Here is a 51521-nt window from a genome sequence, read left to right as displayed (position 1 = left end):
CACCGGCACCCGCCGAGATGCCGGTTGTTGCGGGTTTTGCGCGCGAAAAGTTGCCACAACTGGCACCTCGGCCGCGCGCGATTGACCCTGTGGATAACTTTCGACGTCGATCGGCGGGATCGGGAAGAGTGTGCCCATGCATCCACCTCTCCCCGGTCATTTGGCCGGCCGCGCATTCTCCGTCCATCAGGCCGTCGAGGCCGGCATCCCCCCTTCGCGACTGCGGGGCAGAGATCTGGTCACGCCTTTCCGCGGCACCCGGATGCCCGCCACGAGCGCCGACGACTTCGTCTTGCGGTGTCAGGCACTGACCGCTCGCCTACCCCGGGCCGTGATCTCCCATCAGACCGCGGCGGCGCTGCTCGGGCTCCCCTCCGGCAACTCGACCACCGACGACCTCCACATCACCGTTCCGTCCTCCGTGCGGCAGCCGAGGGTTGCGGGGGTGCGCTCCCACAGCGGTGACCTGACAGCGCGCGACCTGGCCAGGGTTCGCGGAGTGCTGGTCACGTGTCCGGCGCGAACCTGGGCCGACGTTTCGAGGAGCGCCTCGCTGCGAGACCTCGTCGTGCTCGGGGATGCGGTCGTCCACTGGCGTGCTCCGCGGGCGACCGTCGAGGAGTTGCGGGAACGAACGGATGTGCGTGGTCGCCGAGGAGCCGTCGCCGCGCGATCGGCTCTCGACCTGATGCACCCGAGATCGGAATCGCCGCAGGAGACGCTGCTGCGCGTCATGCTCGCACAGGCCGGCCTGCCACCGCCCGACGTGAACGTCGACCTGCGCGGAGCAGACGGGCAGTTCCTCGCCCGCCCCGATCTCCGCTTCGCCGAGCAGCGGGTGATCCTCGAATACGAGGGCGACCACCACCGCATCGACCAGGCCCAATGGCGCCGTGATCTCGTTCGCACCACGATGCTCCTGGCAGCGGGCGAAGACGTCATCAGGGTCGGGGCGGCCCATCTCTTGCAGGAGAAGCGGCTCGTCGCCCTCGTCTTCCGGAGGCTGGCTGCGCGCGGTTGGATGCCCGGATGACACCCCGGATCAACCGGGGCAACCGCGGCAACCGCACTCCGCCGGGAGTACGTCTCCACCCCGAAGTCGTACCTGGGCATGAGGTCGTTGCACACTGTGCAATGAGATACTTCGGTGTGCGGCGAAGGCGTCGCGGCCATCGAATCCAGATTTCGCAAAGGGTACGCCTGTGCATTTCCTCGCCGTCCTCAGTATGAAGAACCGCGCCCTCATCGCGCTCGTCACGATCGTGGCGGCGGTGTTCGGCGGGCTCGCGCTCACGAACCTGAAGCAGGAGCTCGCGCCGAGCATCCAGTTTCCGCAGCTGGCGATCGTCACCTCGTATCCGGGGGCGTCGCCGGAGGTCGTCAACAACGACGTGAGCACGCCCATCGAGACGGCGATCCAGGGTGTGCCCGACCTCGACAACACCTCGGCGGTCAGCAGCACGAACCAGTCGCTGATCACCGCGAAGTTTACCTACGGCACCAACCTGGCCACCGCCGAGCAGAAGCTCGATCAGGCCATCAACCGCATCAAGTCGACCCTTCCCGATGGCACAGACCCCCAGGTCGTCTCGGGCAGCCTCGATGATCTGCCGGTCATCCAGCTCGCCGTCACGAGCGACGCCGACCAGAAGGCGCTCGGCGACAAGATCACGAAGCTGGCGCTACCCGACATCAAAGACGTGACGGGTGTCAACGACGCCCAGCTCGTCGGCCAGGTCGGCCAGCGCGTGACGATCGTTCCCGACACCGCCAAGCTCACCGCCGCGGGGCTCACTTCCCAGTCGATCAAGGATGCGCTGCAGCAGAACGGCGTTCTGGTGCCGGGTGGCTCGATCACCGAAGACGACAAGACCCTCTCCGTGCAGTCGGGGGCGCAGCTCACGTCGGTCGACGACATCGCGGCCCTCCCGCTCATCCCCGCCGCCGGCGGTTCTGCGGGCGGCTCGGCTGGCGGGTCCGCCGGGGCGGGTGCGGGCGGCTCGGCTGGCGCAGGCGCGCCGGCCGGCGAAGGCGCCTCGGCCGGTGCGGGCGCATCTGCTGGTGCGGGCGCATCTGCAGGTGCGGGTGCAGGCGCATCAGCCGGCGCCGCTGCGGCCGTGACCCCGGCCATCTCGACCATCGGGGACGTCGCGAGCGTCACGATCACCGACGACCCGACCGCATCCCTCTCCCGCGTCGACGGCAAGCCGGCCCTCACGATCGCGGTGACGAAGCTTCCCTCGGCCAACACGGTCGAGGTGTCGAAGGGCGTCAACGCCCTGATCGACGACCTGCAGACGAAGCTCGGCGACAGCGCGAAGATCACCGTCGTGTTCGATCAGGCTCCGTTCATCGAGCAGTCCATCAACTCGCTCGCCGAAGAAGGCCTGCTCGGCCTCGTCTTCGCGGTGATCGTGATCCTCGTGTTCCTGCTGTCGATCCGTTCGACGCTGGTCACCGCGATCTCGATCCCGACCAGCGTTCTCATCACGTTCATCGTGATGCAGGCCACGGGATACACGCTCAACATCATCACGCTCGGTGCGCTCACGATCGCCATCGGCCGAGTGGTCGACGACTCCATCGTGGTCATCGAGAACATCAAGCGCCAGCTGGTGGCCGGTGTCGACCGTGCGGCGACCATCGTGAAGGCCGTGCGCGAGGTCGCGGGAGCGATCACCGCATCCACGATCACGACCGTCGCGGTGTTCCTGCCGCTGGCGTTCGTCGGCGACGTGACCGGCGAGCTGTTCCGGCCGTTCGCCGTCACGGTGACCATCGCGCTGCTGTCGTCGCTGCTCGTCGCACTGACCATCGTTCCGGTGCTCGCGTACTGGTTCCTGCGGCCGCCCAAGCCGAAGAAGCACGAGGCTGGAACCGAGCAGGTCGACGCCTCGCACCTGTCTGTCGAGGATGCGCTTGCCGCGGGAGAAGACGAGCTCGAGCATCCGTCGATGCTGCAGCGCGGCTACCTGCCGATCATCCACTGGACGCTCAAGCACTCGGTGTCCACCATGCTGATCGCGGTGCTGCTGCTCGTCGGCACAGGCTTCCTGTTCCCGTTCATGAAGACGAACTTCCTCGGCTCGACGGGTCAGAACACCCTGTCGATCTCGCAGACCCTCCCGCCGGGAACCAGCCTCGACGCTCAGGATGCGGCCTCCAAGTCGGTCGAGAAGGTGCTGCTCGACACCGACGGCGTCAAGACGGTTCAGCTGTCGATCGGGTCGAGCGGCAGCAGCCTGCGCGACGCTTTCGCCGGCGGTGGCGGCGGCATCAGCTACTCGGTGACCACCGACCCGGATGCCGACCAGGAGAAGATCCAGAACACGGTCGAAGACGAACTGGCCAAGATCAAGGGCCAGGGCGACATCACGGTGTCGACCTCGAGCGGGTTCGGCGCGTCGAACGACATCGAGATCGACGTCACGGCCACGAGCAACGAAGACCTGCAGAAAGCCACCGACTCGATCGTGTCGGCCGTGAAGGGCCTCGGCTCGATCAAGCAGACGAGCGACAACCTGAGCGCGTCGCTGCCGTATGTGGCGGTGAAGGTCGACCGCGACAAGGCGGCTGCAGCAGGTCTCAGCGAGATCGCGATCGGCGGGCTGGTCTCGCAGGCCGTTCAGCCGAGCACCGTCGGATCGGTCGCGATCGACAACACCACGCTCAAGATCTACCTGCAGAGCGACAACCCGCCGACCACGGTCGCCGAACTTTCCGACCTGCAGATCCCGACGCTCGCGGGCCCGGTCGCGCTGAACACGCTGGCCGATGTCGCCGAGACGAACGGTCCCGCCACCGTGACGACCGAGCGCGGACTCCGCACGGCCACCGTGACGGCGACGCCCGGCACGGACAACCTCGGAACTGCGAACGCCGACGTGACCAAGGCGCTCAAGGATGCGGACATCCCGTCCGGTGCGACGGCGAAGATCGGCGGTGTGTCGTCGAGCCAGTCGGATGCGTTCTCGCAGCTCGGTATCGCACTGCTGGCGGCCATCCTGATCGTCTACATCGTCATGGTGGCGACGTTCCGCTCGCTGCGTCAGCCGTTGGAGCTGCTCATCTCGGTTCCGTTCGCCGCCACCGGCGCCATCGCACTGCAGGTGATCTCGGGCATTCCGCTCGGAGTGGCATCCCTCATCGGCGTGCTGATGCTCATCGGCATCGTGGTGACGAACGCGATCGTGCTCATCGACCTCGTGAACCAGTACCGTCGCCGAGGGATGAGCGTGGCCGAAGCTGTGGCGCACGGGGCCTCGCGACGTCTGCGGCCCATCCTGATGACGGCGCTCGCTACCATCGCGGCGCTGTTCCCGATGGCGATCGGCCTCACCGGCCACGGCGGCTTCATCTCGCAACCGCTGGCGATCGTCGTGATCGGCGGACTCATCTCGTCGACCCTGCTCACCCTGGTCGTTCTTCCGACGTTCTACAACCTCGTCGAGGGCGCGAAGGAGCGTCGCACTGCGAAGCGCGCAGCCCGTGACGGAGGGGACGACGGAGGAGAAACTCGCGGAGACGCCGGCGGAGAACCGGGTGGCACTCCAGGCTCAGGTGCCGCGACAGCAGCAGGGGCCGGGGCGGGGGCGGCTCCGTCGGGCGCTTCCGGGGCTTCGGGGGCGTCGGGAGTTTCTGGGGCCTCTGGCGGCTCTGGGGCCTCTGGCGCTTCTGGGCCTATCGCGCAGAACTGACGAGGTGGTCGAGGGCGGCCATCGCGAGCGCGGACCACTGGTCAGCACTCGTGGATGGCACCTCGACCCAGTCTTTGAGCGGCCTGTTCCGGCGCCCGGGGTCGAAAGGCATCGCGCCCGGCAGCATCAGCGCTTCGGCGTGAGCGCTCGACTCGCGGCCCAGCTTGAACGCCATCGCACCGTAGAACTCGGAAGCGAACACTTGCCTGCCGAGCTTGAGCGCAGGATGACCGAACAACTTTCCGACCACCGCCCCGGAACCGGCGAGGTCGGCGGCCACGACGTCGAAGGCTGAGACGGAATCCATGCGCCGATCCTAGGCCGTGGCCGGTTCGCGGCGCACTGGACGCCGCGCATCCGGGCCGCGGCGCGCGCGGCACCGGCGTACGGGATACCGGACGCTCCGGCCGCGCACGCCGTTCCGCCGGCCGCGCGGCGTTGGTAGCTTCGGCTCATGAGCAGAAGCGCGTTGTCCGTCGATCCTCTGTGGCCGCGAGCGGGGGACTGGCCCTCGCCCGGCACGGTCGCGTCGGGCGAGACCGTCGACCTGACGCTGCTCGGCATCCCGACGTGGCGCACCTCGCTCTCCGTCACGGGCGCGGCGGCGACGCCGGAGGCCGTTCGCGCCGCTCTGCGCTATTACGCGACGTTCACCGTCGGCGATCGTTCCGCCCGCGACGGCCGGCAGCACCGGGATGTCGGTGATCTTCGACTCACGGACGCAGGAGACGTCGTCGAACCCGACGGGCCCGAGGGTGAGCTGCGTGCGATGCGGGCGGTGGCGGATGCGGTGGCGAGGGCATCCCTGGTCGTCGCGGTCGGTGGCGACAACGCGCTCACCGTGCCTGCCGCGCTCGGCGCGTGGGGCGACGACCTGCCTGCGGCGGGACTGGTCACACTCGACGCGCACCACGATCTGCGCGACGGTGTGAGCAACGGCTCGCCGGTGCGGCGCCTCATCGAAGCCGGACTCGACGGCCGCCGCGTCGTGCAGATCGGCATCGCCGATTTCGCCAACTCGCCCGACTACGCGGCGCGCGCCGCCGACTACGGCATCACGGTCGTCCACCGCGACGAACTGCACCGGCGCCCCATCGACGACGTCATGGCCGAAGCGTTCGACATCGCGGGCGCGGCCGGCGGTCCGGTTCACGTGGATCTGGACGTCGACGTGTGCGACCGGTCGGTGGCTCCGGGATGCCCTGCCTCGGTCCCGGGTGGCATCTCGGCCTGGGAGCTGCGCCGCGCCGCCCGGCTTGCCGGCGCCCGTCCCTCGGTCCGCTCGATCGACCTCGCCGAGGTGGACGCCACCGCCGACGCCCCGGACGGCCGCACGGTGCGCCTCACCGCCCTCTGCATCCTCGAGGCCGCGGCCGGCCTCGCCACGCGCTAGCGCCTCTCCCCGCATCCGGCACCCCCACGCGGCGACGCCACCGGTCGCCGCGGGGCCGCGGGGCCGCGGGGCCGCGCCACGACCACGGCCCTTCGCGCCGAATGCGCCCGTTCCGGTCGAGTGTGGGTGCTGCGCCTGCCACATTCGACCGCACCGGCCACGCTCGCCGCCGCGGGCGGCGCGCCGCCCCGCACCCACGACCAGGATGCGCCGCTCGCCCCACACTCGACCGCACCGGCCACGCGCGCCCGCGACCAGGATGCGCCGCGCGCCCGCAGACCCCGCGCGCCCGCAGACCCCGCGCGCCCGCAGACCCCGCGCGCCCGCAGACCCCGGGCGCCCGCAGACCCCGGCAGACCCCGGCGCCCGCAGACCCCGCGCGCCCCACACCCCGCGCATCCCACGTTCGCGGCACCGCACCTCGAACGTGGCCCTTCGCGCCGAGTGCGCCCGTTCCGGTCGAGTGTGGCAGCTGCGCCTGCCACATTCGACCGCATCGGCCACGCTCGCCGCCCCGGGCGGCGTGCGCTGGGCGGCGTGCGGCCGCGCACGCGCCCCCTCTCGCGTCCCGCCCACCATCCCCACGCGCCCAACGGCCCGCTCATTGAGTTGCGCTGAAGTGTTGTTCTGGGGCGCATTTCACCCCACTTCGGCGCTTCTCGATTGATGTGGGGTGGGTGGGGGCGGCGCGCGCTACGCGGCGCGCGCTACGCGGCGCGCGTGCCGGCGCGCCAGGCGCCGTCGACGAGGGGGACGCCGGGGCGGTAGGCGAGGTGCACGTAGCTGGGGGCGCGCAGCGCGACGAAGTCGGCGCGGGCGCCAGGGCCGAGGTGACCGACGTCGGTGCGGCGGAGCGCCGCGGCGCCGCCGGCGGTGGCCGACCAGACCGCCTCGGCCGGCGTCATGCCCATGTCACGCACGGCGACGGCGATACAGAACGGCATCGACGAGGTGAACGAGGAGCCGGGGTTGCAGTCGCTCGCGATGGCGACGGTGACGCCCGCGTCGATGAGACGCCGGGCATCCGGGTACGGCTGGCGGGTGGAGAACTCGGCGCCGGGGAGCAGGGTCGCAACGGTGCTGGACCCGGCGAGGAGTGCGACATCGGCGTCGGTGAGGTGGGTGCAGTGGTCGACACTGGCGGCGTCGAGGGAGACGGCCAGCTCGATGCCGGCGCCGGGCGCGAGCTGGCTGGCGTGGAGACGCACGCCGAGACCACGGGCGGCTCCGGCGGCCAGGATGCGGCGGGACTGCTCCGGCGTGAACGCGCCCTCTTCGCAGAACGCGTCGATCCAGCGCGCGAGCGGAGCGCAGGCGTCGAGCATCTCGCCGACCACGAGATCGACGTACGCGTCGGGGTCGGCCGCGAACTCGCTCGGCACGACGTGGGCTCCGAGGAACGTCGTCTCGTCGGTCACGCGTGCGGCGAGCGTCAGCAGCCGGGCTTCGTCCGCGACGGTCAGACCGTAGCCGCTCTTGATCTCGAACGTGGTCGTACCCTGGGCGACCAGCTCGGTCACGAAGGCGTCGAGCCGGTCGGTGAGCTCCGCATCCGTCGCCTCACGGGTCGCCGCCATGGTGCTTCTGATGCCGCCCGCGGTGTATGCCGCTCCCGACATACGCGCCTCGAACTCGGCGGAACGGTCGCCGCCGAACACGAGATGCGTGTGGCTGTCCACGAAACCGGGCAGCACGGTGGCGCCGTGCAGGTCGACGACGTCCGCATCCGAGGCCGCGAGGGCGAAGGCGTCGGAGGAGGGGAGCTCGTCGGCGCGTCCGCTCCAGACCACCAGTCCGTCGGAGACGAGCATCGCCGCATCGGTCACCAGGCCGAGGCGTTCGACACCGCCGGCAGACCGTTGCGCCGGCTCGTTGGTGACCAGCTGGCCGATGCCGGTGACGAGGGTGGCCGGGGCGCGCATCCTCAGCCCTCCTGCATCGGGATGCGCAGCCCGCGTTCGCGGGCCACCTCCGCCGCCCGCTCGTACCCGGCGTCGACGTGACGCATCACACCGGTGCCCGGGTCGTTGGTGAGCACGCGCTCGATCTTCTCGGCGGCGAGCGGGGTGCCGTCGGCGACGACGACCTGGCCGGCGTGGATGGAACGACCGATGCCGACCCCGCCGCCGTGGTGGATCGACACCCAGGTGGCCCCGGATGCGGTGTTCAGCAGGGCGTTCAGGAGCGGCCAGTCGGCGATCGCGTCCGAACCGTCGGCCATCGCCTCCGTCTCCCGGTACGGCGACGCGACGGAGCCGGAGTCCAGATGGTCGCGGCCGATGACGACGGGTGCGGAGAGTTCGCCGCTCGCGACCATCTCGTTGAAACGCAGGCCGGCGAGGTGGCGTTCTTTGTAGCCGAGCCAGCAGATGCGGGCGGGCAGACCCTCGAAGTGCACCTTCTCGCCGGCGGCGGCTATCCAGCGGTGGAGGTGCTCGTCGTCGGGGAACAGTTCGAGGATGGCCTTGTCGGTCGCGGCGATGTCGGCCGGGTCGCCGGAGAGCGCGGCCCAGCGGAATGGCCCCTTCCCCTCGGCGAACAGCGGCCGGATGTAGGCGGGCACGAACCCGGGAAAATCGAACGCGCGCTCGTAGCCGCCGAGCTCGGCCTCGGCCCGCAGCGAGTTGCCGTAGTCGAAGACCTCGGCCCCCGCATCCTGGAACCCCACCATCGCCTCGACGTGTTTCGCCATCGAGGCCCGCGCCGCGACGGTGAAACCCTCGGGATCGGCCTCGGCGGCATCGTGCCACTCGGCGACGGTGACGCCCTCGGGCAGGTAGCTCAGGGGGTCGTGCGCGCTCGTCTGATCGGTGACGATGTCGATCGGCACGCGGCGTGCCAGCAGTTCGGCGAACACGGTGGCGGCGTTGCCGACCAGACCGACGGAGAGTGCGCGGCGCTCGGCGCGCGCGGCCAGCGAGCGGGCGACGGCGTCGTCGAGGTCGGTGGCCAACTCATCCAGGTAGCCGTGGTCGATGCGGCGCTGCAGGCGGGATTCGTCCACGTCCACGATCAGCACCGCACCCTCGTTCATCGTGACGGCGAGGGGCTGGGCGCCGCCCATGCCACCCGCGCCGGCTGTGAGGGTGAGGGTTCCGGCGAGCGTTCCGCCGAACCTCTTGGCCGCGACGGCCGCGAAGGTCTCGTAGGTTCCCTGGAGGATGCCCTGGGTGCCGATGTAGATCCACGAACCGGCGGTCATCTGGCCGTACATCGTGAGCCCGAGGGCTTCGAGGCGCCGGAACTCGGGCCAGGTCGCCCAGTCGCCGACGAGGTTCGAGTTCGCGATGAGCACCCGGGGAGCCCACTCGTGCGTGCGAAAGACACCGACGGGCTTGCCCGACTGCACGAGCAGCGTCTCGTCTTTCTCGAGGTCGCGCAGCGTGCGCACGATCGCGTCGTAGGCCTCCCAGCTGCGTGCTGCCCGGCCGGTGCCGCCGTAGACGACGAGGTCGTCGGGGCGCTCGGCCACATCGGGGTCGAGGTTGTTCATCAGCATCCTCAGCGGCGCCTCGGTCTGCCAGCTCTTGGCCGTGAGCTCGGTGCCGCGTGCGGCGCGCACCTCTCGTGCTCCCTGCATGGTTCTCTCCTTCGAGGTCGTGCGTTCAGTTGAGGGGGCCGGTGACCGACTCGGCGGCGGCGAGGACGCGGCCCGAGTGCACGAGCGCGACCACGGCCTCGATCTCGGGCGAGAGGTAGCGGTCGGGCCCCGGTCCCTCGGCGACCGTGCGCACCTCGGCGATGACCGCACCGGTCGCCGCGCCGGGATGCAACGGCGCCCGCAGGTCGGCGGCGCGAGCGGCGGTCATCACCTCGATCGCGAGCACCCGGCCGAGTCCGTCGATCGCGCGGCGCAGTTTGCGCGCGGCGGCCCAGCCCATCGAGACGTGGTCCTCCTGCATCGCCGACGAGGGGATCGAGTCGACGGATGCGGGAGCGGCCAGGCGCTTCAGTTCCGACACGATGCCCGCGGCGGTGTACTGCGCGATCATAAGCCCGGAGTCGACGCCGACCTCGTGCGCGAGGAAGGGCGTGAGCCCCTGGTTTCGCGCCGGGTCGAGAAAACGGTCGGTGCGGCGTTCTGACATGCTCGCCACATCCGCGATCACGATCGCCAGGAAGTCGAGAACGTAGGCGACGGGCGCGCCGTGGAAGTTGCCGTTCGACTCGACCCGTCCATCGAGAGTGAGCACCGGGTTGTCGACGGCGGACGCGAGCTCGCGGTCGGCGACGAGGGTCGCATGGTCGAGCGTGTCGCGCGCCGCTCCGTGCACCTGCGGGGCGCAGCGCAACGAGTACGCATCCTGCACCCGGGTGCATTCCGGGCCTTTGTGGCTGGCGACCAGCGGGGAGCCGTCGAGCAGGTGACGGATGTTCGCGGCCGAGAGTGACTGGCCGTGCTGCGGGCGCAGGCGGTGCAGGTCGGCGGCGAACACCGCATCCGTGCCGAGCAAGGACTCCACGCTCATGGCCGCCGACACGTCGGCTGTGCGGAGCAGCGCGGTGAGGTCGTGCAGCGCGAGGCAGAGCATGCCGAGCATCCCGTCGGTGCCGTTGATGAGGGCGAGGCCCTCCTTCTCGGCGAGCACGACCGGACGGATGCCGGCCGCCGCCAGCGCCTCTCCCGCGTCGGTGAGCGTGCCCGGCTCGTCGGCCGCACCACCGACCCGCACCTGTCCTTCGCCCATGGCCGCGAGTGCACAGTGGGCGAGCGGCGCGAGGTCGCCGGAGCAGCCGAGCGAACCGTACTCGCGCACGACCGGGGTGATGCCGGCGTTCAGGATCGCCGCATAGGTCTCGACGGTCACCCGGCGCGCGCCCGTGCGCGCGGTCATCAGCGTGGACAGGCGCAGCAGCATCAGCGCCCGCACCACCTCGCGCTCGACCTCGGGGCCGGAACCCGCGGCGTGCGAGCGCACCAGGCTCGCCTGCAGCTGTGCCCGGCGGTCACCGGGGATGAAGGTCGTCGCCAGTGCGCCGAAGCCGGTCGAGATGCCGTAGTGCGGTTCGACGTCGTCGGCAAGAGCCTCGACGATCGCGCGAGACGATTCGACGGCCGCGAGCGACTCGGCGTCGAGCTCGATGCCGGCGCCGTGACGGGCGACCGCGACCACTTCGGCGATCGTGAGCGGCCGTGCGCCGACGACGACGCTGTTCTTCGTGAGGAGCATGACCTCATCCCACACGCTCCGGCGCTCGCGGTGGGCACGTCTAAACTGATCCCCGTCCGGTATCCCAGACGGGCGACAGTGACACCGACAGTGACACCGACAGCGGCGGCGCCGGCGACGGCGAGAGCAGAGGAGGGACGGATGAGCAAGGTTCCGGCGGCAGACAACACGCTGCGCATCCTCGGGCATCTGGCCGCACAACGCGGACCGGTGCCCGCGGCCTCGATCGCAACGGCTCTCGGACTGCCGAGATCCACCGTCTACCACCTGCTCGCGGTGCTGCTCGAACACGGTTTCGTGCTGCACTTCCCGGAGGCGAAACGGTACGGGCTCGGGGTCGCCTCCTACGAGCTGAGTTCGGCGTTCTCCCGGCAGGAGCCGCTGAGCCGGCTGGGGCGGCCCATCCTCGCCGGGCTGGTCGACGCCATCGGCGAGTCGGGCCACGTCGCCGTGCTCCACGGCCGCGACGTCGTCTACATCGCCGAGGAGCGTGCGCCGCGGCGGCCCCGCCTGGTGACGGATGTCGGGGTGCGGCTCCCCAGTCACCTGACGGCCAGCGGGCGGGCACTGCTCGCCACGCTTCCCGCCGGCCAGCTTCGCGCGCTGTATCCGGATGCTGACGCGTTCGAAGACCGCACCGGCGCGGGGCCGCACTCCTACGCTGAGCTCAAACGCGTCGTCGCCGAAGCGCGTGAGGCCGGATTCGCCACGGAGGACGGCGAGGTGACCCCGGGGTTCGCCTCGGTCGCGGTCTCGGTGCGCGACCATGCGGGGTGGCCGGCTGCGGGGATCGCGATCACATTCCCGAGAGAGAATGTTCCCTGCGACCAGTGGGCTGCGCTCGCCGGGCGGGTGCGCGAGGCGGCCGCCGAACTGTCGCGCCGCATCCGCGGCACCTGACGCCGACGCCGCCGCCGACGCCGCGCGCGGTCACGATCGCGGGTGGGGTCAGGGAGCGGCCAGGGTGACCTCGGTCGTGTGCCGGCGGCCGCCGCGCAAGAAGTCCACGGTGACCTTGTCGCCCGGCTCGCTCGTGAGCTGGATGGCCGTGAGCACGTCGACGCTCGACGCGGCGCGCCCGTTCAGCCCGGTCACCACATCCCCGGGCCGGATGCCCGCCTTCGCCGCTGGGCCTCCCGGCTCGACGGAGTACACGTACAGGCCGTCGGCGATGCCGTAGCGCGCGGAGACCGCGTGCGGGATCGGCACGAGGTCGACACCGGCCGTGGGATACGCGACCTCTCCGGTCTCGATCAGCTGGTGGGCGATCGGCACGGCGAGCGACTGCGGCACGGCGAAGCCGATGCCGACGCTGCCCGTGCTGCGCTGTCCGTCGCTGCCGGGCACCGTGGCGATCGCCGTGTTGATGCCGACCAGGCGTCCGCGGCAGTCGACGAGGGCGCCTCCCGAGTTGCCGGGGTTGATGGACGCGTCGGTCTGGATGGCGCCGACCAGGATGGCGTTGCGGTCGTCGTCGCTGGGAACGGGAACCGTGCGCCCGAGCGCACTGACGATGCCGGCGGTGACGGTGCTCGACAGCCCGAGGGGAGCGCCGAGGGCGACCACCGGCTGGCCGACCACGAGCGAGCCCGAGTCGCCCTCGTCGATCACCGGGAGCGCATCCTCGCTGTGCACCTTGATCACCGCGAGGTCTGTCTTCGGGTCGCGCCCGACGAGCTCGGCGCGCTCCTCGTCGCCGTCGCTGAACCGCACGGAGAGTTGGCCGCCCGACGCCGCGGGGGCGATGACATGGTTGTTTGTGAGGATGTAGCCGTCGGCCGTGATGATCTCGCCGCTGCCGTTGCTGCTGCCGCCCGGCCCGGTGACGGTGATCGTGACGATGGTGGGCAACACCCTGTCGGCGACGGATGCGGCATCGCACGACCCGCTCGACGCCCCGCCGAGCACCACGGTCGCGACCGACCCCGCGATGAAGCCGCCCGCGATCAGTGTGAGCGCCACCGCCGTGGTGAGCCCGGCGATCAGCCAGCCGCGCCCGGTGCTTCGGCCGCTTGCGGTGGCAGTGCCGGTGTCTGTGCTCGCGCTCGGATTGTCGTCGGTGCTCCGCGGTCCATCGGTCATCTCTGCCCCTCACGCCGTGCTTGCGGTCAGGCTACCGGCCCAGCCATCGGCGGCGCTAGAGCCCCATCCGTGAGCGCCGACCTGCCACTCGATGCAGGACTCCCGGGCGAGTTCTTGCACATCCTGGCACCTCGACGCCGGGCTAGGCGGCGGCGAAGCGGCGGGCGGAGCGCTCTTTGGCTTTCGCGGCCTCGACCTCGCGGTCTTTGGGCGGCGCGGTGGTCACGAGGTCGTCGAGGAGGTGCTGGGTGAGGTGCGCGATCTCGGCGACCGCGCGGTCGAACGCTTCGGCGTTCGCCTTCGAAGGCTTCGTCGTTCCGCTGATCTTGCGCACGTACTGCAGCGCTGCGGCGTGCACCTCGTCAGAGGAGGCGGCGGGCTCGAAATTGTGAAGGGTGTGGATGTTCCGGCACATGCGACGAGGGTACGCCTGAGCCCGTCTCACCGCGAGCCATCTCTGCTACGAGGCCTCCTGCTCCGCCCGGCCTCGTGCGACCCACTCCAGTCGCCGCAGGGTCTCGGTGTTCCGGATGTGCAGGGCCGCGTCGACCAGCGGCCGCGGCACGAACCGCAACGGGCCCGCCGACGGATACTCCTCCATCCGCACGACGCAGCCGTCGGCCCGACGCTTCACCTCGATGATGACGCGTTCGCGGCCGACCGGGCGGGTCTTGGCTTCCAGAACGACGCGGCGGGGCGCATCCCATTCGAGCACCACCGTCTCATCGTTGAGCACGAGCGGCCAGACGCCGATCGAGTGATGGAGCCTGCAGCCCGGAGTGGGCCAGTTCTGGTCGGCGGCGCGCAGACGGGAGGCGCCGACCACCCAGGTGGGGTAGACCCACGGATCGGCGAGCACGGCGAAGACCTGCTCGGGGCTGCAACGGAGGGCGCGAACGGTGACAGACACGGCTACTGCTCCGGCAATCCGTCGGGGCGCAGTCCTTCGGAGTATGCGCCTGCAGCGGCGGCTCCGAGGGCGCCCGGCGGCACCGGCTGCGAACCGGTCCGCGGCTCGGGGGCGAGCGAGGGCATCCGGGTGACGCCGAACTCGTGACGCAGCGCGCTGCGGGCGGCGTAGTAGCCCGGGAGTCCGTGCACGCCCGGCCCCGGCGCCGCGGCGGCGGAGGCGAGGTAGAGGCCGCGGCCGGGCATCCGCCACGGCTCGCTCGAGATCACGGGCCGCGCGATCAGCTGGCCGAAGGTCGGGGCGCCGGCGGAGATGTCGCCGCCGACGTAGTTGGGGTTGTACTGCTGCATCTCCACGGCCGTGCGGGATGCGGTGGCCAGGATGACGTCGCGGAACCCGGGGGCGAACCGTTCGACCTGGCGGATGATCGCCTCCGTCTGATCGATCGTCGACCCTTTCGGAACATGGGTGTACGCCCAGAGCACGTGCTTGCCGGCCGGCGCACGCGTCGCGTCGAACAGCGACGGCTGCGTGACCAGCACGTATGGGTTGTCGCTGTGGCGACCGGCGGCGACCTCCCGTTCCGACCGCGCGATCTCGGCCCGGCTGCCGCCGAGGTGCACGGTCGCTGTCTCCGTCAGCTCGCGGTTCGCCCAGGGCACCGGGCCGGAGAGGGCGAAATCGACCTTGCAGACGCCGTTGCCGGTGCGGAAGCGGCTGATGCGGCGCAGATACTGCGGTGACAGGCGGTCTTCGCCCAGCCTGGCGGCGGCTTCTGCGCCGGTATCGAACAGGATGGCGCGACTCGACGGGAGTTCGCCCAGGCTGGTGACCTCGGCGCCCGTCACCACCTCGCCACCGTGGGCGACCAGATCGTCGACGAGAGCGTTCGCGATCGACTGGCTGCCGCCCACCGGCACGGGCCAGCCGCCTGCGTGCGCGTACGTCGCGAGCGTGAGTCCCGCGGCGGCGCCGGCGAGGCTCGGAAGGGGAAGGGTCGAGTGGGCGAAGACTCCCGTGAGAAGGGCGCCGGCGACGTCGCCGCTGAAGGGCGCATCCCACCACCGTCCGCCCTGCGCCAGCATCGCGGCGCCGAAGCGGGCGGCGGCGAACGGATGCCGGGGAACCTGGAGAACCTCGGAGCCGGTGAACTGGGCGATCTCGTCGACACGCTCGACGAGCGGCCCGAGCAACCGGCGCCAGGCCGGCCCGTCGCTGCCGAGCGCCTCGACCGTGCGATCGAGGTCGCGGTAGGCGATGCCGGCGCGGCCCCTGTCGAGGGGATGCCCGTACGAGGCGGTCGGGACGACGAACGGGATGCGGTCGGCCAACCCGAACCGGCGGAAGAAGCCTGAGGCGAAGGCAAGCGGATGCACGGCCGAGCAGACGTCGTGAACGAAACCTTCCCGGGTGAGCGGCTCGGTGCGCATCCCGCCGCCGGTGGTCGCGTTGCGCTCGTAGACCCGCACCGCCAGTCCCGCGCGGGCAAGTGTGACGGCGGCGGCGAGGCCGTTCGGGCCGGAGCCGATGACGATCGCGTCTGGGTCGGTGCTCATTCCTCCCTTATACCCCTTGCGCCCGAGCTCGCCACCCCGGTGGAGCGGTCTGGAAAGTCTCCGACCGTTTTCAGCTTCGATCCTGTATCGTAGGTGGGTCGGCTCTTGACACCGCGCTTTTCTGTGCGGATGGGTTTGTAAGTCAGGTGGGCCGGTTTCGTCGCCATACAGGCGGGCGAATGATCACTGTATGTGAACGGCCCCGGCCAAAGACTGCCCGGGTTCTCCCAGACCATGACATCACGTGTCATGTGCTGTGCCATGCACACGAGAACAACCCAGGAAAACACTCATGCCAGGATTCAAGAAGCAGCACGGCGCCCCCGGTGCCCGCAAGGGCGCACCCAAGTCGGGCAGCCGCAGCCCCGGTCACCGCGGATACCGCGCGGAAGAGACCGACGCACCCAAGAAGCAGCGCTGGACCACCGAAGACCGTGCCGCCCGTCAGGGCTACGGTTCGCGTGACGGTGCCGCCACCGGTGCCAGCTCTGGCCGCAAGGAGCGCCCGAACTGGGAGCCCCGCGGCAAGGAAGCCCGCTCGTGGGAGTCGCGCGGCGAGCGCGGAGCAGCCCGCACCGGCGAGCGTCCCGCTCGTGGTGAGCGTCCCGCCTACGGTGACCGCCCGGCTCGTGGTGAGCGCCCCTCCTACGGTGACCGCCCGGCTCGTGGCGAGCGCCCGTCGTATGGTGACCGCCCCGCCCGCACCTTCGACAACGACCGCCCGCGTCGTTCCTTCGACGACCGTGGCGAGCGTCCGGCTCGTGGCGAGCGTCCCGCGTACAACGACCGCCCCGCCCGTGGCGAGCGTCCGTCGTATGGTGACCGCCCGGCCCGCTCTGAGCGTCCCGCGTACAACGACCGTCCGGCTCGTGGCGAGCGTCCCGCTTACAACGACCGCCCCGCCCGTGGCGAGCGTCCGTCGTATGGTGACCGTCCGGCGCGCACTGAGCGTCCCGCGTATGGTGACCGCCCGGCCCGCACCGAGCGTCCCGCGTACAACGACCGCCCGGCGCGCACCGAGCGTCCCGCGTACAACGACCGCCCGGCGCGCACCGAGCGTCCCGCGTACAACGACCGCCCGGCGCGCACCTTCGACAACGATCGCCCGCGTCGCACGTCCGACGACCGCGGGGGCGACCGCGCTCCCCGTCGCGACTTCGGCTCCGACCGTCCGCGTCGGTCGTTCGACGACCGCGCCGAGCGCGCACCGCGTCGCGACAACGACTCGAAGTTCTATCCGAACCGCGACGACAAGCCTGCGCACTTCACTCCCGACGCGGATGTGGTGCTCGAGCGCCTCGAGGCCGACGCCATCCAGGCGACCGATGTGGAGGGTGTGAGCTTCGGCGACCTCGGCATCGGCGGCAACATCGAGCGCGCCCTCGCCGAGCTGGGCGCCGCGAGCCCGTTCCCGATCCAGGCCGCGACCATCCCGGATGTGCTCGCCGGCAAAGACGTGCTCGGCCGTGGCCGCACCGGTTCCGGCAAGACGATCGCGTTCGGCGCACCCCTCGTCGAGCGTCTGATGACCCTCTGGACCGAGTCGGGCAAGTCCGGCGGAAAGCGTCAGATGGGCCGCAAGCCGCGCGCCCTCATCCTGGCCCCCACCCGTGAGCTCGCTCTGCAGATCGACCGCACCGTGCAGCCCATCGCCCGCAGCGTCGGCCTGTTCACCACGCAGATCTACGGCGGCGTGCCCCAGGCGCGCCAGGTCGGAGCGCTGCAGCGCGGCGTCGACATCGTGATCGGCACCCCCGGGCGCATCGAAGACCTCATCGATCAGGGACGCCTCGACCTCAGCGAGGTCGTCATCACCGTTCTCGACGAGGCCGACCACATGTGCGACCTCGGGTTCCTCGAGCCGGTGCAGCGCATTCTGCGCGAGACCGCCGACGGCGGCCAGAAACTGCTGTTCTCGGCGACCCTCGACAAGGGTGTCGCCCAGCTCGTCGAGGAGTTCCTCCCCGAGCCGAGCGTGCACGAGGTCGCCGGTGAAGACCAGGCGTCGTCGACGATCGACCACCGCGTGCTCGTGATCGAGCACCGCGACAAGGCCGCGATCATCGAACAGCTCGCCGACCGCGAGGGCAAGACACTCGTCTTCGCCCGCACCCGCGCGTTCGCCGAGATGCTCGCCGACCAGCTGGACGACGCCGGCATCCCCGCCGTCAGCCTGCACGGCGACCTCAACCAGTCGCGCCGCACGCGCAACCTCGGTCAGCTCACGAGCGGCCGGGTCAACGTGCTGGTGGCGACGGATGTGGCCGCCCGCGGCATCCACGTCGACGACATCGGTCTGGTCATCCAGGCCGACGCTCCGGACGAGTACAAGACCTACCTGCACCGCTCGGGCCGCACCGGCCGCGCCGGCAAGCAGGGCACGGTCGTCACGCTCATCCCGCGCCAGCGTCAGCGCCGTATGACCGAGCTGCTTGGCCGCGCCGAGATCGAGGCCGACTTCGTGTCGGCGATCCCGGGCGACCAGCTGATCACCGACCTCGCGCAGGCCGGAGCCTAAGCACCACCCACCGAGTCGCGCCGAATTGTTCTTTCCAGACCTTGGGAACAACGATTCGGCGCGACTCGCTCGTTAACCGGATTGGTGGCGGGCGATCAGGGATTCGGCGGCGGCGATCAGCTTGTCGCGGTGGTCGGGGGTGACGGTGGCGTCGCCCGAGAGGCGCATCCACGCGTTGTCCGTCAGCACGTCGAGCGTGCAGTAGGTGTTGTCGGCGGGGCACGAGAACGTCGCGCTCTCGGCGCCTGCGACCGTCACGGACGTTCCTCTGCGCGCCACGGCCTGGCGGTAGCCCCAGCCGCCGCCCGGCGTCACATCGACCCCCAGGGTGCGGATGATCCCGGGCTCGATCGGCAGCGCATCCGCGACCCTGAACTGGCAGCTCAGGGTGCCGTCGAGGGCGGCGTCGATCGGGTTGCCGCTGGGATCCACCTCGTAGGCGCCGGTGATCCATTTCGAGCCCAGAATGTCTGTGATCGGCGAGTCTGTTCGCAGTGAGGTGTAGCAGTCGGCTCGGGGATCCCACGACGACGCAGGGGCGGGCCAGACGGGAAGAGGGTCCGGCGACTGCGCGAGCGACGACACGAAGGCGTCGGAACCGCGCGTGACCAGATCGCGGACCGCGGTGGCGTCGGCGGCCTGGGCGCTCAGGAACAGCCAGTACGAACCGCTCACGAGCGAGACGTTGCACTGCCCATCGCTCGGGCAGCTCAGCGCTGCTGCGTCGCCCGCATCGACTGCCGTCGCGCCGGCCGTGAGACGCTGGGCGACATCGACCGAACCGGCTTGCGCGTCGGCGGCCGCCGTGACTGAGACGAGCCCACCCGAGGGCGACGAGTAGTAGCAGCTCAGGATGCCCGCCTGGCGGAGGCCGGCCTCGACGGGCAGGTAGATTCCCGCCGGGTCGGGCACGTCGGTCATGTATTCGTGAGTGACAGCGTCGGGCAGGATCGCGCTGATCACCGCCCGCACCCCCAGCGTCTCGCAATCGACCGGGATGCGCGAGACGGGGTTGTCCGGATCGTCGTTGGGCGCCGGTGCCGCGGTGGAGGTCGGCGTCGGGGTCGGTGTCGGAGTGGACGTCGGCGCCGGTGTCGGCGACACGCTCGTGGGCGCCGGAGCCGGCGGCTGGAACAAAGAGTGCCCGCTGAGCGCCCAGGCCGCGCCGCCGGAAGCGACGACGACGGCGCCGACGACGAGGGAGACGACGAGCGCCACCCGCTTGGTGCGCGCCGCCGGAACGCGGTCGTCGACGGTCTTCATCAGCATGGCCTTGATCGCCGCGCTGCGCGCTGCGTCGAATGTCGGCTGTGCGGTCATCGTGCACCTCCCAGCGCGTTTTCGGAGGCGGGTGCCTCCGGCATGTTCTCGGCGAGCCTTCGTTTCGCCCGGGACAGGCGCGATTTCACCGTTCCGGTCGGAACGCCGAGGGCTGCGGCCGCCTGCAGCAGCGTCAGTTCCTCGATCACACAGAGCGTGATGACCGCTTGGTCGTTCAGAGAGAGCCGAGCGAACCCGGCGCGGGCCGCCGCCTCCCTGTCGGTGCGGTCGAGGCGGTCGTCGACATCCGGTGCGAAATCGGGTGACGACGCTGCCGCCGGAACCAGCGACATCGCCGCCCGGTGGCGCCGCAGCGAGCGCGCGGTGTTCTTCGCGACGAAGTTCGTCGTCACGAGCAGCCACGGCAGGATCGACCCTTCGACGACGCGCACGGACTCGCGCTTGCGCCACGCCTCCAAAAACACGAGCGCCGTCACGTCTTCCGCGTCATGCGGCGAGCGGGTGAGGCGGAGCGCCTGCCCGAAGATGCGGTCGCGATACGTCTCGAACAGCTCGCCGAACGCGGCGGAGTCCCCCCGGGTGGCGCGTCGCCACAGCGAGGGTTCGTCGTCCATCGGTTGTCCCATATCCCCTACTGTCCGCATCCCCGCAAAAGGTTCCACTTCCCGAGACCTGGCCCGAGACTCAGCCGGGGGTGGTGGGTCTGCCGGGCATGGCGGCCAGCTGGGCGAGGGCATGGCGGCCGAGGGATGCCATGCGGGGGTTGTCGTCGGAGTGGGCGGCGAGCGCGCTTCCCATCGCGACGGCCCAGCCGGCGGCGCGCCTCCAAGTGGCGTCGTCGGTGGGGGAGAGATCGTCGAGCCGTCGGCGGAAGCGGGTGCGGGCGTCCGGGTCGAACGTGAGCCACGCCGTCGCGAGGTCGGTGGCCGGGTCGCCGGCGGTCACGTCACCGAAGTCGATCACGGCGGCGAGCCGGGAGCGGTCGGGCGTCAGCACCAGGTTCCCCGGGTGCAGGTCGCCGTGCAGCCAGATCGGCGGCCCCTCCCACACGGGCGCGTCGAGTGCATCCCGCCACGTCGCGGTGAGGTGGCCGACTTCCATCCGCGTCGACAGGTGCCGCAGCCGTTCCTGCACCGCGGCGTCCCTCGTCGCCAGAGGCACGCCGCGCACCGGGTTGGCCGGGAAGTCCCCGCTCGCCGGTTCGTGCAGGGCTGCGACGAACGCCGCCAACGGCAGGGCGATGGATGCGCGCTCCGCCGCGGTCAGGTCCGCCCCGTCGATCCCGTCGACCCACGGAACGATGCTCCACGCGAACGGGAAAAGCTCCGAGGGCACGCCGTTACGCACGGGAGCGGGGATGGTGACCCCGACACGGGCCGCGAACGCGGGCAGCACCTGCTGCTCGTGCTCGATCAGGTGTGCGGCGACATCACGGCGAGGGATGCGCACCGCGTACGCGTCGCCGAGCCGGTAGATCAGGTTGTCCCAGCCGTCGGAGACGAGCGTGAGCGGCCCAGCGAGGTCGGGGTGCTGCGCCGCGATCAGTGTCGCGACGAGGTCGGCGTCGCTGGCGATGTCGGCTTCCGGGGTGTGCACCGCTCGACGCTACCGCAGATCGGGTTCAGCCCTGGCGGAACGTGCGCGCGAGCAGGAAGAGCAGGCTGAGCAGCGCACGGGAGCGCTCACGGCGCACGGACGTACGACGACACAGGAGGTCCGGGATGCAGGACGCCGTTCACGATCGCCTCGATGGCGAACTCGCTGGCCTTCGCGAGGTCGATCGCCGTCGGGTCGAGCAGCCATTGCAATTGCAGTCCGTCCATGACCGCGAGGATGGACGCGGCCGCTTTGTCGATCGTGTCGGGGTCGGTCACGTTCTCCTGCGAGCACAGCTCACGGAAGGCGGCGTCGATCTCGAGGCGGAGCGTGTGGTAGCGCTCGAAGAAGTAGGACTTCGCGGGGTGGTCGTCCGTCACGGACTCGGATGAGAGCACGGTGTAGACCTGCACGATGCCCGGCCGCTGGGCGTTGCGCAGCGCGGTGTCGACAAGGTGCGCGAACAGTGCGGGACCGCCGGGGATGCGCTGATCGGCCAGGTGTGCGACGTCGTCTTGGTCACGGAACTCGAGCACCTCGAGGAGCAGGTTCTGCTTGCTGCCGAAGTGGTGCAGCACACCGGCGTGGGTCATCCCGACCTGCTCGGCGATGTCGGCGAGGGTGCCGTTGGCCGACCCCTTCGTGCCGAAGGTCTCGATCGCCGCTCGAAGGATGCGCTTTCGCTTGCGCTCGGTCTCCGGGCGCGGACTGGTGCTGCCGCCCGTCGTGACCATCCGTGCCGTCCTCTGTCTCGTGGTGCTTGCGGGCGAGCTTACCACTCAGTAACCTCGGACCAACTTGCTTTCTGACCAGTAAGCAAGTTATCGTCAGCCGACATCCCGCACCAAGTGGGCACAACGAATGTGCCCGTCATGAAGGAGAAGCAATGAGGCTTAGGAAAACCTTGATCACGGCATCCGCGATCATGGCCATCGGCGCACTGGCGCTCACGGGCTGCTCGTCGAACGGCTCGTCCGGAGCGAGCGGCTCGAGCGGAGGCTCGCTCACCGTCGCGAAGCCGGACGGCGCCGCCGTTCTGGCGACTCAGATCAACAACCCGTTCATCACCACCGGCTCCGGCATGTCGCTCGGCTACGACCGGATGATCTACGAGCCCCTCGCGATCGTCAACCCGGTCGGCAAGAACGAGACCACCCCGTGGCTCGCCTCGAAGGTCGAGTGGAACTCCGACTACACGCAGCTGACGGTAACCCCGCGGGCGAACGTGAAGTGGAGCGACGGCAAGCCCTTCACCGCAGACGACATCATCTTCACGTACAACCTCATCAAGAGCACCCCCGCTCTCGACCTGGGCGGCCTCAAGCTGACCGAGGTCAAGAAAGACGGGGGCGACGTCGTGCTGAGCTTCAGCGAGTCGAAGTTCGTCAAGCAGGGCGACGTGTTGCAGGTCGGCATCGTCCCCGAGCACCAGTGGAAGACCATCGCAGACCCCACGAAGGATGCGGTCAAGGATGCCATCGGCACCGGCCCGTACACGGTCAAGACCTTCTCGTCGCAGGGCGTCGTGCTGAAAGCCCGCACCGACTACTGGGGCGGCAAGGTCCCGGTGGGCGAGCTCAAATATCTCGAATACAACGACAACACCGGCCTCCTCCGTGCTCTGCAGAGTGGCGAGACGGACTGGGCGCAGATCTTCATCACGGACTACCAGAAGAACTATGTCGACAAGGACCCGAAGCACAACGTGTTCTGGGGCGCCAACGTCCTGAGCCCCGACATGATCCTCGTCAACAACACCAAGGCTCCGTTCAACGACGTGGCTTTCCGCAAGGCCGTCAACATGGTCATCGACCGCAAGGCGCACGCCGAGAAGGCACGCAGCAACGCCGGCCCAGAGCTGACCAACGTAACGGGCATCCCGCAGCCGACCGGTGACCAGTACATCGCCGCCGAGTACAAGGACCAGACGTTCAAGATCGACGTCGACGGCGCCAAGAAGGTGCTGACCGACGCCGGGTACACCTGGAAGAGCGGTGCGCTGATCGACCCGTCGGGCAACCCGGTCTCGTTCACGCTGTCTGACCCGCAGGGATGGAACGACTACGTCACGGGCATCCAGCTCGTCGCGACGCAGATCAAGAACACGCTCGGCGCCGACGCGAAGGTCGCCACTCCCGACGCCGACACCTGGACCGCGAACGTTGCCTCGGGCAACTTCGACGCTGTGCTGCACTGGACCGGCTCCGGCTCGAACCCGTGGCACATCTACGACGACGTCATGAACGGTGCATACCTCGAGCAGGCAGCAGACGGCAAGGTCGCGGACAACTTCGGTCGGTACAACAACCCTGAGGCGACGGCGCTGCTCAAGGAGTACGCACAGGCCTCCGAGGACTCCGCGCGCACCGCTGCGCTGAACAAGCTGCAGAAGATCTTCGTGGAGGACGTCCCGGCGATCCCGATCGGAACGCACCCGCAGCTCGCCGAGTACAACACCCGCAAGTTCATGGGGTGGCCGAGCGAGAGCAACCAGTACGCGACTGCTGACCCGACTCAGCCGTCGGCTGTCCAGGTGCTCATGAAGCTGAAGCCGGCAAGCAAGTAAGCACCCTGCGCGTCCGGGGTGGACGAGGGCATTCGAGCCTGCGTTCACCCCGGATCGTCCGCGGTCAGCGTGAAAGCGACATCCCTATGACAGACTCCCTTCTTTCCGTGCGCGATTTTTCGGTCGTGTACGACGTCGACCCGCCCGTCGAGGCGGTCAAGCACGTCACCATCGACATCAAACGCGGTGAAATCGTCGGCCTCGCCGGTGAGAGCGGGTGTGGGAAGACCACCCTCGCCTACGGCGTGCAGCGACTCCTCAAGCCCCCGGCCGTCATCAGCAGCGGCAGCGTCGTCTTCCACGATGAAGGCGGCGACGACATCGACATCAACTCCCTCGACGCGGAGGAGATGCGCCGCTTCCGCTGGAACAAGGTCTCCATGGTCTTCCAAGGAGCCATGAACGCCCTCAACCCTGTCGCCACCATCGGCTCGCAGCTCGAGGATGTGTTCCGGGTGCACCGCCCAGGGATGGGCAGGGCGCAGCGGCGTGCGGAGGCCGGCGAGCTTCTCGAGATCGTGAAGGTGGGCGCGCAGCGCTTGCGCTCCTTCCCGCACGAGCTTTCCGGCGGTATGCGTCAGCGCGTCATGATCGCCATGGCCCTCGCGCTTCGCCCGCAGTTGATGGTGATGGACGAGCCGACGACCGCACTCGACGTGCTCGTGCAGCGCGAGATCCTCAAGCAGATCTCCCAGCTCCGCCACGACTTCGGCTTCTCCGTCGTTTTCATCACCCATGACCTGCCGCTATTGCTGGAGATCAGCGACCGCATCGCGATCATGCGTGAAGGGGAGATCGTCGAGCTCGCCGACGCAGAGCAGGTCTGGACGAACCCTCAGCACGAGTACACGCGCAAGCTGCTTCGATCGTTCCCACGCCTCACGGGCGAGAGAGGAGTGGTCGTCCGATGACCACGCTCGACTTCAAGAACGTCACCAAGATCTACAACGTGCGCGGAGCAGGACAGCTCAAGGCGCTCGACGACGTCAGCTTCACCCTCGGTCCTGGCCAGACCATCGGCCTGGTCGGCCAGTCCGGCAGCGGCAAGTCGACGATCGCGAAAATCCTCACCCAGCTCGAGACGCCCACCAGCGGAGTAGTGCTGCTGGACGGCACCCCCGTCCCCCGGTCGGGCAAGCGGCTGCGGAAGTACCGCCAGCAACTTCGGATGGTCTTCCAGGACCCGTTCGCCTCGCTGAACCCGTCCCACTCGATCCGCCACCACATCGAGCGTCCGCTGCGACTGGACAACGTCGTCCCGCGCTCGGAGGTCGACGACGAGGTGCGCAGACTGCTGCAGCGCGTGCGACTGGATGCGGATGCGGTGATCGACCGGCGTCCGCACGAGCTCTCCGGCGGTCAGCGTCAGCGCGTGGCCATCGCCCGCGCGCTAGCATCCCGCCCTGCATTGCTGGTCGCCGACGAGCCTGTGTCGATGCTCGACGTGTCGATCCGCCTCGGCGTCCTCAATCTGCTCGCAGAGCTGCAGAGCCAGGAAGGGCTCGGCGTCCTTTACATCACCCACGATCTGGCGACGGCCAGGCACTTCAGCGACGAGATCATCGTGCTCAATCAGGGCAGGATCGTCGAGCACGGAACGGCGGACGATGTCATCCTCCGTCCGAAAGACCCGTACACGCGCGAGCTTCGCGCAGCGTCCCCCGACCCGGAGAAGCACTTCGGATCGCTTGCCGCAAAGACGTCAGGAGGTGCGCTGTGAGCGCCGAGGCTCCCGTTGATCCCACGCTCGTCGGCACGATGGCGACCAGGGCGGAGCGTCGCGGCGTCCGTGTCCCGTGGCGTTTCATCGGCGGACGGGTCGCCTTCTACGCGTTCACGCTGTGGGCCGCCATCACCATCAACTTCTTCCTGCCCCGCATGATGAAGGGCGACGCCGTCTCGTCGTACATGGCGCGCAGCCAGGGCCAGTTGACCCCGGATGCGGAGAAGGCGCTCAGGGCCATGTTCGGCCTGGACACGTCCGTGCCGCTCTGGCAGCAGTACCTCGACTACTGGAACATGTTGTTCCACGGCAATCTGGGCGTCTCCATCTCCACGGGCATGGCGCCTGTGGGCGACGCGATCGCCTCCGCCCTGCCGTGGACGCTGGGGCTGGTCGGCTTCGCGACGGTGATATCGTTCCTGATCGGGACGAGCCTGGGCGCGGTGATCGGCTGGAAGCGCGGCGGACGACTGGATGTGTTCGTTCCGGTGACGACGTTCCTCGGCACGGTGCCGTATTTCTGGGTCGGGCTGATCCTGATCGCTGTGTTCTCATCGACGCTCGGCTGGTTCCCCGCCGGTCACGCATACGAGTTGGGAGTCGAGCCGGGCTGGAACGCGGACTTCATCGGCCAGGTGATCTCCCACGCGGCTCTCCCGATGATCACCATCGTGATCGTCTCGCTCGGTGGCTGGGTGCTCGGAATGCGCAACATGATGCTGACTGTGCTCGACGAGGACTACATCACCGTCGCGCAGGCGAAGGGTATGCCGAACCGTCGCGTGCTCTGGCGCTACGCCGCTCGTAACGCGGTGCTCCCGCAGATCCAGAGCTTCGCGCTCGCCATCGGTTTCATCGTCAGCGGCACGATCGTGATGGAGATGGTGTTCTCCTATCCCGGCATCGGGCTGCTGCTGCTCAACGCCACAAACGCCAAGGACTACGCACTGATGCAGGGCATCTTCCTCGTCCTGGTTCTGGCAGTGCTGGTGGCGAACATCGTCGCGGACATCGCCTACGCCATCCTCGACCCACGCACCCGTCAGACGGAGGCTTGATCATGACAACCCCCGCTCAAGAATCGCAGACAGCCGCGCAGGACTCGCAGTCGCTCGCGCAGCCCGCCGGCGTCGGCGCCCCGGAGACCCTCGCGGTCGCGGTCGCCGAAAGGCGGGGACCGACGAAGGCGACATTCTGGTCGCAGTTGAAGGCCTCTCTCGCGATGTTCAGCAACCCCAAGTCTGCAGCCGGCCTGATCATCATGGGTGTGTTCGTGCTCGTGGCGATCTTCGCTCCGTGGATCGCCCCGTACGATCCGAACGCGCAGAACCTGAACGAGACCCTTCAGCCGCCGTCGTTCGAGCACATCCTCGGCACGACCCACATCGGCCAGGATGTGTTCAGTCAGCTCGTGTTCGGAACGCGCGGTGTGCTCGTCGTCGGGTTCCTGGCGACGATCATGGCCACCGCGGTCGCGATCATCGTCGGCGTGACCGCGGGCTATCTGCGCGGCTGGAAGAGCGAGACGCTGTCTGCCCTGTCGAACGTGTTCCTGGTCATCCCCGGACTGCCGCTGATGATCATCGTCGCGTCGCAGTTCGACGACCCGCCGCTGTGGCTCATCGCCGCAGTGCTGGGTCTGACCGGCTGGGCCTGGGGTGCACGCGTGCTGCGCGCGCAGACGATGTCGCTGCGCAACCGCGACTTCATCCAAGCAGCGCGGGCGAACGGCGAACCGCTGCACCGCGTCATCCTGGTGGAGATGCTGCCGAACCTCCTGGCGATCATCGCGTCGAGCTTCGTCGGCACCATGACGGCCGCGGTGCTCGGACTGACCACCCTCGCGTTCATCGGTGTCATTCCGGTGTCGAACCTGAACTGGGGAACCATCCTGTTCTGGGCGCAGCAGAACAATGCGTTCCCGGAGTACTGGTGGTGGTACGTGCCGGCCGGTCTGTGCATCGCACTGCTCGGCGTGGCTCTGTCGCTGATCAACTTCGGCATCGACGAATACGTCAACCCTCGTCTGCGCTCGGCCGGAGAGCGCGCCCGTGCGATGAAGCGCAAGGGCATCAACATCAACAACGCCGTCACTCAGGTGCGCACGGATCCGCCCGCCGCCTCGGCCGAACGAGCACGGGAAGTCAAGACCGAATGACCTCAACACTGCCATCAGCATCCCCGGTTCTGACATCGGGAACCCTTCCTTACCAGGACCCGTCGCTGACGACAGCCGAACGTGTCGCTGATCTCCTCGCACGCATGACCGTGGAGGAGAAGGTCGGGCAGATGTTGCAGCTCGACGCACGCGACGACCTGCGCGACCACATCCTGCGACGCCACGTCGGCTCCATCCTGCACACCTCGCCCGAGCGGATTCTGGAGGCGAACAGGCTCACGGCCGAGACCCGTCTGCGCATCCCTCTTCTCGTCGGGGAGGACTGCATCCACGGGCACTCGTTCTGGCCGGGCGCCACGATCTACCCCACCCAGCTCGGCATGGCCGCGTCGTGGGATGCCGACCTGGTCGCACGGGTAGCCCGCGCAACCGCAGAAGAGGTCGCAGTCACCGGTGTGCATTGGACCTTCTCCCCTGTGCTGTGCATCGCCAGGGACCTCCGCTGGGGACGGATCAGCGAGACGTTCGGCGAAGACCCCTTCCTCATCGGCGAGCTGGCGAGCGCCATGGTGCGCGGCTACCAGGGAGACGGGCTCGACGATCCGACGGCGATCCTTGCGACCGCGAAGCATTTCGCCGGATACTCGGAGACGCAGGGTGGCCGCGACGCGAGCGAGGCCGACATCTCCAGACGCAAGCTGAGGAGCTGGTTCCTGCCGCCCTTCGAGCGCGTGGCGCGCGAGGGCTGCCGCACCTTCATGCTCGGCTACCAGAGCACGGACGGTGTGCCGATCACGGTGAACGACTGGCTGCTCAGCGAGGTGCTGCGCGGCGAGTGGGGATACACAGGAACGCTCATCACCGACTGGGACAACGTGGGCCGCATGGTCTGGGAGCAGAAGCTGCAACCCGACTACGCGCACGCCGCCGCGGCCGCGGTGAACGCCGGGAACGACATGGTCATGACCACGCCGATGTTCTACGAGGGTGCCCTGGAGGCCGTCGAGAAGGGGATGCTCGCCGACGATGCCTTCGACGCAGCGGTCGCGCGCATCCTGACGTTGAAGTTCGACCTCGGACTATTCGAGAACCCCCGCCTTCCCTCAGCAGAACTCGACGCCGTGGTCGGGAGCGCGGCGCACGCCGAGCTGAACCTCGAGATCGCGCGGCGTTCGATCGTGCTGCTGGAGAACGACGGGACGCTGCCGCTCGCTGCCGAGACGCTCAGGGTCGCGCTCGTCGGCCCCCTCGCCGACGACGCGCAGAGCCAGCTCGGAGACTGGGCCGGCGGGTCAGGACAGGCGGGCTGGCTGGACGGCCAGCCGCGCGAGATGATCACCACCGCGCTCGATGGTCTGCGCGCGATCGACGACTGGAGCGTCCAGCACGCCAGGGGCGCCGAGATACTCACGCTCGAGGACGACCCCCGAGGAAAGACGTTCCAGGACGGACAGCCGCGGCCCGCCGTCGTCGTGCCTGTCGCGCCTGACTCCGCGCTGATCGCCGAGGCCGTCGCGGCCGCAGAGGAGTCCGACGTGGTGGTGGCCGTGGTCGGCGACAGGATCGAACTCGTCGGCGAGGGGCGTTCCACCGCGACACTCGAACTGATCGGCGGCCAGATCGCTCTGCTCGACGCGATGATCGCGACAGGGAAACCCGTTGTCGTGGTGCTGGTCGCCTCGAAGCCGCTCGTCTTGCCGCCGTCGGTCGCGAACGCCGCCGCTGTGATCTGGGCAGCGAACCCTGGGATGTTGGGTGGGCAGGCGCTCGCCGAGATCCTCGCCGGTCGCATCGAGCCCTCCGGCCGCCTGCCGATCTCGTTCGCGCGGCATGTGGGCCAGCAGCCGACGTACTACAACCAGATCCGCGGGCAGCACGGCGAGCGCTACGCCGACCTCACCCAGGAGTCCGCTTGGGCGTTCGGCCATGGGCTGTCGTACACGACGGTGGAGTACGCCGACCTGGCGCTCACGCGCACCGAGCTCGGCGCGCACGACGACATCGTCGCCGAGGTCACCGTGAGGAACACCGGCGCGCGCCATGTCCGGGAGACGGTCCAGGTTTACGTGCGAGACATCGTCACGAGCGTGAGCTGGACAGACAAGGAACTGAAGGCATACCGCCAGCTCGAGCTCGCCCCCGGCGAGACGGCGCGAGTGCGCATCGAGCTCCCCGTTCAGGAGTGCTCGATCGTGGACACCGCGGGCGTCCGCCGCGTGGAAGAGGGCGATTTCGAACTGCTTGTCGGTCCCTCCTCGCGGGAGGAGGCGCTGCTCGCGGCCCGGTTCGAGGTCGTCGCGACCGACGCGGTTGGTCGCGTTTGACTTCAAGCGCTTGAGGTCTGTTTGGATACCCGCATGACCACGTTGACCATTCAGGACATGTCGCGGCGCAGCCGGCTCAGCGAGCCGACGCTGCGCTACTACGAGGAGGTCGGGCTGATCGGTCCGATCCCGAGAGACCCGAGCAGCGGACACCGCCGTTACCGGGAGGAAGACCTCGACACCCTGCAGGCGCTCGCCTGCCTGCGGGCTATGGGAGTCGGGATCGAGGACATGCGCACGTACCAGGCGAACCGCGCGATCGGGCGTGCGGCCGCGGGGGAGCAGCGCGACCTGCTCGCCCGACATGCTCGCCGCATCGAGCGCGAGATCGAGACGCTGCACGTGCACCTGCGTTACCTCGATGCGAAAGCGGCGCTCTGGGATGCCCGCGATCGGGCCGACGCGACAGACGAGGCGTCCGCCGCCGAGCGGGTGCAGCTCATGCTCGCCGACCTCGAGGCGGTGCTGTCGTGACCCGCGTGCTGGTGACCGGCGCCTCGGGCTACCTGGGCACCCGGCTCGTCGCCGATTTGCTCCGAAGCGGCACAGAGGTGCGCGCGACCGTGCGCACACCGGAGAGGGAGGCCGTGCTGCGTGAGGCCCTTCGCCGGGCCGATGCTGACGGTGCGGGCCTCGAGATCGCGTTCGCGAGCCTGACCGAGGACGCCGGATGGGCGGCCGCGGCCGACGGGATGGACGGCGTTTACCACCTCGCCTCGCCGATGATCCAGTCGACGAGCCCCGACGAGATCGTCGTGCCCGCCCGCGACGGAGCGCTCCGCGTGCTCCGAGCAGCCCGCGATGCCGGGGTGCCCCGGGTGGTGCTGACCTCATCGTTCGCGGCGGTCGGCTATTCGCCGAAACCGGTGCGCGACTACACGGAAGACGACTGGACCGACCCCGACACCCCTGGCCTTGCTCCGTACCCGCTCTCCAAGGCGGTCGCCGAGCGGGCAGCCTGGGACTTCATCGGTTCGGCCGGTGGCGGTACCGAACTCGTCGTCGTCAACCCGACGTGGATCGCCGGGCCGACACTGACGGTCGACTCCCGCTCCTCCCTCCAGCTGTTCGCCGCGATGTTCACCGGCGCGATGCCAGTCGTTCCTCGGCAGCGATTCGGCATCGCCGACGTGCGGGATGTGGCCGACCTGCACGTCTCGGCGATGACCGTCCCTGAAGCGGCCGGCAAGCGATACCTCGCGCTCGCCGATGGGCCGACCACGACGTTCCTCGGCGTGGCCCAGGTGCTCAGGGCGCACTTCGGTGACCTCGCGCAGAAGGTCCCCACCGCCGAGGCGCCGGGCGATGAGCTCCCCGCGCTCGTGATCCACAACGATCGCGCGAAACGCGAACTGGGCTTCCGGCCGCGCCCCGCTGAGCAGACGATCGTCGAAACCGCGCAAAGCCTGCTCGACCTCGGGCTCATCTGAGGGGCGTCGAAGATCATTGTGACCGAAACGTGAGCATTTTGACCCCCATCCTGGGGTCCGCACTTAGGGGGACATCGGGTTATGCTCGACCCACGCCGAAAGCTTCCCGAAAGGCTTTTGGAGCATCGTCCCGGCCCTACCGGGATGGTTTACCCGTTTCGTCTGTGCGACGACGCGTGGGGGGTGTTGGGGTTTCAGCGGCATTCGTCTCGTGTTTCGTAACGCCGGCGCCTTATGGAAAGTACCCGACTTCCATGTTACGAAGCATTGACCCGATCATTTCCGCATCCCTTCTGGCCGCTGTCCACAGCGTGAAAGCCGGCGGGTGGATCGCAATCACCTCCCGCACCCTGCCTGCCGGGCGCCCCAGCGTCGACTCGTCGATCACCGTCGAACAGCTCGCACCCGCACTGTTCCCGGTGCTTCCCGTGAGCTCGGTCACCGACACCCCCCTGCTGGCCTGGCTCGCCGAGCCCGGCGCAGAGGAGAGCCTTGACGCGTTCTTCACCGTTCAGGGCTCCGCTCGCGACGCCGAACGCCGCACGATCGAGATGGCCGAGCTCTCCGACCTGCCCTCGCACGCCTGGGACAACGTCGACACGGTCATCACGGTCGAGTCGGACGTCGACTTCGCGTTCTTCGTCTGCGTCGGCGGCGAATCGCACGATGTCGCCGCCCTCCTCACCGACCGCATCCGCATCGCCGCCTAGCCCCACCCCGCCCCCTACTGCAATCGAGTACGGGAAGAACGCTCTCAAAACGTCTGTTAGAGAGCACTCTTCCCGTACTCGATTGCTTTGGACAGGATGAGGCGGGCTAGAGCGGCGGGGGGTGTGTTCGTGGTGTCGAGGGTGGGGCCGGGGATGCGGGCTGCGTCGATCACGGCATCCAGCTCGCCGAAGCGCGCGCGGTGCCAGGCGAGACCGGCCGCATCGTCGTCGTGGCGCCGGATGAGTCGCCGCTCGGCCTCCTCGGTGTCGACGGTGAGTCGCACGACGGTGAGCACGGCGTCTCCGAGCGCGGAGCGATAGTCGGCGACGGCATCGAGCGTCTCGATGACTCCGGCGAGCACGAGCACGCGCGCGCCGGCGGCGATGTAGTTCGCGGCCATCGGGCGCAGGTTGAGCAGCTCCAGCCGGCTGTTGAACGGATCGTCGCTGGGCGCCGGCCAGGCTCGCCGAAGGTCGTCGAGATCGATGACGGCGTTCGGAACGCGCTCGGCCGCCAGCAGGTCGCCGATCGCGCGGGCGACGGTGGACTTGCCGACGCCGACCGTTCCGTTCAGGAAGACAGCGATGACGGGCATGCCGACAACTCAACCACATCCGGGGGCTGCAGCCCGATCCGTCGTCGCGTCGCAAATGCTCCTTTCGAGCGTGCGGTGCATCAGAATCGCAATAAACGTGCGCCGAACGCGCAAGCAGAGGCGGGGATGTGCGCTCGGCGTTGCCGGTGTGAGAGTCTGTCGTGGCCCGGAGCACGGGCCGCTTCACCAGAGACGAAGAAGGAACCCGATGGACACGACGCCCAGCTCACGACGGATGCACGAGGTCTCGGAGGAGACCATCGGACTGGTCGACCTCGTTCTCGACTACTCGCGGCGCCGCATCCTGAGCAGCGACACTCCGCTCGACGGCCCCCTCGCCGAGGCCGAGCTGAATCGCTTGGCGGGGCGCACGATCGTCGAAGACGGCATCGGCGCCGTGCGCGCTCTCGACCTGTTCGAGAACGTGCTCGCGCCCGCCTGCATCACCACCGACCATCCGCAATACCTCTCGTTCATCCCCACCGCTCCGACGAAGGCGGCGACCGCGTTCGACCTCGTCGTCTCGGCCAGCGCCGTCTACGGCGGCTCGTGGCTCGAAGGCTCGGGCGCCGTGTTCGCCGAGAATCAGGTGCTCGCCTGGCTTGCGAGCGAGTTCGGACTGCCGGCGACCGCCGGCGGAGTGTTCGTGCAGGGTGGAACGCTCGGCAACCTGTCTGCGCTCGTCGCGGCCCGCGACCACGCCCGTGCGCGCCTCGAACTGGTCGGCGCCGAGCAGCCGGCCCGCTGGCGCGTGGTCTGCAGTGCCGAGGCCCACTCGTCGATCGCCTCCGCCGCCCGGGTGATGGACATCGAGGTCGTGCCCGTGGCGCCCGACGCGAGCGGGATGCTGACCGGCGCGAACGTGCGGCCCGCGCTGGAGGAGCACGGCGCCTCCGTGTTCGCCGTGGTGGCCACCGCAGGGTCGACCAACTTCGGGATCGTCGACGATGTCGCATCCGTCGCCGCCTTGAAGAGCGAGTTCGGCTTCTGGCTGCATGTCGACGGCGCCTACGGGCTGGCCGGGATGCTCTCGCCGGCCGCGCGACACCGATTCGCCGGAGTGGAGCACGCGGATTCGGTGATCGTCGACCCGCACAAGTGGCTGTTCGCGCCGTTCGACGCTTGCGCCCTCATCTACCGCGATCCCGAGGCCGGGCGTCGCGCGCACACCCAGCACGCCGAATACCTGGACACGCTCACCGACACGGCCGAATGGAGCCCGTCGGACTACGCCGCGCATCTCACCCGCCGGGCACGGGGACTCCCGCTCTGGTTCTCCCTCGCGACGTACGGAGCGGCGGCGTATCGGGATGCGGTGACCGCATCCCTCGACCTCGCTCAGCGCATCGCGCGGGAGATCGAGTCGCGCGAGGGGTTCCGGCTGGTGCGTGAGCCGCAGCTCTCCGTCGTCGTGTTCGAACGGGACAGCTGGTCCCGCGCTGAGTACGCCGACTGGTCGGCGCGCTTGCTGGCCGAGCAGCGCGCCTTCGTGACGCCCAGCTCGCACGCGGGGCGGCCGAACACGCGCTTCGCCATTCTGAACCCGATGACCACGTTCGAGCAGTTGACGGGCATCCTCGACACCATGTGAGCCAGCTAGAGTGCTCGCATGGTTGACGTCGTCGTGCGCCCGGGTGTCGCGGAGCGGCTCTCGCGGATGATCCAGCTGCCGACGGTGTCGGCCGAACTGAGCGAACGCGGTCTCGGCCCGTTCCACGCGTTCCGTGATCTGCTGGACGAGCTCTATCCGGCCATCGCCGAGACGCTCGAGTTCGTGCAGGTCGGCGAGCTGGGGCTCCTGTACCGGTGGCGTGGTCGGGTGGCGAGCGAGCCGATCGTGCTGATGGCGCACTACGACGTGGTGCCGGCCGTCGAAGGGCACGGCTGGACTCATCCGCCGTTCGAGGGCCGCGTCGACGCCGGGGTCGTGCACGGCCGGGGCGCGCTCGACGACAAAGGCCCGCTCATCGTGATCGTCGAGGCGGTGGAGAACCTGCTCACGGCCGGGTTCGTTCCCGAACGCGACGTGTACCTCTCGTTCGGCGGGGATGAGGAGACCGACGGAACAGCAGCGCAGGCCATCGTCGCGTGGCTGGCCGAGAACGGTGTCGAGCCGACGCTCGTGATCGACGAGGGCGGCGCGGTGGTCGACTCGCCGCTGCCTTTCGTGAAGGTGTCTGCGGCGATGGTCGGTCTCGGCGAGAAAGGCATCGCCACGGTGCGGCTCACGACGTCGTCGGCGGGCGGACACGCGTCGGCTCCTCCCAAGACGACCGCGACGACGCGGTTGGCGAAGGCGCTCACCCGACTGGAGCCGAACCCGTTTCCGAAGAAGACGCCGGTGGCCATCCGGGAGATGCTGCGGAGCTTCCTCCCGCACACCTCCGGCGTCTCAAGGGTGCTCCTCAGGGTGCTCGTCGCCGCGCCCTGGCTCACGGCACGGGTGTTCGCGCGCATGGGCGGGGAGCCGGCGGCGCTCGTGCAGACGACCGTGGCCGCAACGATGCTCGACGCCGGCACCGCTGCGAACGTGCTCGCACCGACCGCGCACGCGACGCTGAACCTCCGCATCGCGACCGGTCAGACCGTCGACAGCACGCTGGCTCAGCTGCGCCGGGCGATCCGCGACCGCGACGTCGCCATCGAGCTGGTCTCGGGAAGCGATCCGTCGCCCGAGTCCCCGGCGGACGGGGCGGCATTCGAAGCCCTCTCGGCCGCCGTCGCGGCGGCGTTTCCCGAGTCGGTGACCGCCCCCTACCTGATGATGCAGGCGACGGATTCGCGGTTCATCCACCGAACCGTCGCCTCGGTCTTCCGATTCGCACCCCTGCGGATGTCGGCGGCGCAACGCGGCTCCATCCACGGTCTCGACGAGCAGGTGCACATCGAGAGCCTGCATCGCGGCGAGGAGTTCCACCGGGCACTGATCACCGGGATGCGGCCGCCGGGGGATTGAATTCGGGCGAGCGCGGCGTACCAGTGGGCATGACCGACGAAAAGGAGACGCTCATGGCCGATCGGCCCATCGAATTCGAAGTGCAACGGTTTCTGGCCGACGTGGACTACCCGGCGAGCCGGGACCGCCTGATCGCCGAGGCGGAGAACGAGGGGGCCACCGACGAGGTGCTCGAGGCCCTTCGCGCCATCCCCGACGGCGACTACGAGAGCCCCACGCGCGTGAGCGAGCAGCTCGCGGCCAACGACTGAGCGGCCGGCGCCGCTAGGCGGCAAGGCCGCGCGCGCTCGCTAGGCGGCGAGGTGGAACGTGCTCGCGAAGCGCTGCAACAGGTCGCCCGGGCCGCGCAACACCTCGACCACGCCCGTTTCGATCGCGCGATCCGGGGCCAGTTCTCCCGTGATCACGCGACGGATGCCCGCGCCCGAAGCGAAGGCGAGGTCGACTGGCCCGTCCCCGCGGGACACGTCGAGCGTGGGCCCGTCGACCCGGATGAGCAGGTCGGCGGCTCCGAGACGCGCCGCGTACGCGGTCGCCGGCAGGTCGGCGGCCACGTGCGCACGGAAGGCGCTGCGGAGATCGATGGTCATGGAGTCCGGCGTGATGATCTGCTCGTCCCGGGGGTCGCCCAGGGCCTTGAAGCCCCAGGCACCGAGGGCGAGCACGACCGGTTCGAGCTCTCGACCGTAGGCCGTCAGTTCGTAGACGATGACTCGCGAGCGCGGCATCCGCCGGATGACCCCGGCAGCCTGAAGCTCTTTCAGCCGAGCCGCCAGGATGTTCGTAGGGATGCGGGGGAGACCCGCGGCGAGCTCCCCGTACCGCCGCGGGCCGACGAGCAGGTCGCGGACGATGAGCAGCGCCCACCGCTCGCCCACGAGCTCCAGAGCCTGGGTGACACCGCCGTACTGCCCGTAGTCGCGGACAGCCATCGCGACCTCAGGCCTGCTGGTTCGTGAAGGCCTCCGGGCCCTCCTTGGCGGCTGCCGGATCCATGTAACCGAACTCGAGGATGTTGCCGTCGGGGTCGGTGAGCTGGCGCTGGTACATGAAGCCGTAGTCGGAGGCGGGCTGCGCTTCCGAGCCGCCAGCGGCGATGCCGTCGGCGACGGCGGTGTCGACCTCGTCGCGGCTGTCGAGGAAGATCGCGGTCGACACGGAGACCGTTTTCGACGGGTCGCCGATCGGCCGGTCGCTGAAGGTCTGGAAGAAGTCGCGGGTCAGCAGCATGAAGGCGCTGTGGTCTTCTTCGACGACGACGCAGGCGGCGTTGTGGTCGGTGAAGAGCGGGTTGATGGTGAATCCGATCGCCGTGTAGAACGACTTCGCGCGATCGAGATCGGTCACCGGCAGGTTGACGAACATGGCAGTCATTTGCGTTCTTCCTCTCAAGGGTCCAGTGCGGACGCGTTAACACTTGCAAAAAACAAGTGCCTCGTCAAGGATTTTCGCCGGTTATATAGTTGATGCATATAAAGCAACTAGCCGCCCCTCTCCCCGGAAAGACGATCTTGGCCCGCACCCGCACCGGCATGTTCAGCAAAGACCACCCGCACTACAAGTGGGTGGCACTCAGCAACACCACCCTCGGCATGCTGATGGCGACGATCAACTCCTCGATCGTCATCATCTCGCTGCCGGCGATCTTCACCGGCATCAAGCTGAACCCGCTCGAGCCGGGCAACGTGAGCTACCTGCTGTGGATGCTCATGGGCTACATGCTCGTCACCGCCGTGCTGGTCGTCATGTTCGGCCGGATGGGCGACCAGTACGGTCGCGTGAAGATCTACAACCTCGGCTTCGTCATCTTCACCGTCGCCGCCATCGCACTCTGCCTCGACCCGTTCACCGGGGGACCGGCGGCCATGTGGCTGATCGTCTGGCGGTTCGTGCAGGGCATCGGCGGCGCGATGCTGTTCGCCAACTCGACGGCGATTCTGACGGATGCGTTCCCCGCCAACAAGCGCGGGTTCGCGCTCGGCCTCAACCAGGTCGCCGCCATCGCGGGAAGCTTCATCGGCCTCATCGTCGGCGGTGTGCTGGCGGAGATCGACTGGCGGGCGGTGTTCTTCGTCTCGGTGCCGATCGGAGTCATCGGCACGATCTGGTCGTTCAAGTCGCTGCACGAGGTCGGGCAGAAGAACCCGGGCCGCATCGACTGGCTGGGCAACGCGACGTTCGCTGTCGGACTGGTCGCGCTGCTGACTGGCATCACCTACGGCATCCAGCCCTACGGCGGCAGCCCGCAGGGGTGGGGGAACCCGTGGGTGCTCGGCTCGATCGTCGGGGGCATCCTGCTGCTGATCGCGTTCGTGTTCATCGAGCTGCGCATCACGTCGCCGATGTTCGACATGCGTCTGTTCCGCATCCGGTCGTTCTCCTCGGGCATCTTCGCCGGATTCCTGGCCGCGATCGGCCGAGGCGGGCTGCAGTTCATGCTCATCATCTGGCTGCAGGGCATCTGGCTGCCCCTGCACGGATACAGTTACGAGCAGACCCCGCTCTGGGCGGGCATCTACATGCTGCCGATCACGATCGGGTTCCTCATCGCAGGACCGATCTCGGGTGCACTCTCCGACCGGTTCGGCTCCCGGGCGTTCGCCACGGTCGGGCTGACGCTGGTGGGCCTGACGTTCATCGGCCTGCTGCTCATCCCGGTGAACTTCGACTACTGGCAGTTCGCGCTGCTGACCGGACTGAACGGCATCGGCTCCGGGCTCTTCTCCTCGCCCAACCGCACGTCGATCATGAACAGCGTGCCCGCGAACGAGCGGGGGTCGGCATCCGGGATGGCCGGTGTCGCGTTGAACGCCGGAAGCTCGCTCTCGATCGGCATCTTCTTCTCGCTGATGATCGCGGGACTGTCGGTGACGCTGCCGGCCGCGCTGACCGGCGGGCTCAGTGCGCACGGGGTGCCGTCGCACGTCGCGGCGCAGATCGGCAACACCCCGCCGGTCGGCAGCCTGTTCGCGGCCTTCCTGGGCTACAACCCCATCCAGAGCCTGCTCGAACCGACCGGCGTGCTCGCGACGCTGTCGCCGGCCGACCATTCCGCTCTCATCGGCAAGGAGTTCTTCCCCCAGCTGATCTCCGGACCCTTCCACGACGGCCTCATCGTCGTCTTCATCGCCGCGGCCGTGATGTCGATCATCGGCGCAATCGCCTCATTCGCAGGCGGCGGCAAGTATGTTCATGAAGACAAGGTTGCCGAAAGGGAAGCAGAGGAAGCCGGTGCGACGCGGGCATAGCGACGGGCAGAAGGATGGGGGACGTCGATGGTGACGGGAGACGGCGGCTCCGCGTCGCGTGCGAGGTCGCTCGCCGCTGACGACGACCTGGCCGGAAGGCTGGCCCTCGCGGTCGGCCGGCTGAACCGGCGGATGCGCTCCTCGACGGGCGGCCTCAGCCACGGACAGCTGTCTGCGCTGTCGACGATCGTGCGCGGCGGCCCGATCAGGCCGAGCGAGATCTCGGCGATCGAGATCGTCGCCGCGCCCACCATCACCCGGGTCATCGCCGACCTGGAGGCTCGGGGTCTCGTCACGCGCGAACCCGACCCCGACGACGGCCGTTCCTTCTTCGCCGTCGCGACCGACGCCGGCGTCGAGCTGCTGATGCGGGCACGCTCCGATCGAGCGCGCAGTGTCGCCGCCATTCTGGGCGAACTCGACGAGGCGCAGGTCGAGAGCATCCGTGCCGCGGTCGCCGCACTCGAGTCGGCGGCCCATGTGGCGGCGACGCCGGGCGATCGGCCCGATCGATCGCACTGAGGTTCGGTTCGCTATTCGGTTCGTGCTGTTGCTAGCCTCCCGCCGCGCCATCGCTCAGGGCATCGCCGATGGCACACCTGTGCGCGCCGACGCTGCGCTCGAAGAAGCCGCCGCTCAGCCGCGCCCGGCGGCGGCGCCGGCGAGGGTGAGTGTTATGGCGAGGATGGCCCCGGTGACCACCCAGAACAGCAGCACGAACACGGTGTCCCGCACGCGCCACGGGGTGGGGTGCCGTTCGGTGCGGGTGGGATGCGCGCCGAACGCGCGCGACTCCATCGCCAGCGCCATCCGGTCGGCATGGCGGATCGCCGAGGCCAGCAGGGGCACCACGGCAGCGAACGCCCGCCGCGCTGCCGCGATCGGACCCCATCCGCCGGCCACCCCTCGCACCCGTTGCGCCTGGCGGATGAGCGCCAGCTCGCTGCCGAATCGCGGGATGAACCGGTAGGCCGCGATCGCCGTGTAACCGATCCGGTACGGCACGCGGAGCTGCTGCACCATCGAGCGGGCCAGATCGGGCCCCGTCGTGGTGAGGCCGCCGATCAACGCCAGCATCACGAGGCTCGCGAGCCGGAGCGAGGTGGCCAGCCCGACCGCGAGCGCCCACTCCGTGTAGTCGAACGCGCCGATGGAGAAGAGGATGCGCGGGTCGGATGCGTGCGAGGCGTCGGCCCACAAGCCGAAACTCACCGCCATCGCCGCGACGATCAGGGGGAGCGCGACCAGCAGACCGACGACGATGCCCGGCCTCAGGCGCGTCCCGGCGAAGATCACCACGACGGCCAGCACGACGAACGCGAGGGGGCTGAGGAGGTTCCTCGTGAACAGCAGCACCGCCATCGCCGGGAGCACCGCGGCCACCTTGGCGAGCGGGTTGAGCCGATGGAGGAACGGCCCGCGGCCCGCGTCGGCGCTCTCGGGCGTCACGGCGCTCATCGCGGGTCCCCCGGCTGCCGCGTCGTGCCCCGGATGTCGGCCAGGCGGGTGACGCCCCGCCAGCTGGGGTGGTTCTCGAGCGCGGCGAAGGCTTGCGCGAGCGGCGGCCGGCGCATCCCGGTTGCGTCGAGCGTCGCCGCGTCGGCGAGCACGTCGGTCGTCGCGCCGAACGCGGCGATGCGCCCTCCGGCGAGGATCGCGACGTGGCTGGCGTACTCGGCCACCACCTGCAGGTCGTGCGTCACGATCACGACGGTGGTGCCGGATGCGTTCAGCGCGGCGAGCAGGGTCAGCAGCTCGGTCGCCCTCTCGCGGTCCTGCCCGAACGTCGGCTCGTCGAGCACGAGCAGCGGCGGTTCGGTGATGAGCGCGGTGCCCACCGAGAGGCGCCGTTTCTGGCCGCCCGAGAGGAGGAACGGATGCGCGTCCCGGTGACCTTGCAGCCCCAGCGTTGCGAGCATCCGGTCGACGCGCTCGTTCAGTTCCGGCTCGGGAACACTGCGCAGCCGCAGACCGCAGGCGAGCTCATCGCTGACCGTGTTCGTGACGAATTGGTGCTCCGGGTTCTGGAACACGAACCCGACGGCTTCGGTGAGCGCGGTGGCGGATGCGCGCGCCGGGTCGACCCCGTCCAGGTCGACGGTGCCGCGTGGGGGCCGCACCGCGCCGGCGATCGCCTGCACGAGCGTGGTCTTCCCGGCCCCGTTCGCCCCGACGATCGCGACGAAGTCGCCATGCCCCACGTCGAGCGACACGTCACGCAGCACCTCGCGCCGCGCATCCCGCCGCCCTCTCGCCACGCTCAACCCCCGCACGCGCACCGCGCCCGCCGCGCCCGCGCCCGCCGCGCCCGCCACGCCCGCACGAGATGCGCCAAAGTGTTGCTTCGGGTGGCCCGAGGCAACACTTTGGCGCATCTCGTCGGGTGCCGGGGTGGGGGGATGCGGGAGCGTGGGGAGGGTGGGGAGGGTGGGGAGGGCGTCGAGGGCGGCGGTGAGGTCGGGGGCGGTGAGGGGGAGAGGGGTCAGGGCGACGCCGAGGGCGCGCAAGCGGAGCGCGGCGAGGGTCGCGGTCGGCAGCCAGACGCCGAGTGCGAGCAGCTCGTCGGCGCGAGACCGCAGCACCTCGGCGACGGGTCCGTGCGCGACGAGGCGACCTTGAGCATCCAGCACCGCCACTGTGTCGACCAGGTCGATCGCCGCGTCGAGGTCGTGCTCCACCAGCACGATGCTGTGACGAACCGTGCCCGACCCACCCGTCCCCGACCCGCCCGTGCCGCCCGACCCACTCGTGCCGCCAGGCCCACCCGTGCCCGACCCGCCCGCGGCCGCGCGCCCGGCGGCGCCGCGCGGCTCACGCCCGAGTACGGCGCGCAGCGCGGCGTACACCTCGTCGATGCCGTCGGGGTCGAGGTTGGCGGTCGGCTCGTCGAGCACCAGGATCGGCGCGTCCAAGGCCAGGGCGCACGCGATCGCGAGGCGCTGTTTGCCGCCGCCGGAGAGCGTGTCGGGGTCGTCGGCCCGGCGATCCCAGAGGTCGACCGCACGCAAGGCGGCTTCGGCTCGCGCGAGCACCTCCGCGACAGGGACGAGCAGGTTCTCCGGCCCGAAGCACACCTCGTCGAGCACCGTCGTCGTGACGAGCTGCGCATCCGGATCCTGGAACACCATGCCGACGTGCTCGCTCAGCTCGGCGACACGCACATCCGCGGTGTCGAGCGCACCGCTCGCCCCGCCGCCCACGAGCACTCGGCCGTCGAGTGTCGCGGGTACGGCGTGGGGAACGAGCCCGTTCAGAGCGAGCGCGAGCGTCGACTTGCCGCATCCGCTCGGGCCGAGGATGAGGAGCACCTCGCCGGGCGCGACGTCGAGGGTCACGCCATCCGGAGTCCAGGCCTCGGCGCCCTCGTGACGGATGCGCACCCCGCGCAGCGATAGCGCGGCCGGTGTTGCGGTCACGGCCGCCTCAGCGCGCGGGCGGCACGCCGATGGCGGCGGCCGGTCGAGCCGTCATGGGGAGCGCATCCGAGTCCCGTGCCGGGCGGCGTCGTACGATCGGCAGCTGCAGCCCGCGGCCCGCGCCGGTGCGGTCGAGTCCTGCCGCAATGGCACGGCCGAGCCAGGTGAAGACGATGGGACTGACCACGAACAGGCCGATGTGCAGCACCTGCACCCACGGCCGGCTCAGCTCGACGCCCTGCGCGATGAACACCCCGAACCCGAAGATCAGCCCCGCGACGGTCACGGCGGCGTAGAACAGCCAAGCCCGCCAATAGCGGTAGAGCGTGACGGCGAACGGCAGTTCCTGCAGGAGCCCGATCGATCCGGCGGCCATCACGGCGGCGAACCCGATGGGCTGAAAAGGCACGGAGACGAGACCGGCGATCACCGACGTGATGAGTGCGACACCCCCGCGACGCAGCAGCGCCTGTGCGATCACCCCGGGCAGGAAGTAGACGCCGATCACGGCGCCGTAGAACATGGGGGCGGCCGCCGCGAGCGTGCCCGAGATGTACGCGCTGACCGAGAACACGATGCCGCCGGCGACCCCGATAGCGGCACAGGTGAGCAGAAGCCGAGTGCTGGTGTTCTTCATGTTCCGTTTCGCGCGCGTTGGAGGACGGCTGGTACCCCCAGCGTATGCCAGGTAAGGCGAGCCTTACAACGCGCCGCGGGTCGCGATGAGCGCGTCCACTCCGTCCAGGATGCGCTCGATCCCGAAGTCGAGCGCGTCATCGCGACCACCGCCCGCGGAGCCGCCCGCGAACGCTGCCGCGACGTGCGGAAAGTCCGCGGAGTTCTCCTCGACGATCCCCACCAGCAGGGTCGCGATCTCGTGTTCGGGCCGGCCGGTGGTGGTCTGCTGCTGAACGATGTTGCGTGCGTGGCCGCTGAGCAGAGCGAGCACATCCAGCCGCTCCGGCCAGGTCAACGGTGTGTCGGCGAGGGCCGCGAGCCCGCGTTCCATCCAGGCGAGTTCGTTCGGGCCGATGATCCTCGCGCCGACGGCGAGCTCGAGGGCCCACGGTGCTTCCGCGAACCGTCGATGGACGCCGTTCGTCCAGGCACGGAGATCGTGGCGCCACTCATTCCCATTCGTCTCGCGAGGCGAAGGAGGCGCTCCGAGCCGCTTGTCGAGCATCAGCGCCGTCAGCTCCGCTTTGCCGGGCAGGTAGCGATAGAGCGACATCTTGGTCGCCCCGAGTTCGTCGGCGACGCGCTGCATCGACACGGTGGCGAGCCCGTGCTCGTCGGCAAGGCCGATCGCTGCGTCGACGATGCGATCGAGCGTCATCTTCGGCTTCGGTCCACGCTTCGTCGTGGTGGTCGTGGGCCAGAGAAGTGTTCCGTCTGCGGTCACCGACGCGTCCTTTCGAATCGAGGGCTTGAAACTGTGTCTATCATACGCTAATTTGTGTCCATCGGACGCAATTAGTGAGAGAAGGCAGTTTCATGAAGAAGGCACTCATCTCGGGAGCGAGCATCGCCGGCCCGGCCTCCGCGCTGTGGCTCAGCAGGCTCGGCTACGAGGTCACCGTCGTCGAGCAAGCACCGTCGTTGCGGCCGGGCGGCCAGGCGGTCGACTTCAAAGGACGCACGCATCGCTTCGTGCTCGAGCGGATGGGAATCTGGGACGACGTGGTCGCCGCCCAGACCCCGAAGACCGACCTGCGCATCGTCGACGACGCCGACCGGGTGCGGGCGGTGATGCCCGGGGAGTTCATCGGCGGCGACATCGAGATCCTCCGCGGCGAGCTCGCGGGCATCCTGCACGCGCACACCGCATCCACCTGCGACTACGTCTTCGGCGACCGGATCACCGAGCTGGCGGACACCGGTCACGGCGTCGAGGTGTCGTTCGCGCACCGCCCGTCGGAGAACTTCGACCTGGTGATCGGCGCCGACGGTGTTCACTCGGGGGTTCGCCGCCTCGCCTTCGGGCCGGAGGAGGAGTTCGTGAAACCGCTCGGCTACTACTATGCCGTTGCCGGTGCGCACGCGCCGAGCGACCTGGAGATGGTGCTGCCGAACGGGCGGCAGATCGGGTATGCGTACAACGAACCGGGCAGGCTGGCGATCCTCGGCGGTTCCAAGGCGCCTCAGCTGTTCGTGTTCGCGGCGGAGAGCGGTGACTACGATCGCCGCGACGTCGACTCGCAGAAACGGTTCCTCGCCCGCCACTTCGATCACGTCGGATGGCGCGTACCCGGGCTCCTCGCCGCAGCGCTTGCCGGCGACGACTTCTACCTGGATGCACTGGCGCGAACGAAGATGACCGCGTTCACCTCCGGACGCGTCGCCCTGGTCGGTGACGCCGGCTACGCGAACACTCTCGGCGGATTCGGCACGGGTCTCGCGTTGATCGGGGCGTACATCCTCGCCGGTGAACTCGCCACCGCGGGTCACGACCACCGTGCCGCGTTCGCCGGCTACGACCAGCGGATGCTGAAGCCGACGAAGATCGCGCGTTCGGGCAACGCGGGGCCGTTTCTCGCGCCATCGTCACCGATGCGCATCCGGATGCGGGACTTCAGCTTCTCGAACCGTCTTGCCTTCGCCGCGATGATGAAGATGACCGAGATGTTCGCCACCGACGACACCGTTCCCGACTACCCGCTCCTCGCGCGCGCGGGTCAGCGCCGCTTCTCGTGACCCGGTCGTTTCGCCACGACCGGGAACGCGCCCGTGTAGCCCTGCCGCTCGCGCGCGATCTCCAGGATGCGCCCGCGCCCGAGGAACCAGCCGAGCACGAGCAGCGGAACGATGATCACCAGAGACGCGACGGTGAACGTTCCAGTGGGGTAGTCGAACGCCATGAGCACGACGACCGCCACGAGAAAGGCCAGCGTCAGGTACGCGGTGAACGGCGCACCGAACAGCCGGAACGTCGGCCGCTCGAGCCTGCCCTGCAGCGCCCACCGCCGTAGTTGGATCTGGCACAGGATGATCATCGCCCAGCTGGTCACGATGCCGAGGGATGCGACGTTCACGACGATGTTGAACGCCTGCTCGGGCACGATCAGGTTGAGGAAGACGCCGAGCACTCCGATGGCCGCGGTGAGCAGGATGCCGCCGTACGGCACGCCGCGCTTGTTCATCCGCCCCGTGAACGCCGGCGCGGCCCCGGTCTGAGCCATCGAGTGCAGGATGCGGCCGGTCGAGTACATCCCCGCGTTCAGGCTCGAGAGCGCCGCGGTGAGCACGACGAAGTTCATGATCGAGCCGATGACCGCGCCGAGTTCGGGGGAGCCCAGGTGGCTGAAGACCGTGACGAACGGGCTCTCGCTGCCGCTGTACGCGTGCGAGGGCAACAGCAGGGCCAGGATGAGGATCGAGCCGCAATAGAAGATCACGATGCGGTAGACGACGCTGTTGATGGCCCGCGGCATGATCTTCTCGGGGTTGGGCGTTTCTCCCGCCGCGGTTCCGACCAGCTCGATCGCCGCATACGCGAACACGACGCCCTGCACGAGAACGATCGCGAAGCCGATGGTGGCGATGCCGTTGGGGAGCAGCCAGCCGTTCTCGGCGAGCATCGCGAACCCGGTCGGCCCCTGGTCGGTGGGCCAGCCGAACGCCAGCACGACGATCCCCACCAGCAGGAACGCCACTAGCGCGGCCACCTTGATGAGGGCGAACCAGAACTCCATCTCGCCGAACACCTTCACCGAGATGAGGTTGAGCCCCACCACGACCACGAGGGCGATCAGGGCGAGCAACCACTGCGGCGCGGCCGAGAAAGCGCTCCAGTACTTCACGTACAACGCGATGGCGGTGGAGTCGACGATGGCGGTCATCGCCCAGTTGAGGAAGTACATCCAGCCCGCGACGTATGCCATCTTCTCGCCGTAGAACTCGCGCGCGTACGACACGAACGACCCCGACGACGGACGGTGCAGCACCAGCTCACCGAGAGCGCGCAGCACGAGGAAGGCGAAGAATCCGCAGAGCGCGTAGACGAAGACCAGCAGCGGACCGCCCTGTTCGAGGCGGCCGCCCGCCCCAAGGAAGAGGCCGGTACCGATCGCGCCGCCGATCGCGATCATCTGCAGCTGCCGGGGTTTGAGGGTCTTGTGGTAGCCCTCCTGCTCGCTCGAGAAGTCCTGAACGGCCTGGCTCACGTCGCCGAGATGCTCGCGCGGATTCTCCAGTTCGTCGGCAGGGTCACGGGGTTCGCCGTCGGGCGTGCGCGATGAGGTCATGCTGGTCCTTACTCTGCAAAGTCAGGCAGTCGTACCCCGACAGGCTACCCACCTGTACCCCGCCCTCCTATCGGCGCCGCGCGCTAGCCGGTGACGCCGGCGAACGCGTAGACGTGCAGCACGGCGCCACTGTCATATCTCTCGAGCCGCGTGAGCTTCAGGTCCGCCCGAACGCGATCGTCGGCGAACAGCCGCAGGCCGCCGCCCACGACGACGGGGTAGGTCAGCAGCCGCAGCTCGTCGACCAGTCCCCAGACCAGGAGTGACTTGGCGAGGGTCGCACTGCCCGCCACCAGCACAGGGCCGCCGTCGCCGCTCTTCAACTCGGCGACACCCGCCCTGACGTCGCCGTTCAGACGCGATGCGTTCCAGCCCAGCTCGTCGGTGCGCCGGGTGACGACCGTCTTCGGCATCGCATTCATCTTGTCGGCGAACTCGCCGTCGCGCGTCGGCCACGCGTCGGCGAACTGCTCGAAGGTCTTGCGGCCGAGCAGCAGCGACTCGGCGTCGAGCGTCTCCTGCAGCTTGAAGTCGTAGAGCTCTGCCGTGCCGTAAGGGATCGTCCAGCCCGAATGGGGATGCGTCGACTCGCCGCCCGGCGCTTCGACGACGGCGTCGAGCGTGATGAACTCTGTGACGATCAGGCGGCGCACGGTAGCTCCTTCTTCGTCGGAACGTGTAGCCGATGGTAGCAGCGCGACCGTCGGCGGTTACCGCCAACTTAAGAGCAGACGACTTTTGCGCCACCCCCTGGCGGGCCTCGTCGGAGGCAACTTATAGTCTCCCCTGTGCGCCCCCGAACAGGGGCCACGGTGAGCGGATGCAGCGAAGCATCCGTCTCGTCTCACGCGTACGCCACCGCACTGATTCGTGAAGGGGATTTCCGAATGCAGCAACGCTCTGTCACACCAACGCCTCCGGGCGGGCGGGGGATCGGCGCGAAGTCCGCCCATCCGTTCCGCCGTCTGGCCGCAGGCCTCGCCATCGCCACCGCGGCATCCCTCGGGTTCGCCACGCTGACGGTGACGCCGGCGTTCGCCGCCACCCCCACGAACACCATCGCCGACGTGCAGGGCACCGGCGACGTGAGCCCCCTGAACGGCTCCACGGTCACGGTGCAGGGCATCGTCACCGCCGATCACCGGGTGGGCGGCTACAAGGGCATCTACATTCAGACGCAGGGCAGCGGCGGGGCGACGGATGCGACTCCCGGCGTCTCCGACGGCATCTTCGTCTACCTGAACACCGCGAACCCGTCGGTCGCGATCGGCGACCTGGTCACCGTCACCGGCAAGGTCAGCGAGTACTTCGGTTTCACGCAGATCACCGCGTCCGCGGCGGGAGCGGTCGAGCTCGTCACCGCCGGCGTCGGCGTTCCCGACGCCACGCCGTTGCCCGACACCGTGCGCGGCACGGACCGCGAGGCCTACGAGAGCATGCTGGTGGCGCCGAGCGGCACCTACAAGGTCGCCTCGAGCCACCAGCTCTACAACTTCGGCACCCTGTGGCTGTCCGCCGGTGACGCCCCGCTCGTGAAGAGCACCGAGACGCAGCGCCCCGGAGCAGAAGCCGACGCGATCGCCAAGGCGAACCTCGCCGACCGCATCCTGCTCGACGACGGCTACAACATCCAGATCTCCAACAAAGACCACCCCGGAGACCAGCCGTACTTCACCGAAGACACGGTCGTGCGCAACGGCGACAAGGTCGACTTCCCGGCCACGCCGTACGTGCTGAACTGGGGCTTCGACGACTGGCGCCTGCAGCCCACCACCCCGCTCAACGACGCGAGCCCGGCGAACCTCAAGCCCACGTTCGAGCAGACGAACCCGCGACCGGATGCGGCGCCCGCGGTCGGCGGCGACTTCGCCGTCGCCTCGTTCAACGTCGAGAACTACTTCACCACCCTGCAGAGCGAGAACTCGCTGGCCCGCGGCGCGAAGACCGCCGCGGAGTTCCAGCTGCAGAAGTCGAAGGAGGTCGCCGCGATCAACGCGCTCGGCGCCAACATCGTGACCCTCGAAGAGATCGAGAACTCCATCCACTTCGGCAAGCCGGTCGACTTCGCACTCGCCGACCTGGTCGCCGGACTCAACGCCGCCGCCGGCTCCGAGGTCTGGGCCTACGTTCCGACGCCGGCCGCGCTCGCCGGCGCCGTCGACACCACCGACGTCATCACCACGGCCATCATCTACAAGAAGGATGCGGTCACCCGCGTCGGCGACAGCGCCACCGTCATCGACGAGTCGGTGTGGGGCAACGCCCGCGAGCCGATCGCCCAGACGTTCAAGGCGGGAAGCAAGACGCTCTCGGTGATCGTCAACCACTTCAAGTCGAAGAGCGGAACGGGCACCGAGCCGGCCGACGGTCAGGGACAGTTCAACGCCGACCGCGTGGCACAGGCGAAGAGCGTGCTCTCCCTCGTCGGCACCGTTGAGCAGTCCAGCGGGAGCAAGAACGTGCTGCTGCTCGGCGACTTCAACGCGTACACGAAGGAAGACCCCATCGACGTGTTCTCGTCGGCCGGGCTGGTCGATCTGGTGTCCGCGAAGGCGGCAGGCCAGTACACCTACAGCTTCAACGGCGAGGTCGGATCGCTCGACCACGCGCTGGCCACCCCCGAGCTCGCGACGAGCGTCGCCGGCGCCGGGGTCTGGGACATCAACGCCAACGAGTGGTCCGACCGCGGCTACGCGCTCGGTGCCGCCGAGGCGGGAACGCCGTTCCGCGCCAGCGACCACAACCCGATCAAGGTCGGGTTCGCCGAGAAAGACGCACCTGTCTCGATCGACCTGCTGGCGATCAACGACTTCCACGGTCGCCTGGAGGCGAACGGAGCATCCGGTGGCGCCGCCGTTCTCGCCGGGGCCGTCAACCAGTTCCGCACGGCCAACCCGAACACCGTGTTCGTCTCGGGCGGCGACAACATCGGCGCCTCCACGTTCACCTCGTTCATCCAGAAGGACAAGCCGACGCTCGACGCGCTGAACTCGATGAAGCTCGACGTGAGCACGCTCGGCAACCACGAGTTCGACCAGGGTGTCGCCGACATCCAGAACCGCGTCATCCCGACCGCCCAGTTCCCGTACCTCGCGGCGAACATCTTCGACAAGGGCACCGACACCCCGACCTTCGACCAGTACTACGTCAAAGACGTCGGCGGCATCAAGGTCGGCTTCATCGGCGCGGCGACGGACGAACTGCCGTCGCTCGTCACCCCGGCAGGCATCGCGGGCATCGACGTGCACGACGTCACCGAATCCGTGAACAAGGTGGCCGAGCAGCTGCGCGACGGCGACCCGTCGAACGGCGAATCGGATGTGACCGTGCTGCTGGTGCACGAAGGTGCGGCCACTCCGGCGCTCGCCGACTCCACCAACGACTCGGCGTTCGGCAAGATCGTCGAAGGCGCGAACGCCGACGTCGACGCCATCGTGTCGGCTCACACCCACCAGGCGTACACGCACGAGATCGCCATCCCGGGCACCGAGCGCACCCGCCCCGTCATCCAGACGGGTCAGTACGGCGAGAAGCTCGGACACATCGCCCTGACGGTCGACCCGCAGACGAAGAAGATCCAGTCGTTCGCGAGCGAGCTGCTGCCGCTCAACGACGCCGCGGGCAAGCCGCTCTACCCGGCCGACCCTGCGGTGGCGGCCATCGTGGCCGACGCGGTCGCCGTAGCCAAGCAGCTCGGTTCGGTGTCGGTCGGCCAGATCACCGGCGACCTGAACCGCGCCCGCCAGTCCGACGGGTCGGAGAACCGCGGTGGAGAGTCGACGCTCGGCAACTTCGTCGCTGACGTGCAGCTCTGGGCCACGCAGGATGCGGGCGCCGAGATCGCCCTGATGAACCCGGGCGGACTGCGGGCCGACCTCAAGTTCGCCTCGTCGGGCCCGACCGATCCCGACGGCAACGTCAGCTACCAGGAGGCCGCATCCGTGCAGCCGTTCGCGAACTCCCTGGTGACGGAGACGCTCACCGGAGCCCAGCTCAAGAAGGTGCTGGAGGAGCAGTGGCAGCCCGCCGCTGCGGCCCGCCCGTTCCTCAAGCTCGGCGTCTCGAAGGGTCTGACCTACACGTACGACCCGACCGCCGCAGCCGGGGCACACATCACCCACGTCTACCTGAACGGCGTCGAGGTGAGAGACGGCGACAGCCACAAGGTGGTCGTCAACTCGTTCCTCGCCTCTGGCGGTGACAACTTCACCACCCTCGGCCAGGGCAGCGGCAAGGCCGACTCCGGCAAGATCGACCTCCAGTCGATGGTCGACTACTTCACCGCCAACCCCACCGCTTCGCCCGATTCGGCGCAGCGCGCGGTCGGCGTGAAGCTCGCGGCTCCCGCATCCGGAACGGCGTACCAGCCGGGCGAAGCGGTCGCCGTCACCCTGTCGTCGTTGCTCTTCAGCGACACCGCAACCCAGCCCGCGAGCGTGGCGCTGAAGATCGGCGACGCCGTCGTCGGCACCGGCGCCATCGACCCCGCGATCGTCGACACGACGGACGAGGTCGGCCGAGCGGTCGTCACAGCCACCATCCCGGCGGGCCTGTCCGGCGCTCAGACGCTCACCGTCACCGTTCCCGGCACGAACACCTCGATCGCTGTTCCGATCACGGTGGCGGATGCGACCCCGCCGGTGAAGAAGGTGTCGAGCCTCACCCTCGGGTGGGCGAGCACCATCCTGGGCAGCCACAACTCCACGCTCACCTACACGGTGAACGTGATCGCCCAGAAGGGTGTGGAAGCCACCGGCAGCGTCGTCATTCTCGACGGCGGCAAGCAGATCGCGACCGTCACCCTGAAAGCCGGCGACGGCGGCAAGGCCAAGGTCACCCTGCCCAAACTGAAGTCGGGCCTCCACCTCCTGACCGCCGTCTACGGCGGCTCCGACACGGTGAAGCCGTCGTCGTCGCTGCCGTTCCCGGTGCTGCTCTGGTAGCGCTGCGCCGCTAGCGCGGTAGCGCTCCCCGCGGGCGCCGCT

General features: G+C 69.1%; 42 protein-coding genes. 21 read left to right on the top strand and 21 right to left on the bottom strand.

The genetic code is table 11. The features are described 5' to 3' along the window. The first annotated feature begins 136 nt into the window (after positions 1-136). Together ACFVWR_RS14250 and ACFVWR_RS14245 are read left to right on the top strand one after the other, a co-directional pair. The gene (locus tag ACFVWR_RS14250; protein WP_387213209.1) at positions 137-1033 is read left to right on the top strand and encodes a hypothetical protein; all 897 of its coding nucleotides are present in this window, start codon (positions 137-139) and stop codon (positions 1031-1033) included. A 169-nt stretch (positions 1034-1202) separates the two neighbouring features. Then, entirely contained in the window at positions 1203-4697 is a 3495-nt protein-coding gene (locus ACFVWR_RS14245) for an efflux RND transporter permease subunit (RefSeq protein WP_387213206.1), read from the top strand. Here ACFVWR_RS14245 and ACFVWR_RS14240 read toward each other — a convergent pair. After that, entirely contained in the window at positions 4681-5004 is a 324-nt protein-coding gene (locus ACFVWR_RS14240; RefSeq protein ID WP_387213203.1) for a hypothetical protein, read from the bottom strand. The genes ACFVWR_RS14245 and ACFVWR_RS14240 overlap by 17 nt on opposite strands. A 147-nt stretch (positions 5005-5151) precedes the next feature. Between ACFVWR_RS14240 and ACFVWR_RS14235 the strand changes: the two genes are divergently transcribed. Next, positions 5152-6090 carry an arginase family protein gene (locus ACFVWR_RS14235; protein WP_387213200.1) on the top strand — a complete coding sequence of 313 codons (939 nt, stop codon included), beginning with the start codon at positions 5152-5154 and terminating at the stop codon, positions 6088-6090. Positions 6091-6797: 707 nt separating this feature from the next. On the opposite strand, the gene hutI is transcribed toward ACFVWR_RS14235, so the two are convergent. Genes hutI through hutH form a run of 3 tightly spaced genes read right to left on the bottom strand, consistent with a single transcriptional unit; the run spans position 6798 to position 11261 of the window. Beyond that, on the bottom strand, positions 6798-8012 hold the full coding sequence (hutI, locus tag ACFVWR_RS14230; RefSeq protein WP_387213197.1) for an imidazolonepropionase: 1215 nt from the start codon (positions 8010-8012) through the stop codon (positions 6798-6800). 2 nt (positions 8013-8014) lie between these two features. Beyond that, positions 8015-9670 carry a urocanate hydratase gene (hutU, locus tag ACFVWR_RS14225; protein ID WP_387213194.1) on the bottom strand — a complete coding sequence of 552 codons (1656 nt, stop codon included), beginning with the start codon at positions 9668-9670 and terminating at the stop codon, positions 8015-8017. Between the two features lie 25 nt (positions 9671-9695). Continuing rightward, positions 9696-11261, bottom strand: coding sequence for a histidine ammonia-lyase (hutH, locus tag ACFVWR_RS14220; RefSeq protein WP_387213191.1), 1566 nt, complete (start codon positions 11259-11261; stop codon positions 9696-9698). A 141-nt stretch (positions 11262-11402) separates the two neighbouring features. On the opposite strand from hutH, the gene ACFVWR_RS14215 reads away from it, so the two are divergent. After that, positions 11403-12161 (top strand): IclR family transcriptional regulator, encoded by a 759-nt coding sequence (locus tag ACFVWR_RS14215; RefSeq protein WP_387213188.1) that lies wholly within the window; start codon positions 11403-11405, stop codon positions 12159-12161. 48 nt (positions 12162-12209) lie between these two features. Here ACFVWR_RS14215 and ACFVWR_RS14210 read toward each other — a convergent pair whose 3' ends face one another. The 4 genes from ACFVWR_RS14210 to ACFVWR_RS14195 all read right to left on the bottom strand — a co-directional run bounded on the left by ACFVWR_RS14210 (position 12210) and on the right by ACFVWR_RS14195 (position 15809). Next, positions 12210-13343 (bottom strand): S1C family serine protease, encoded by a 1134-nt coding sequence (locus ACFVWR_RS14210; RefSeq protein WP_387213185.1) that lies wholly within the window; start codon positions 13341-13343, stop codon positions 12210-12212. A gap of 142 nt (positions 13344-13485) precedes the next feature. Beyond that, positions 13486-13758, bottom strand: a complete 273-nt coding sequence (locus ACFVWR_RS14205; RefSeq protein WP_387213182.1) for a DUF2277 domain-containing protein — start codon at positions 13756-13758, stop codon at positions 13486-13488. A 45-nt stretch (positions 13759-13803) separates the two neighbouring features. Beyond that, complete coding sequence (locus ACFVWR_RS14200) at positions 13804-14253, bottom strand: SRPBCC family protein (RefSeq protein WP_387213179.1); 450 nt, start codon at positions 14251-14253, stop codon at positions 13804-13806. Between the two features lie 2 nt (positions 14254-14255). Then, positions 14256-15809, bottom strand: coding sequence for a phytoene desaturase family protein (locus ACFVWR_RS14195; protein ID WP_387213176.1), 1554 nt, complete (start codon positions 15807-15809; stop codon positions 14256-14258). 292 nt (positions 15810-16101) lie between these two features. Between ACFVWR_RS14195 and ACFVWR_RS14190 the strand changes: the two genes are divergently transcribed. Further along, a complete protein-coding gene (locus ACFVWR_RS14190) occupies positions 16102-18327 on the top strand; it encodes a DEAD/DEAH box helicase (protein WP_387213173.1) in 2226 nt (741 codons plus the stop codon). 72 nt (positions 18328-18399) lie between these two features. Here ACFVWR_RS14190 and ACFVWR_RS14185 read toward each other — a convergent pair whose 3' ends face one another. The 4 genes from ACFVWR_RS14185 to ACFVWR_RS14170 form a co-directional block, all read right to left on the bottom strand. Then, positions 18400-19647, bottom strand: coding sequence for a hypothetical protein (locus ACFVWR_RS14185; protein ID WP_387213170.1), 1248 nt, complete (start codon positions 19645-19647; stop codon positions 18400-18402). Next, the gene (locus tag ACFVWR_RS14180; RefSeq protein ID WP_387213167.1) at positions 19644-20234 is read right to left on the bottom strand and encodes an RNA polymerase sigma factor; all 591 of its coding nucleotides are present in this window, start codon (positions 20232-20234) and stop codon (positions 19644-19646) included. The genes ACFVWR_RS14185 and ACFVWR_RS14180 overlap by 4 nt, the downstream gene beginning before the upstream one ends. Before the next feature lie 58 nt (positions 20235-20292). After that, positions 20293-21204: an aminoglycoside phosphotransferase family protein gene (locus tag ACFVWR_RS14175; protein WP_387213164.1), complete on the bottom strand. Its 912-nt coding sequence runs from the start codon at positions 21202-21204 to the stop codon at positions 20293-20295. A gap of 86 nt (positions 21205-21290) precedes the next feature. After that, entirely contained in the window at positions 21291-21938 is a 648-nt protein-coding gene (locus ACFVWR_RS14170) for a TetR/AcrR family transcriptional regulator (RefSeq protein ID WP_387213161.1), read from the bottom strand. A gap of 152 nt (positions 21939-22090) precedes the next feature. On the opposite strand from ACFVWR_RS14170, the gene ACFVWR_RS14165 reads away from it, so the two are divergent. The 9 genes from ACFVWR_RS14165 to ACFVWR_RS14125 all read left to right on the top strand — a co-directional run bounded on the left by ACFVWR_RS14165 (position 22091) and on the right by ACFVWR_RS14125 (position 32076). Then, a complete protein-coding gene (locus ACFVWR_RS14165) occupies positions 22091-23770 on the top strand; it encodes an ABC transporter substrate-binding protein (protein WP_387213158.1) in 1680 nt (559 codons plus the stop codon). Between the two features lie 86 nt (positions 23771-23856). Next, positions 23857-24681 carry an ABC transporter ATP-binding protein gene (locus tag ACFVWR_RS14160; protein ID WP_387213155.1) on the top strand — a complete coding sequence of 275 codons (825 nt, stop codon included), beginning with the start codon at positions 23857-23859 and terminating at the stop codon, positions 24679-24681. Continuing rightward, a complete protein-coding gene (locus tag ACFVWR_RS14155; RefSeq protein WP_387213152.1) occupies positions 24678-25490 on the top strand; it encodes an ABC transporter ATP-binding protein in 813 nt (270 codons plus the stop codon). Before ACFVWR_RS14160 ends, ACFVWR_RS14155 begins: the two co-directional genes overlap by 4 nt. Positions 25491-25528: 38 nt before the next feature. Further along, positions 25529-26551 (top strand): ABC transporter permease, encoded by a 1023-nt coding sequence (locus ACFVWR_RS14150; RefSeq protein ID WP_387213212.1) that lies wholly within the window; start codon positions 25529-25531, stop codon positions 26549-26551. Between the two features lie 2 nt (positions 26552-26553). Then, the gene (locus ACFVWR_RS14145; RefSeq protein ID WP_387213149.1) at positions 26554-27651 is read left to right on the top strand and encodes an ABC transporter permease; all 1098 of its coding nucleotides are present in this window, start codon (positions 26554-26556) and stop codon (positions 27649-27651) included. Then, positions 27648-29936: a glycoside hydrolase family 3 N-terminal domain-containing protein gene (locus ACFVWR_RS14140; RefSeq protein ID WP_387213146.1), complete on the top strand. Its 2289-nt coding sequence runs from the start codon at positions 27648-27650 to the stop codon at positions 29934-29936. The genes ACFVWR_RS14145 and ACFVWR_RS14140 overlap by 4 nt, the downstream gene beginning before the upstream one ends. 33 nt (positions 29937-29969) lie before the next feature. Further along, entirely contained in the window at positions 29970-30410 is a 441-nt protein-coding gene (locus tag ACFVWR_RS14135) for a MerR family transcriptional regulator (protein ID WP_387213143.1), read from the top strand. Next, positions 30407-31366, top strand: a complete 960-nt coding sequence (locus ACFVWR_RS14130; protein WP_387213140.1) for an NAD-dependent epimerase/dehydratase family protein — start codon at positions 30407-30409, stop codon at positions 31364-31366. Before ACFVWR_RS14135 ends, ACFVWR_RS14130 begins: the two co-directional genes overlap by 4 nt. A 254-nt stretch (positions 31367-31620) precedes the next feature. Next, complete coding sequence (locus tag ACFVWR_RS14125; RefSeq protein WP_387213137.1) at positions 31621-32076, top strand: hypothetical protein; 456 nt, start codon at positions 31621-31623, stop codon at positions 32074-32076. Positions 32077-32132: 56 nt separating this feature from the next. On the opposite strand, the gene ACFVWR_RS14120 is transcribed toward ACFVWR_RS14125, so the two are convergent. Then, complete coding sequence (locus tag ACFVWR_RS14120; RefSeq protein WP_387213134.1) at positions 32133-32672, bottom strand: AAA family ATPase; 540 nt, start codon at positions 32670-32672, stop codon at positions 32133-32135. Between the two features lie 208 nt (positions 32673-32880). On the opposite strand from ACFVWR_RS14120, the gene ACFVWR_RS14115 reads away from it, so the two are divergent. The 3 genes from ACFVWR_RS14115 to ACFVWR_RS14105 are packed head-to-tail and all read left to right on the top strand — an operon-like array spanning position 32881 to position 35879. Then, positions 32881-34263, top strand: coding sequence for a pyridoxal phosphate-dependent decarboxylase family protein (locus tag ACFVWR_RS14115; RefSeq protein WP_387213131.1), 1383 nt, complete (start codon positions 32881-32883; stop codon positions 34261-34263). A gap of 18 nt (positions 34264-34281) precedes the next feature. Further along, complete coding sequence (locus tag ACFVWR_RS14110; RefSeq protein WP_387213128.1) at positions 34282-35628, top strand: M20/M25/M40 family metallo-hydrolase; 1347 nt, start codon at positions 34282-34284, stop codon at positions 35626-35628. Positions 35629-35657: 29 nt separating this feature from the next. Then, entirely contained in the window at positions 35658-35879 is a 222-nt protein-coding gene (locus ACFVWR_RS14105) for a DUF2795 domain-containing protein (RefSeq protein WP_387213126.1), read from the top strand. 39 nt (positions 35880-35918) lie between these two features. Here the strand turns inward: ACFVWR_RS14105 and ACFVWR_RS14100 are convergent, their stop codons facing one another. Together ACFVWR_RS14100 and ACFVWR_RS14095 are read right to left on the bottom strand one after the other, a co-directional pair. Beyond that, entirely contained in the window at positions 35919-36560 is a 642-nt protein-coding gene (locus ACFVWR_RS14100) for a winged helix-turn-helix transcriptional regulator (protein ID WP_387213123.1), read from the bottom strand. Positions 36561-36567: 7 nt separating this feature from the next. After that, the gene (locus ACFVWR_RS14095; protein ID WP_387213120.1) at positions 36568-37002 is read right to left on the bottom strand and encodes a VOC family protein; all 435 of its coding nucleotides are present in this window, start codon (positions 37000-37002) and stop codon (positions 36568-36570) included. Positions 37003-37139: 137 nt separating this feature from the next. Here ACFVWR_RS14095 and ACFVWR_RS14090 point away from each other — a divergent pair, with 137 nt between their 5' ends. After that, the gene (locus tag ACFVWR_RS14090; protein WP_387213117.1) at positions 37140-38876 is read left to right on the top strand and encodes an MFS transporter; all 1737 of its coding nucleotides are present in this window, start codon (positions 37140-37142) and stop codon (positions 38874-38876) included. A gap of 27 nt (positions 38877-38903) precedes the next feature. Beyond that, positions 38904-39398 carry a MarR family winged helix-turn-helix transcriptional regulator gene (locus tag ACFVWR_RS14085; protein ID WP_387213114.1) on the top strand — a complete coding sequence of 165 codons (495 nt, stop codon included), beginning with the start codon at positions 38904-38906 and terminating at the stop codon, positions 39396-39398. A 114-nt stretch (positions 39399-39512) separates the two neighbouring features. Here ACFVWR_RS14085 and ACFVWR_RS14080 read toward each other — a convergent pair whose 3' ends face one another. From ACFVWR_RS14080 to ACFVWR_RS14065, 4 genes are all read right to left on the bottom strand, one after another. Next, positions 39513-40334 carry an energy-coupling factor transporter transmembrane component T family protein gene (locus ACFVWR_RS14080; protein ID WP_387213111.1) on the bottom strand — a complete coding sequence of 274 codons (822 nt, stop codon included), beginning with the start codon at positions 40332-40334 and terminating at the stop codon, positions 39513-39515. Continuing rightward, the gene (locus ACFVWR_RS14075; RefSeq protein ID WP_387213108.1) at positions 40331-42292 is read right to left on the bottom strand and encodes an ABC transporter ATP-binding protein; all 1962 of its coding nucleotides are present in this window, start codon (positions 42290-42292) and stop codon (positions 40331-40333) included. The genes ACFVWR_RS14080 and ACFVWR_RS14075 overlap by 4 nt, the downstream gene beginning before the upstream one ends. Positions 42293-42299: 7 nt before the next feature. Next, entirely contained in the window at positions 42300-42929 is a 630-nt protein-coding gene (locus ACFVWR_RS14070; protein ID WP_387213105.1) for an ECF transporter S component, read from the bottom strand. Positions 42930-42992: 63 nt separating this feature from the next. After that, entirely contained in the window at positions 42993-43694 is a 702-nt protein-coding gene (locus ACFVWR_RS14065; protein WP_387213102.1) for a TetR/AcrR family transcriptional regulator, read from the bottom strand. Positions 43695-43786: 92 nt separating this feature from the next. On the opposite strand from ACFVWR_RS14065, the gene ACFVWR_RS14060 reads away from it, so the two are divergent. Then, a complete protein-coding gene (locus tag ACFVWR_RS14060; RefSeq protein WP_387213099.1) occupies positions 43787-44986 on the top strand; it encodes an FAD-dependent monooxygenase in 1200 nt (399 codons plus the stop codon). On the opposite strand, the gene ACFVWR_RS14055 is transcribed toward ACFVWR_RS14060, so the two are convergent. Both ACFVWR_RS14055 and ACFVWR_RS14050 read right to left on the bottom strand, forming a co-directional pair. Continuing rightward, complete coding sequence (locus ACFVWR_RS14055) at positions 44968-46536, bottom strand: amino acid permease (protein WP_387213096.1); 1569 nt, start codon at positions 46534-46536, stop codon at positions 44968-44970. The two genes, ACFVWR_RS14060 and ACFVWR_RS14055, sit on opposite strands and share 19 nt — an antisense overlap. Positions 46537-46619: 83 nt before the next feature. After that, positions 46620-47189, bottom strand: coding sequence for a dihydrofolate reductase family protein (locus ACFVWR_RS14050; RefSeq protein WP_387213093.1), 570 nt, complete (start codon positions 47187-47189; stop codon positions 46620-46622). A gap of 234 nt (positions 47190-47423) precedes the next feature. Here ACFVWR_RS14050 and ACFVWR_RS14045 point away from each other — a divergent pair, with 234 nt between their 5' ends. Next, positions 47424-51479, top strand: coding sequence for an ExeM/NucH family extracellular endonuclease (locus ACFVWR_RS14045; protein ID WP_387213090.1), 4056 nt, complete (start codon positions 47424-47426; stop codon positions 51477-51479). The last annotated feature ends 42 nt before the right edge of the window (positions 51480-51521 follow it).

Source organism: Leifsonia sp. NPDC058292 (assembly GCF_042880955.1).
Classification (GTDB): domain Bacteria; phylum Actinomycetota; class Actinomycetes; order Actinomycetales; family Microbacteriaceae; genus Leifsonia.
Note: the sequence above shows the minus strand (reverse complement) of the source record. Positions and strands in the feature narration are given on the sequence as shown.

What these genes read in the sequence shown, in the direction of transcription:
- ACFVWR_RS14250 (WP_387213209.1), top strand. Translation starts at nt 137, where the DNA reads ATGCATCCACCTCTCCCCGGTCATTTGGCCGGCCGCGCATTCTCCGTC.
- ACFVWR_RS14240 (WP_387213203.1), bottom strand. Translation starts at nt 5,004, where the DNA reads ATGGATTCCGTCTCAGCCTTCGACGTCGTGGCCGCCGACCTCGCCGGT.
- ACFVWR_RS14235 (WP_387213200.1), top strand. Translation starts at nt 5,152, where the DNA reads ATGAGCAGAAGCGCGTTGTCCGTCGATCCTCTGTGGCCGCGAGCGGGG.
- hutI (WP_387213197.1), bottom strand. Translation starts at nt 8,012, where the DNA reads ATGCGCGCCCCGGCCACCCTCGTCACCGGCATCGGCCAGCTGGTCACC.
- hutU (WP_387213194.1), bottom strand. Translation starts at nt 9,670, where the DNA reads ATGCAGGGAGCACGAGAGGTGCGCGCCGCACGCGGCACCGAGCTCACG.
- hutH (WP_387213191.1), bottom strand. Translation starts at nt 11,261, where the DNA reads ATGCTCCTCACGAAGAACAGCGTCGTCGTCGGCGCACGGCCGCTCACG.
- ACFVWR_RS14215 (WP_387213188.1), top strand. Translation starts at nt 11,403, where the DNA reads ATGAGCAAGGTTCCGGCGGCAGACAACACGCTGCGCATCCTCGGGCAT.
- ACFVWR_RS14210 (WP_387213185.1), bottom strand. Translation starts at nt 13,343, where the DNA reads ATGACCGATGGACCGCGGAGCACCGACGACAATCCGAGCGCGAGCACA.
- ACFVWR_RS14205 (WP_387213182.1), bottom strand. Translation starts at nt 13,758, where the DNA reads ATGTGCCGGAACATCCACACCCTTCACAATTTCGAGCCCGCCGCCTCC.
- ACFVWR_RS14195 (WP_387213176.1), bottom strand. Translation starts at nt 15,809, where the DNA reads ATGAGCACCGACCCAGACGCGATCGTCATCGGCTCCGGCCCGAACGGC.
- ACFVWR_RS14190 (WP_387213173.1), top strand. Translation starts at nt 16,102, where the DNA reads ATGCCAGGATTCAAGAAGCAGCACGGCGCCCCCGGTGCCCGCAAGGGC.
- ACFVWR_RS14185 (WP_387213170.1), bottom strand. Translation starts at nt 19,647, where the DNA reads ATGACCGCACAGCCGACATTCGACGCAGCGCGCAGCGCGGCGATCAAG.
- ACFVWR_RS14180 (WP_387213167.1), bottom strand. Translation starts at nt 20,234, where the DNA reads ATGGGACAACCGATGGACGACGAACCCTCGCTGTGGCGACGCGCCACC.
- ACFVWR_RS14170 (WP_387213161.1), bottom strand. Translation starts at nt 21,938, where the DNA reads ATGGTCACGACGGGCGGCAGCACCAGTCCGCGCCCGGAGACCGAGCGC.
- ACFVWR_RS14165 (WP_387213158.1), top strand. Translation starts at nt 22,091, where the DNA reads ATGAGGCTTAGGAAAACCTTGATCACGGCATCCGCGATCATGGCCATC.
- ACFVWR_RS14160 (WP_387213155.1), top strand. Translation starts at nt 23,857, where the DNA reads ATGACAGACTCCCTTCTTTCCGTGCGCGATTTTTCGGTCGTGTACGAC.
- ACFVWR_RS14155 (WP_387213152.1), top strand. Translation starts at nt 24,678, where the DNA reads ATGACCACGCTCGACTTCAAGAACGTCACCAAGATCTACAACGTGCGC.
- ACFVWR_RS14150 (WP_387213212.1), top strand. Translation starts at nt 25,529, where the DNA reads ATGGCGACCAGGGCGGAGCGTCGCGGCGTCCGTGTCCCGTGGCGTTTC.
- ACFVWR_RS14145 (WP_387213149.1), top strand. Translation starts at nt 26,554, where the DNA reads ATGACAACCCCCGCTCAAGAATCGCAGACAGCCGCGCAGGACTCGCAG.
- ACFVWR_RS14140 (WP_387213146.1), top strand. Translation starts at nt 27,648, where the DNA reads ATGACCTCAACACTGCCATCAGCATCCCCGGTTCTGACATCGGGAACC.
- ACFVWR_RS14135 (WP_387213143.1), top strand. Translation starts at nt 29,970, where the DNA reads ATGACCACGTTGACCATTCAGGACATGTCGCGGCGCAGCCGGCTCAGC.
- ACFVWR_RS14125 (WP_387213137.1), top strand. Translation starts at nt 31,621, where the DNA reads ATGTTACGAAGCATTGACCCGATCATTTCCGCATCCCTTCTGGCCGCT.
- ACFVWR_RS14120 (WP_387213134.1), bottom strand. Translation starts at nt 32,672, where the DNA reads ATGCCCGTCATCGCTGTCTTCCTGAACGGAACGGTCGGCGTCGGCAAG.
- ACFVWR_RS14115 (WP_387213131.1), top strand. Translation starts at nt 32,881, where the DNA reads ATGGACACGACGCCCAGCTCACGACGGATGCACGAGGTCTCGGAGGAG.
- ACFVWR_RS14110 (WP_387213128.1), top strand. Translation starts at nt 34,282, where the DNA reads ATGGTTGACGTCGTCGTGCGCCCGGGTGTCGCGGAGCGGCTCTCGCGG.
- ACFVWR_RS14105 (WP_387213126.1), top strand. Translation starts at nt 35,658, where the DNA reads ATGACCGACGAAAAGGAGACGCTCATGGCCGATCGGCCCATCGAATTC.
- ACFVWR_RS14100 (WP_387213123.1), bottom strand. Translation starts at nt 36,560, where the DNA reads ATGGCTGTCCGCGACTACGGGCAGTACGGCGGTGTCACCCAGGCTCTG.
- ACFVWR_RS14095 (WP_387213120.1), bottom strand. Translation starts at nt 37,002, where the DNA reads ATGACTGCCATGTTCGTCAACCTGCCGGTGACCGATCTCGATCGCGCG.
- ACFVWR_RS14085 (WP_387213114.1), top strand. Translation starts at nt 38,904, where the DNA reads ATGGTGACGGGAGACGGCGGCTCCGCGTCGCGTGCGAGGTCGCTCGCC.
- ACFVWR_RS14080 (WP_387213111.1), bottom strand. Translation starts at nt 40,334, where the DNA reads ATGAGCGCCGTGACGCCCGAGAGCGCCGACGCGGGCCGCGGGCCGTTC.
- ACFVWR_RS14070 (WP_387213105.1), bottom strand. Translation starts at nt 42,929, where the DNA reads ATGAAGAACACCAGCACTCGGCTTCTGCTCACCTGTGCCGCTATCGGG.
- ACFVWR_RS14060 (WP_387213099.1), top strand. Translation starts at nt 43,787, where the DNA reads ATGAAGAAGGCACTCATCTCGGGAGCGAGCATCGCCGGCCCGGCCTCC.
- ACFVWR_RS14055 (WP_387213096.1), bottom strand. Translation starts at nt 46,536, where the DNA reads ATGACCTCATCGCGCACGCCCGACGGCGAACCCCGTGACCCTGCCGAC.
- ACFVWR_RS14045 (WP_387213090.1), top strand. Translation starts at nt 47,424, where the DNA reads ATGCAGCAACGCTCTGTCACACCAACGCCTCCGGGCGGGCGGGGGATC.